The following is a 56,203-nucleotide window of genomic DNA, read 5'->3' as shown; positions in this document are numbered from 1 at the left end:
ATGCCTGCAGGAACGCCGGCAGCCCGTAACGAACAAGTGCTACCTCCCGCGCAACCTGTCCGCGGGCGCGCGCTTCGGCAGGGTCCTCCAGAAGCAGCCGGACCGCCGCACACAGCTCGTCGACGTCCGTGGAGATCGCGCCTGCCTCCGGCGGAACGGCGCGGGCCGCCTCGGTGGTGGCCAGTGCAATGACAGGCATGCCGAGGTGCATTGCTTCAAGCAAGGCCAGGCCGAGCGAGGTCCACCGTAGCGGATGCAGGTAGAGGCGGCGCCGTGCGAGCTCTGCGTGCAGCGACGCCGTCGGCAGGTCCCCACAGACCGTGAGTTCACCGGCTCCGAGGCCGAGTGCGTTCGGCAGTTCGGCAGTTCCCATACCGAAGACGTCGAGGGGAGCTGCGCGGCTGAACTGCGGAAGGAGGTCGGTGCCGGTCACCCGGCCGCGCCGCACCGGCTCGTTCACGACGACGGCGGCGCGCGCCAGTTCTCCGGTGTAGAGCGGTCCCGGGTCCACGATGCCGTGTTCCACCACCATTGTCGGTGCCATGCCGTTGTCCCAGAAGAGCCGGTTGAAATGGGTGACGTGGACAATCGGAATCTCGCTCTGCCCGGCCAGCGGGTGCAGCGTCGTCGGGATGTCACCCTTCGGCGTGTTGTGTTCGAGGAAAACCGCTGGAATGTCCGCGCCCGGCCGGCATCCGAGCAGGCGTTCGACTGCGTCGAGCTCCTCGAGCCGCTGCAAAATCACGATGTCCGGCTCTGCTTCCCGCAGGTTCTCCGGTGCCACTTCGCGGACTGAGCCGGGCCAGTCCCGGCCGGCGCGCCCGAGTCCCCACGCACCTCCCTGGGGTGTGGTGGGCAGCAGGTACTCGTGGGAGCCCCGCACAAAGGCATCGGTCCAGCCGCCGTGAACGTGCCAGAGCAGTATTTTCATGCGTTCCTCGTTTCTCTTCTGCCGGCCAGCGACGGCACGCCGGCGAGCAGCCGCATCAGCGCGGCGAAGGCATCCTCAGGACTGACATTGGCGAGGCAGGGGTGGCCGGCGACCGGGCAGTCACGGGCGCGGGTCAGCTTGCAGGGTGCGTTCTGAGTCCCCAGCAGCTCTACCGGCACCCGGTACGGAGCCCACCGGACGGCCGGCACAACCGGCGAGAACAGGCTCACCACAGGGGTGCCAACGGCTGCAGCCAGATGAGCCGGACCGGTATTTCCGACGACGACAGCCCCGGCTCCCGCCAGCACGCCCGCCATGGTCAACAGGTCAGTCTGCCCGCCAAGGTCAATGCCGTCCGGGCCAGCCACCGTGGCCGTCAATTCGCGCTCGCTGTTTCCCCCGGTGACCACCACGCGGTAGCCGGCGCCGGTCAGCAGCTCCGCGAGCGCCGCATGGTGCAGCGGCGGCCAGGTGCGGGCGGGCACGGCTGCGCCGGGGTGCAGCACAATATAAGGTTCGTTTCCCACCAGGTGGGTCACATCGGGGACGTCGCGCACGGAAAGCCGGCCGTCGTCGTCGTCGGGCAGGTGGTGGCCTGCGGCAGCGGCAATCTGCAGCGCTCGCTCAGCCTCCGGCTGGTCCTCGGGGAAGTCCTCACCGGGCTTCAGCCGGACGTCCAGGAGGCTGCCCGCGTAGTCGACGGATGCACCGGTAATCCGCTGCACACCGGCCAGGCGCAGCAGCATCGCCAGCGGCAGTGGCGACTGATGGAACGAGGTCAGGATGACGGCCTCCGTGATGCCCGCCGCCGTCACAGCCTCCTGCAGGACATTCAGGTGCTCGTGCGTGACCTCAGGCGCCGGCGCCGTGATCCAGGGACAGTCCCAGACAAGAACGTCGGAAACTCCCGGGAGCAGCCGTGCGCCCGCTGCACCCTGTGGACCGCACACCATGACGACGCCGGCAGGCTGGCTCGCGGCGACCGCCCGGACCGCCGGCCCTGCCAGGAGAACATCGCCCACGCTGTCCAGCCGGGCCACGAGGGTGCGGCCGCTCATGCGCTGCCCCGCAGGAGAGTGACCGCTTCGGCGAGGGTGCCCGCAACGAGCGGTGCGGCGTCGATTTCTTCCTGCCGGGTGACCGGCGTGGGAACCAGCACGCCGGTGGCTCCCGCGGCGGCGGCTGCCTCGACGTCCGACCCGATGTCTCCGATGAAGGCAACTTCCGAAGGGTGCAGTCCCAGCCTTTCGCAGGCGCGCAGGATCATGCCGGGTGCCGGCTTGCGGCAGGTGCAGCCGTCACCGGGTCCGTGAGGGCACAGTTCCCAGAGATCGAACGGGCCAAGAACGGTTTCGACGCGCTCGTTGACTGCGTCCACCTGAGCCGCTGTCAGCAGGCCGCGGGCAATGCCGGACTGGTTGGTGAGCACACCCAGCGGCACTCCGGCGGCGCGAAGGCCGTCCAGCGCTTCCTGCGCTCCGGGCATCGCGACAACCTGCTCGGGATCACCGTTGTACGGCACATCAACCACGATGGTGCCGTCCCTGTCGAGGAGAACGGCTTTGGGCTCGCTTCTCATACAGGCACAGTTCCCTCCGAAGCACGAACCTAAACACTTCTCACCGGAGAAGTTCTTCCCGCGGGTCGGGACTCCTTCACAGCGATGGGCCGACCACGCTTCTGGCAGGATGAAGATCATGCTGCCTGACACCGCCGTGGAAGCACTTGAGCCGGATGGACGCCCCGAGGTGCTGGCGCTTCGTGCACTGAAACTGGGAGACCTGCTGGTCGCGGTGCCCGCTCTGCGCGGGCTACGGCGAGCCTTCCCGGATCACCGCATCCTGTACGCCGCGCAGTCCTGGCTCGAACCGATCGTCGGGCTCACCGGTGCAGTGGACGCGCTGCTGCCCACCCACGGGCTCGATGAGCCGCTGGCGTTGCGCCCGGGCAGGGTGGAGGTCGCGGTGAACCTCCACGGGAACGGTCCCGAAAGCCGCGGGAGGCTCGAGGCGCTGGACGCAACACGCCGGATCGGGCATCAAGCACCCGGCTGGTCCGGCCCCGAATGGGAGGACGGTGTCCACGAGAGGTATCGGTGGGCGCACCTGGTGAGTGCGCACGGCATCGAGGCTGACCCGCTGGACTATTTCCTCCGGCCGCCAGCTGTCGAAAGCCCGGCACCGGGCGCGGTTGTCATCCACGTCGGCGCGGCCTATGGGAGCCGGCTCTGGCCGGTCAAGCGGTTTGCCGACGTCGCCCGTTCCCTGTCGGATGCAGGGCACCTGGTGCTGTTGACCGGCAGCGCGGGTGAGCGTCCCCGGGCGGAGGCAGTGGCGCAGACGGCCGGGCTTCCGGACGAGCAGGTAGTGGCCGGCCGGTTGGGGTTGCTCGAGTTCGCCGCGCTGATTGCTTCGGCTGAGCTGGTCATCTCGGCGGATACGGGCGCAGCGCACCTCGCCTCGGCGTACGCGCGGCCGTCGGTGGTGCTGTTCGGTCCTGCCCCGGCAGCGGAATGGGGCCCACCGCCGGGTCCGCACCTTGTGCTCACGGACGAGTCGGTGCGCCGCGGCGAAACGTTCGCCGCGGACCCGGATCCTGCGATTCTGGCGGTCACCCCGGAAGACGTTCTGCGTGCCGCAGCGGAGCTGGGTATCCGGAGCTAGACCGGCTCAGGCAATGCTGGCAGCCCGGTCCGGTGCCGTCATCTTCAGAACACGAGAGGGGTCCGCGCGGTGAAGACCGGCGTCGTCGAGAAGGCGTTTCTGCAGCTTCACGAGAGTCCGGGCAAGAAGACGTGAGACCTGCATCTGGGTCATCCCCAGCCGGTGGCCTATTCGGTCCTGAGTTTCCTCATGGAAATACCGCCGGTACAGCAGCTCCTTCTCCCGCGCAGAGAGTTCGTGAACCGCAGCACGCAGGGCGAGCACGTCGTCGGCATGGGCGAAAGGGTCATCCTCGGCAGGCAGAATCTCCGCCCAACCCGGTCCCTCCGCGGACGTGTCAAGGGACTCGGGCCGCTGGCTTCCACCACAGCTCAGGGCTTCGGCCACTGTTGCCGGATCCTTCTCGAGGTGTTTGGACAGTTCGGTGAGGGAGGGCTCCCTGCCCAGGCGCTGGGCAAGCTCCGAGTCAGCCTTGGCGGCTGTCGACTTCAGGTCCTGGAGTTCCCGCGGCGGGCGGACCATCCAGCAGCAATCCCGCAGGTAGCGCTTGACCTCTCCCCGGATGGTCGGCGCCGCATAGGCCGCGAAGTCGATGCCCAGCTCCGGGTCGAAGCGCTTGGCCGCCTTCATCAGGCCCAGATAGGCAACCTGGCGGACGTCAGCGGCGTCGTTGGCAAAAGGAGAAAATCCGCGCGCGATTGCTTCAGCAAGATGGAGGTGCTCAAGTGCAATCTCCTCCTGCATTGCACTCTGCAGCCTGCTGTTCCCTCGGCGGTTCGCCGGAACGTTGCGGGAGCTGACACTCCGGGTGCGGGCGGCTGTGCGCATGCTTTCACCTCTTGTTGAAGAGCTGGGGCAGTTCTTCTACAGAAGAACATAAGCATGCTGACTAACGCAACGAATTTATCAGATCGTTATCTTAAAAATCTTCTCATCGTTTCTCCGCTGCGGTATTGACTACTTCTCCTTGATCCCCTATGTGCGGGGAGCTGCCGTGATGTATCGCTCGAGGTTCTCAAGCGTGCGTTCGATGGATTCCGGGTGGGCCCTCGTGAATCCCAGCAACCTGAGCACGGGCTTGCCGGGAACAGCGCGGGCGTCCCATTCCTCAGCAACCAACGTGCCGCCGTCGTGCTCCTGAAGGGTGTAGCGCCAGATATGGCGGGCAAAGTGCCGCCAGGCAATCCGCTTGCCCTCCTCGAATTCGACAACCCTGTTGAGAATTTTGTAAGGCGCACCGATCTTCATGTCCATTCCGAAGCGGGCGCCGGCGGAGAGCCGTTCCGGCCCATTGGGCTGAACACCTGTGACGGTGCCGGAGCCGTCAATCACGCTGTGCAACGCGGGCGTGGCGAGCACGTCGAAGATAGCGGAAGCAGGAGCAGGGATGAAGCGCTCGCGGCGGATCAGGTAAGGGGTAGCCATGTGTTCATTCTGCCCGACGCCGCCCACGTGAAATGCCCGGACGCGGCGGGCTAACGCGAGAGCTGCTCTACCGGCTCAGGCGGGAGGCCGGCGTCACGCTCGACCTTCGTGTCCCGCTCGATGACCGTTGACAGCGCCTTCTCGTGGACAAACGCTAGGAGTACTGCGGCGATCACACCGAGCGGTGCCATGTAGAGGAACAGCGGGGTCAGTGCGTCGTTGTAAGACTGGATGATCGGGGACTGCAGCGCGGCGGGCAGGGCGCTGACCAGCTCTGGAGTGAGTGAGTTCGCCCCTCCTTCCAGCGCAGCGCCACCCGCAGGGAGCCGTTCAAGCAGCAACTCCCCCACCCGTGCAGTGAAGAGACTGCCCACCACCGCCGAACCCAGGGTCGCACCGATCTGGCGAAAGTAGTTGTTTGAGGCCGTCGCCGTGCCCACCACGCGGTTCGGGAACGTGTTCTGGACGATCAGCACCAGAATCTGCATGCTCAGGCCCAGCCCGGCACCCATGATGGCGATGTATACGCAGATCATCCAGACCGGCGTTGTCGGGCTGATGGTTGAGAGCAGCAGCAGCGCCACAGCAACACCGAGCGATCCGACAATCGGCATCCACTTGTAGCGGCCGGTCTTGCTGACGAGAATTCCAGAGCCTGTGGAGGTCAGGATGAGCGCACCCATCATCGGGATCATGAGCAGGCCTGCGTTGGTGGCACTGGCGCCGGTCACCATCTGCAGATAGGTGGGCAGGTAGCCGATGGCGCCGAACATCGTGACACCGATCAAGAGGCCGCCTGAGGTGGTGAGGACAAAGTTCCGCTCCCGGAACAGGCTCATTGGCAGGATCGGTTCCTTTGCCCGCCGCTCCACAGCGACGAACATCAGTCCCGTCACGACAGCGAGGGCAAACAGTCCGAGGATCGGCGCGGACAACCACGGATACTCGGTGCCGCCCCAGGTGCCCACGAGCACCAGCGACGTCGTTGCAATAGCGAGCAGCACCATCCCCGCGATATCCACGTGGGGATGCACCCGTTCGCGCGCGGGCAGGTGCAGGAAGAACAGCACCACAACGATGGCCAAAACACCCAGCGGCATGTTGATCCAGAACATCCACCGCCAGCCCGGACCTTCGGTGAACCAGCCGCCCAGCAGCGGGCCGGCCACTGATGCGAAGGCAAACACGCCTCCCATGGCACCCATGTACTTGCCGCGCTCCCGGGCAGGAACGACGTCGGCAATGATGGCCTGGGAGAGGATCATCAGTCCACCACCGCCGAGACCCTGAACCGCGCGTCCGGCGATGAGCCATTCCATGTTCGGCGCAAGCCCGCCAACGATCGATCCCGCCATGAAGATTGCAATGGCAAAGAGCAGCAGGCTTTTACGGCCGATGAGGTCACCGAGCTTGCCGTAGATGGGCATCACGATGGTCGCAGCCAGGATGTATGCGGTGATGACCCAGAGCATCTGGTCCACTCCGTTGAGCTCACCGACAATCGTGGGCAGCGCAGTGCTGAGGATCATCTGGTTCAGGGCGGCGAGCAGCATGGAGAGCATCAGGCCGACAAAGAGCAGGAGCAGTCCTGATTCCTTGCGTGGGACGGTAGTGGTCATCGAATTTCCTCAAGAACTTCCCGAAGCAGCGCGGTGGCGCCGTCAAGAGCGGAGAACTGGCTGTCAATCGTGGGTGAATCGGCGGTTTGCTGGAACGCGTAGCGCATGGGGGCTCCAGCCACGAGGACAATCATGCGCGCCACGTCTTCAGCGGGATTTCGGCTCAGCGCCGCCTGCCAGCGGCCGGAATCAGTCAGGGAGGAGGCAACGACGTCACGTACCAACTGCTCCACGCGCACGAAGTAGGCGTACCGGCGCTGGCGCAGGAACGGGTAGGCGGTGAGCACGTCGATGCGGCGGCTGGCCTCACGTTCGCCGCCCTCGGTGGAGTGCACCACGGCCATCAGCAGCCGAGAAACCTGCTCCAGCAGATCCCGCCCCGGAGCCAAGTCTGCAATCAGCTCTTCGTCGACGCTCGGTTCCTGCAGCCCCAGGATCGCGTCTTCCTTGGTGCTGAAGTAGTTGAAGAATGTCCGTGGCGAAACCTTGGCGCTGGCGGCAATCTGCTCGACGGTGACCGCCTCCGGCCCACGTTCGAGCGTGAGGCGCGCTGCGGCGTCGTGCAGTGCGCTCCAGGTCTCGGTGCGCTTGCGTTCACGCAGCGAAATTAGTTGACTCACCGAACTATTGTGGCACAGGAAGGAATTCTGCACAACTGCAAAAAATTTATCTGACCCTAGGAGGTATTCCTCCCATCACCGACCAGGAGTTAAATGACAACGGCGGCCGTTCCCTTCCGTGGAGAAGGGACCGACCGCCGTCGTGTTGGTGTTAGAGACTAGAGCGCCGCGTAGACCTCGCGCAGCAGGCGGGCGGTCTCGGACGGGGTCTTCCCCACCTTGACGCCGGCGGCCTCGAGGGCCTCCTTCTTCGCCTGGGCAGTGCCGGCCGAGCCGGACACGATTGCACCTGCGTGGCCCATGGTTTTACCCTCGGGGGCAGTGAAGCCCGCCACGTAGCCCACAACCGGCTTGGTCACGTTGGCTTTGATGAACTCGGCTGCGCGCTCTTCGGCGTCACCGCCGATCTCGCCGATCATGACGATCGCCTTGGTCTCGGGATCCGCTTCGAACGCCTCGAGTGCATCGATGTGCGTGGTGCCGATGACCGGGTCTCCGCCGATGCCGATCGCGGTGGAGAAACCGAGATCGCGCAGCTCGAACATCATCTGGTAGGTCAGGGTGCCGGACTTCGAGACCAGGCCTACACCGCCCTTGCCGGTGATGTTCGCGGGAGTGATACCAACCAGTGCTTCCCCGGGGGTGATGATGCCGGGGCAGTTGGGGCCTATGATCCGGGTGATCTGCTTGCCGTTCTCGTCCACGCGGGACTGCGCCAGTGCCCAGAACTCCGCGGAATCCTGTACGGGAACACCCTCGGTGATGATGACGACCAGGCCGATACCGGCATCGATCGCTTCAACGACTGCGTCCTTGGTGAATGCCGGCGGCACGAAAATGATGGAGACGTCAGCGCCGGTCTCGGCGATGGCTTCCTTCACGGTGCCGAAAACGGGCAGGGTGGTCTCGCCGTGAGTGACGGTGGTTCCAGCCTTGCGGGCGTTGACGCCACCGACAACCTGCGTGCCGGCTTTCAGCATCAGCGCGGTGTGCTTGGTGCCTTCGCCGCCGGTGATGCCCTGGACGATCACCTTGGAGTCTTTGTTCAGAAAGATAGACATGTGAAGTTCCTTAGTCCTGGAGTCGCGACCGGTCAGCGAGCGGCGTGAGCCAGCTCGGCGGCCTTGTCTGCGCCTTCGTCCATGGTGTCGGCGAGAGTGACCATCGGGTGGTTTGCCTCGGCGAGGATGCGGCGGCCTTCTTCGACGTTGTTGCCGTCGAGGCGCACCACGAGTGGCTTGTTCTCCTTGTCACCAAGGATTTCCAGCGCCTTGACGATGCCGTTGGCCACGGCGTCACACGCGGTGATGCCGCCGAAGACGTTCACGAACACGCTTTTGACCTGCTCGTCATTCAGGATGACGTCCAAACCTGCAGCCATGACCTCGGCAGAGGCTCCGCCGCCGATGTCCAGGAAGTTGGCGGGCTTGACGTTGCCGTGGGCCTCGCCTGCGTAGGCAACGACGTCCAGCGTGGACATCACCAGCCCGGCTCCGTTGCCGATGATGCCGACCTCGCCGTCGAGCTTGACGTAGTTGAGGTCATTCTCCTTGGCCTTCGCCTCCAGCGGATCGGTGGAGTCCTTGTCCTCGAGCTCAGCGTGACCCTTCTGGCGGAAGTCAGCGTTCTCATCGAGGGTGACCTTGCCGTCCAGGGCAAGGATCTCACCCGATCCGGTCTTCACCAGCGGGTTCACCTCAACCAGGGTGGCATCTTCCTTGGTGAAGACATCCCACAGTTTCAGAATGGTGTTCGCCACGCCTTCGCGGAGCTCGGGTGCAAACCCTGCGGCATCGATGATCTCATCGGCCTTCGCGCGGTCAATACCGGTGCCCGGATCAATGGCGATCCGCGCCAGCGCTTCGGGCCGCTCAACGGCGAGCTGCTCGATTTCCACTCCGCCTTCAACGGAGCACATGGCCAGGTAGTTACGGTTTGCCCGGTCCAGCAGCACAGAGAAGTAATACTCTTCAGCGATGTCTGCGCCCTGCGCGATCATCACCTTATGGACTGTGTGGCCCTTGATATCCATGCCGAGGATCGCGGATGCGTGCTCGTAAGCCTCGTCCGGCGTCTTGGCGACCTTGACGCCGCCCGCCTTGCCACGGCCGCCAACCTTGACCTGCGCCTTGACGACTACGACGCCGCCAATTTTCTCAGCTGCTGCTTTTGCTTCTTCGGGGGTCTGCGCCACGATGCCGGCCAGCACGGGAACGCCGTGAGCCTCAAATAGATCGCGCGCCTGATATTCAAACAGGTCCACTTATCTAGTGTCCTTCTGCGTCGAAGTAGGTTTACACAGGGAACTCTAGTCCCTTGGCTCGGAGCGCCTTTAACAGACTAGCGGTTTCGTGAGTAAGCACACAGTTCTATGAGTTGTAGAAAAGTAACCCTTTCGGTTACCGTTCAGCGCCCTCGTCGGGTGCAATGATTTCGAACGCATCCGCCGACGCGGTGAAGCCGTGGCCGGTTTCTGGTTCGACACACACCATGCCCCGGTCCGCGCTGCCGCAGCGGAAACCGTTCAGCTCAACGGCCAAGCCGTCCTCAAGAACCGGCAGGCGTGCGAGCGGGCTCTCTCCACCGTCTGAACCCGGACCCAGCTCCGCCTCCATCAGGGTCATGCCAACCCGGCATCCGCCGTACGCAACTCCCGATGAGGTGAGCAGCACTGTCCCGCCCTTGAACCCGACGTTGGTGCCGTGACAGTCGTCGGTGACCTCAGCAGGTTCCGGATAGCGTGCCAGTTCGCAGTACACGGCGGGCACCTCCAGCACGGCGTCATCCCGCTGGCCCCCGGAGAGCCGGGGATCCACGGGTGAATCGATGATGCCGCCCTGCTCTGTGGCGATGACGCAGTAGGTATTCCGGTTCTCGGTAAGGAAAGCTGCAGTGTCCCCGCCGAAGGTCTGAAGTTCAGACGCCGGCAGTTCCGGCATGGCGGCAAGTTCCTGCTGCGGGGCCAGCTCGGGCACGGAATCCGGTACCGGATCACTGACCGGCACTTCCACGCACCCGCTCAGAAGCGCGCTGCCAAGGAACACCAAACCGACGACGGCGGCACGCGCCCGGGCGCGCCGCTGCACTCCCCCTCCGGCCGGCTTCAACGCCTGCGCTACCCGACCTTGGTCAGCGGAGCGTACCGGAGCAGCAGTCGCTTCTCCCCGATGTCGAACCGCACCTTGGCCACCATTTTGTCTCCGCCGCCTTCCACCGCAAGGACGGTGCCGTTGCCGAAGGTCGTGTGATTAACCTTGTCTCCCGCAGAAACGGCGACAACCTCCTTCTGGGGTTGCACCCTCCCGGCCGCCTTTCCGGGCAGCCCGCGACCGGACTCGCCACCAGAGGCTGCGCCCGCACCCCAGTAGGAGCCGCTGAACCGTGGGCCGTTGATGCTCTGGCCACCGGTCCATGCCGGCTTCGCAGCGCCCTCCCGCTTCCAGTGGATCAGTTCCTCCGGAACCTCGCCGACAAACTGGCTCGCCGGATTGTACTGACTCTGCCCCCACAGGCTCCGGACTTCCGAGCGCGTGATGTACAGCCGCTTCCTCGCCCGGGTGAGACCTACGTAGGCGAGCCGGCGCTCCTCCGCAAGTTCCTTCGGGTCTGTCGCGGAACGCTGGTGCGGGAAAATTCCCTGTTCCATTCCGGTCAGGAAAACCACCGGGAATTCGAGTCCCTTGGCGGTGTGCAACGTCATCAGGGTCACGACGCCCTGCCGCCGGGCTTCCTCCACCGCCTTCTCCACGTCCTCCCCAGCACCGGCCGGTGCATCGGGAATCTGGTCCGCATCCGCCACCAGCGACACCTGCTCAAGGAAATCGCCCAGGGTCCCCTCCGGGTTGCCGATCTCGTATTCACGGACCACCGCAACAAGCTCGGCAAGGTTCTCCACCCGGGACTCGTCCTGTGGATCCGTGCTCGTTCGCAATTGCGCGAGGTACCCCGTCTGCTCAAGGACCGCTTCCAGAGCCGCCGAAGCACCCGATCCCGAGGCGACCTCTGCCAGGTCATCGATGAGCTTCACGAATGACGCAACCGCATTAACAGAGCGCGTTGCCATGCCCGGAGCCTCATCCGCCCGCCGAAGGGCTTCCATGAAACTTGTGCGGTCGCGTTCGGCGAGCGCGGCAATGGCGTATTCCGCCCGGTCTCCGATGCCGCGCTTCGGTTCGTTGAGGATGCGGCGGAGGTTAACGACGTCGTCCTGGTTGGCCAGCACACGCAGGTAGGCCAGCGCGTCCTTGATTTCTTTGCGCTCGTAGAAGCGGGTGCCGCCAACCACTTTGTAGGGCAGGCCTACCCGCATCAGGATTTCCTCGATGGAGCGGGACTGCGCGTTGGTCCGGTAGAACACAGCGACGTCTCCGGGACGCAGGTTTTCCTCGTCCTGGAGCCGGTCGATCTCATCCGCTATGAAGCGTGCTTCCTCGTGTTCATTTTCACCGACATAGCCGATGATCTTCTCGCCGCTGCCCTCGGCCGTCCAGAGCCGTTTCGCCGGCCGGTTCGGGTTGCGGGAGATGACTGCGTTGGCCGCGTTGAGAATGTTCTGCGTGGAACGGTAGTTCTGCTCCAGCAGGATGGTACGCGCGTTCGGGTAGTCCTTCTCGAACTCCACGATGTTCCGCACATCCGCGCCACGGAAGGCATAAATGGACTGGTCGGAATCGCCCACCACCGTCAGCTCGGCAGGCTCCTCGACGTTCTCCCCCGCAACTCCCACAATCTCGCGGACCAACGCATACTGGGCGTGGTTGGTGTCCTGGTATTCATCCACAAGCACGTGGCGGAACCGCCTGCGATAGTAATCAGCCACCCCGGGGAAGGCCCTGAACATGTAGACCGTCTGAGCGATCAGGTCATCGAAGTCCATGGCGTTGGCCTGGCGAAGCCGCTGGGCATACCCCTTGTAGACCTCAGCAACAGCCTGCTCAAACGGATCGGAAGAATTCGCGGTGGAGGCGTACTCTTCCTCGTCGATCAACTCGTTCTTGAGCGCAGAGATCTTGTGCTGGATTGCTTTCGGTGCAAACCGCTTGGGATCGAGGTCCAGTCCCTTGGCCACCAGGGTGATGAGGCGGAGGGTGTCCGCCGAATCATAGATGGAGAAGTTCGAGTTCAAGCCGATGGACGCTGCCTCGCGGCGCAGGATCCGCACGCATGAGGAGTGGAACGTTGAGATCCACATGCGCTTGGCAACCTCACCCACCAGCCCTTCGATGCGCTCACGCATCTCCGCAGCAGCCTTGTTGGTGAACGTGATGGCGAGGATCTGGCCGGCATGGGACCTGCCCGTGGCCATCAGGAACGCGATCCGGTGACTGAGCACGCGGGTCTTTCCGGAGCCGGCTCCAGCAACGATCAGCAGGGGTGAACCGCTGTGCTTCACCGCCTCCTCCTGTTGCGGGTTCATACCCTCGAGCAGTTCGCGGGCGCGCGCTTCATCGACGTGCCCGCCCCGTCGCGGATGCTCCGCCAGATCAGGGGAGGACGACGACGGCGCGCCGCGCCTTCCTGCGGCAGGTGTGCTGAGGTGCGGGTCAAAAAGCAAGTCCATGGTGCCTTTAAGTCTAGGCGCTGGCACGGACAGAACCTGTCCGCTGCTGGTCCAGGCATGGCTGTGCCCGCCGGGTCCAGACCCGGCGGGCACGTTGTGGACGGATAGGTGGGGTTACTTGGCGGCGGCTTCGCGGTCCTCGGGTTCGACGCCGAGGTCGAGGAGCTTGCCGCTCTTGCGGTCCGCGAGGTATTCCTTCATTTCGCGCTTGATCACCGGCAGGAGCATGTACACGCCGAGCAGGTTCACGAAAGCACAGACGAACAACGCCGAGTCAGCGAAGCTGAGAACCTGACCGAAGGTCAGAACCGTACCGGTCACCGTGAAGAACAGGAAGATGGACTTGTACAGGACTTCGGACTTCTTGCCGCGTCCGAAGAGGTATTCCCAGGCCTTCAGACCGTAGTAGGACCAGGTGATCAGGGTGGAGAAGGCAAACAGCGCGACAGCGATGGCCAGGACGATCGGGAACCAGTCGATGACCGTGGCGAAGGCATCCGAGGTGAGAATGACGCCGTCGGGCGTTCCTTCCCCGGCCTGGACCTGGTCAATTCCTGCCTGCAGGCTGGGTGCACCGGCGATGATGATCGTCAGGGCGGTCATCGTACAGATCAGGACCGTGTCTACGAGCGGCTCGAACAACGCAACGAAGCCCTCACTCACAGGACGGCGGGTCTTGACTGCCGAGTGGGCGATAGGGGCGGAACCCAGCCCGGCCTCATTGGAGAAGGCAGCACGCTGGAAGCCGACGATCATGACGCCGACAATTCCGCCGGCCAGGCCCTGCGGGTTGAAGGCGCCTTCGATGATGGATGCGAAGGCCTCCGGCACCTGTCTGATGTTCACGATGATGACGAACAGGCAGGCAGTGACGTAGATGATGCCCATGGCCGGCACCAGCCTGCTGGTGGTGGCGCCGATGGACTTGATGCCGCCGAGGATGACCGCGCCAACAAGACCGGCGAGGATGAGACCGAAGATCAGTGCTGCACCCGGGCTGCCGAGGAAGCCGTCTGCACCGCCGGTCACCTCCTGCACCTGTGCGAAGGTCTGGTTGGCCTGGAACATGTTGCCGCCTGCAACACCGAAGATCAGGATCGCAACCGCGAAGATGCCGGTCAGGATCTTGGCCGGCCATTTGCCGAACTTCTTGAAGGCGATCGGCAGGTACTTGAACGGCCCGCCGGAGACGGTGCCGTCCGGGTGGACCTCGCGGTACTTCACACCGAGCGTGCACTCAGCGAACTTGGTGCACATGCCGAGGAGGCCGGCCAAAATCATCCAGAAGGTGGCACCGGGCCCGCCCAGCGCCATTGCGGCGCCGACACCGGCAATGTTTCCAAGCCCGACCGTCCCGGACAATGCCGAGGTCAGTGCCTGGAAGTGTGGGACCTCGCCTGGGTCATCCTTGGACGAGTAGCGTCCGCGGATCACCTCGTAGGAAACCTTCAGTCCACGGAACTGGATGAAACCGAAGTAGACGGTGAAGATGACGGCCGCAGCGATGAGCCACGCGACCACTACCGGAAAACTGACCTCGCCAATGGTGATCGGGACGAAGACAATTGCGGCGAACCACGTTGCGACAGGTTCGAAGACGGCATCAATGGCGTCCTCGATGGCTGCGAGCCATCCCACCTGATCCGCAACGCTAGACATGGGTAACGCTTGGTTTATAGCCATCTATTAAACAAACCCCAACAACCGCTGTGATTGCAATCACAGGCAGCTAACACCGGCTATCTTTATCAAAATGAGATCAAATACAGGGTGGATTTTCAGGAACTGTTGCTGCATGGTAACGGTCTAGCATTGAGGCATGGGCAAAACCAGGGCACAGATTGCACGCAAGCACGGGCCGGCGGCGGCCGGACTACCCGCGACTCCGGGCGAACAGCCTCCTCCGCCCCGCCACAACGGCAACCTGATCCTCATTCCGGCAGTGGCTGCCGCTCTCTTCCTGTTTTGGTACTTCCACCTTCTGACCCTCTCCCAAATGACCCAACTGTCCGGCGGGCTGAGCATGCCGGACATGCTTCTCGGCGGATATGACGCCGACTACATCGACCAGCTGCGTGCCGCCATGGACACCGCGGCGCTCGGCCAGCTGAGCTACGTGCACAAGACGGCCGGCACGCTTTTTCCGCTGCTCTTTGGACTGGCCTGGCTCCTGCTGGTTCAGCTCAACGTTTCACGACGATGGCTTCGCTGGCTGCTGTGGAGCCCGGTGCTGCTCTTCGTTGTGGTGGACCTCTGGGAGAACGTCGCGATCGACTCCATTCTTTCCGGACCCGACGCCGGTTCGGTCGCCCTGGCGTCCGCACTCACCATCACCCGGTGGGTGCTGTTCGCGTTGAGCTGCGCGGCCGGTTTGACCGCGGTGCTGCTGCCACGGAGGATGCGGTCACGGAGTTAGGAAGACTGTAAGCTGGTACCGCCTGCGCACCGACCGGTGCGGTGGCGCACCCGCCTCTGTAGCTCAGTAGGATAGAGCGTCCCTCTCCTAAAGGGAAGGTCGTCGGTTCGATTCCGGCCAGGGGCACAACCGTTGTCCACATGGGTACACCTGCCCATGGCAGAGAATCCCCGCCTGCACTAGCTTGACGGGATGGGGAATCTTTCAACTGTGCCACCACCGTCTCACGTCGTCCGTCTATCACCGGCCGCCTGGTCGCTCGCACTGAGCTCAGCTTCGACAGCACAATCAGGCCATACCGATCCTTCGAGCGCGCCTGCGCCGGATGCCGGGTGGGCGGAACTGAACTCCCTCGGATTGGCAACCGGCACGGAATTGTCGCCACGGTGGCATACGGCTCTGCAGGAATTCCTCTCGCCCGCGATCCTTCTTCGCCTGTCTGCTGCCTACAACGGCGTGGGAGCCAACAGTGACCTCACGCTCACCGCAGACCGCGGTGTGTGCGTTCACCGCCGCAGCACCGTGGAAACAGACAATGACGGCAGCATCCGTGCACGGGGCCACGAACCGTCCCTTGAGGTAGCTCTCTTCGACGCGGAAAACATCTGGGGCGCAATCAGCCGCGTCCTTCCGCCGCTCGCCGAACTTCGAGCTGATGCGGTGCATGCCCGGACCGATTCCGGTGACGCCGTCGTCCACATGCCGCTCACGCCTTCGGAAGCGGCCGCCATCGTTCCGGAAGAAGCGGTCCTGAGCGCAGCGATGACCACGCGGGCCGGGCAGAGCCGGCAGGTCTGGGCGGGCCGATGGTCAGTCAGCGAGAGCACGCTCTATTCGGTGCGCACCACAGACGGCGCTCTGCTCCTGACTCCGCAGCGAGCCGGTCATGTGGCCCGCGAAATCACCTTCGCCCTCGCAGGCGCCTATGAGTTCGTCGCGGGAGCAGCGGCGAGCGCATGAGCCAGCTCCTCGGGATGGACCCGGGCCAGGTTCGTCAGCTTGCCCGTTCCCTCGAGAATGCTGCGGCGCATTTCGAGCTGGTCGGACTGCAGGTCTCCGGGAAGCTCTCGGTCATCGGCTGGCTGGGCGGAGATGCGGACTACTTTCGCGCCGACTGGGCCGGCAGGCACCGCCCCACACTGTTGGGTATCGCTGAGCAGTTGAGGCAGGCCGCCCTCGAGGTTGTGGGTCATGCGGATGCCCAGGAAGGAACGAGTGCCACCGGCGCGGTAGGTCCACCTGCCCCTTCCGCCGCTCAGCCGCTCGCCTCCAGCACCCGGGAGGCGAGCGGGGACGACAACGGCAACTGGATCACCGACGGACTGGAGTGGGTCGCAGGCGGCGCGGACTGGGTTGTCGACACCACCGCAGACGGAGCCGAGTGGTTCGGGAACCGGGCGGAACTGGGATACGGCAACATCGCGGAATCGTTTCGCGACCTTGTCGATGGCGGCATCCATGCAGGCGGCCTGTTCGATGAGATGCTGGCCGGAAGTCCGCCATCGATCATGGAATTGTCAGCGTCGGTCGCGTTGGCGGGGAGCAGCTTCGTCGATTTCACTGTCACTGCCGGGACGTTCGGCCAGTGGGCTCCACTGCTGCTCGACGACGGAACGCCCTGGGCCGGAGAGCCGATTCCTGTCAGCGTGTCCCGGGACGGCATGAACCGTGGGCCCTCACAACATCTGGACAGCGTGGTGCCAACAGATCTTGCTGCGCTGGCGTTCCTCACGGCCCAGGCATACGGTGACGCGAGCAATCCATCCACCGCTGACGGTGCTGTCCGAATCACGCGGGTAGAAAACGCCGAGGGTCCCGCCTACATCCTGAGCATTCCGGGAACCCAGTCATGGAATCCTGTTACTTCTGCGATCTCGGCTGACTTGACCGGCAATCTGGTGAGCGCTTCGGGCCAGATGTCGACTGCGGCCGCGACCGTTGCGTTGGCCATGGAAGGGGCGGGGATCGAACCCGGCGCGCCGGTGATGCTGTCAGGACATTCGCAGGGCGGAATGATCGCGGCCTCGCTAGCCTCGGACCCTGTGTTCCTGGAGCGGTACAACGTCACCAACGTGATGACGTTCGGCTCACCGGTTGACGGGACGGCTATGCCCTCGAACGTTGATGTCATTTCATTCCAGCATCAGAACGACGTCGTCCCACGCCTCGATCTTGGAGGTACGAGCGTCAATGGTGCGGTGCCGGAGCAATCCGATGAACAGGTCACCCTTCCGGACCCGCCCGGCAGCGGCTGGAGCGACGTGGCCGCCAACCACGACTACAACAACTACGCACACTCCATCAGCGAGGCTGAAGACGATCCCGCCAATCGCGCATCCCAGTACGCTCAGTCACCCTCTACTCAGCGATTCCTCACCGGCGACACCTCAGCGGTAGAGTCCTTCGTGATTCCCGTCGGAAGGCGACAACAATGAGACGCATAAGCTCGTTATTTGCTGTGCTGGCTTTGCTGCTCCTCCCAGCCTGTGGCGCATCGTCACCGGCGGACACGTATAGAGAGGCGATCTCCGCAATCGATGGCGTTGAGCGCGTCAGCGTGGAGTGGGCAAGGATCGGTGCCGGCGACTCCACCTCCATCGAGATTGATACCGCGACACGTGATACCGCCGAGCTGCATCGGATACTCGATGACACGGTGCGCGCCTTCGTCGAGAGTGCCGATCGGCACGAAGAAACAACGCTCAACTACATGGTCTACTCCCAGGATCGCTCCACCTACCTCACTCCGAGCGATCTCGGCTCGGTGATGCGTTCGCTCAGCGATATCCGCGAGCACTACGGCATCGACTAGCAATCCCCGGTACACTCAGGCTCGCCCGGCTCATCTGAGCTGTGACCGTAACCGATACTGGAACCATGTCCCTTCTCCTTCTGCGTCGGATCGTGCAGCTGCTCGTTGGCCTCTTCCTTTACGGGTTCTCGATCGGCATGATGATCCGCGCCGGCATCGGAGTGTCCCCCTGGGATGTGCTGGGTCAGGGCGTTTCGGTCCAGAGCGGCATACCCTTCGGGCTGACCACGAACCTCATCGGTCTAGCCGTACTGCTGCTCTGGATCCCGATCCGCCAAAGGCCCGGCGTGGGGACAGTACTCAACGTCCTCCTGGTAGGACCGAGCGCTGAAGTGGGCCTCGCCGTCATCCCGCAGCAGACGGTCCTGTGGGTGCAGATTCTCCTGTTTACCGGCGGCCTGGTTCTGCTCGCGGTTGCCACTGGTCTCTACCTTGGGGCGCGCATGGGGCCTGGACCACGTGACGGGCTGATGACCGGCATGCACAAGCGCTGGGGCTGGCCCATCTGGGCAGTGCGGACGGGCATCGAGGTGTCGGTCCTCGCGATCGGCTGGGCTCTGGGCGGAACGGTCGGCGTGGGCACCGTGGCCTTTGCCCTCTTTGTGGGCCCGCTGGTCAACCTCACACTGCCTCGGTTCCACATTCCGGAGAAGCCCGGGGAGCCACGGCTGGACGGTCAGGCTGCACCATCCGGCGCCGCTCCCTAAGAATCCCGCGTCCTAGCGAAACATTGCTTCAGGCTCCGGAGCCGGTCAGCGCTTCCGCCGGCTCGTCCGGCGCGACCGACTTCTGAACCGCGAACTGTGTGCGGTGCAGCTCGTCATACCGCCCGCCGGCGGCGAGCAGTTCCTCATGCGTGCCGCGCTCGGCGATGCGGCCGCCCTCGATGACCAGGATCTGGTCCGCACTCCGGATGGTGGACAAACGATGGGCGATCACCAGAGCCGTACGGCCGGCGAGCGCCTCAGTGAGTGCGGCCTGAACGGCGGCTTCCGACGTCGAGTCCAGGGCTGCTGTGGCTTCATCCAGGATGACAACGCGCGGCTGGGCGAGCAGCAGCCGCGCAATGGTCATGCGTTGCCTCTCCCCACCGGAAAGCCGGTAACCGCGTTCGCCCACCATGGTGTCCAGTTGATCCGGAAGCGACTGGATCAGGGTCTCCAGCCGTGCCCGGCGAACCGCATCCCAGAGATCCTCATCCCGTGCTTCAGGGCGGGCCAACCTCAGGTTGGAGGCGATTGTCTCGTGGAACAAGTGGCCGTCCTGGGTCACCATGCCAAGGGTATGCCGCAGCGACTCGAACGTGGTTTCCCGGACGTCCTTACCGCCAATCCGGACAGAGCCGGAATCGACGTCATACAGCCTGGCCAGCAACTGGGCAATAGTGGATTTACCGGCACCGGAGGTACCCACCAGTGCAACGGTCTGGCCGGGCTCGATGCGGAAGCTGACACCGTGCAGCACCTCCTCACCGCCTCGGGTGTCCAGCGTTGAGACCTCCTCCAGCGAAGCGAGGGAGACTTTGTCTGCTGACGGGTAGGCGAAGCGGACGTCGTCGAACTCGACTGCAACCGGACCAGCCGGAATCATCTGCGCGTCCGGCTTCTCCTTGATGAGTGGGTCGAGGTCGAGCACCTCGAAGACCCGCTCGAAGCTCACCAGAGCGCTCATGATCTCCACCCGCGCGTTGGCGAGGGATGTCAGCGGCGCGTAAAGGCGGGTGAGCAGCAGCGCCAGCGTCACGACTTCACCGGTATCCAGCGCGCCGCCGAGCGCCAGGCTGCCGCCCAATCCGTACACCAGGGCAAGGGCGAGGGCAGAAACAAGCATCAGCGCGGAGAAGAACACGAATTGCAGCATCGCCGTCCGGACACCGATGTCCCGGACCCGCGCAGCGCGGACACGAAACTCTTCGGACTCCTCATCAGGGCGCCCGAAGAGCTTGACCAGCGTGGCGCCGGGGGCGGAGAACCGCTCAGTCATCTGAGTGCTCATGGTGGAGTTGTAGTCTGCAGCCTCGCGCCGGAGGGACGCCAGCCTGCTGCCCATCCGGCGGGCCGGCAGCAGGAAGATGGGCAGCATGATGATTGCGAGCACGGTGACCAGCACGGACGTGCTCAGCATGACGATCAGGGTAAGAATCAGCGCCACGAGATTACTCACCACGCCGGACAGCGTGCCGCTGAACGCCTGCTGTGCGCCGATCACGTCATTGTTGAGCCTGCTCACCAGCGCGCCAGTGCGGGTACGCGTGAAGAACGCGATGGGCATCTTCTGAACATGGTCAAAGACCGCTGTCCGTAGATCGAGGATCACTCCCTCGCCGATCCGTGACGAGTACCAGCGCGTCAGCAGTCCCACGCCGGTGTCAGCTACGGCCACAATCGCAATCACGACGGCGAGCCACACGATGGTCTCTACCGCGGCTTCGGCGATGATCGCGTTGACAACCTGCCCGGCAAGGACCGGCGTGGCAACCGCCAGGAACGCGGATACCACTGACAGCGCGATGAAGAGCACCAGCTTGACCCGGTACGGCACGGCAAAGGACAAGATCCGCTTCAGCGTTTCCCTGGAAAATTTGTTGCTGCCGTTCTTGGCGGAGGAGATCCGGTACAGGGAACTCCAGGCCGCGCCTTCCATGCTCATGGGTGCCTCCAGCTAGTGAACTTCAAGCTTAGGACCCGCCGCGGACACTTTCGGTCCGGGAAACGGCGTCCTCGAGTTGGTGGACGCCGAGGGCGTCATTGACGAGGGGCAGCACCTGTGTACCCAACAGTTCGATGGACTCAAGAACCTGTGCCTGGGGCACCGATGAGAAGTCGAGCTGGAGGATGTGCCGGTCATGGCCCATGGCGGCGTGCGTGAGAACAATCTTCTCCGCCACTTCTTCAGGGGTACCGACATAGAGCGCCCCCGTACGCGCCGCCTGCATGTTGTAAGTGACTCCGCTGGGTTTGGGAAAGCCGCGTTCCGCGGAAATACGGGTCATGCTGTCGAGCCAGTGCGGACGGAAGGCCTCCTTGGCTCCGTCACGGAGGATCAACCCGACGCCGCTGACGCCGACCCGCGGCACGGCTGTCCCCCTCGCGTCGAACTGTTCCCGGTAGAGCGCGGCGTGCTGCGCGAAATTGTCGACGGCACCACCCAGCAGCGCGTAAATGACCGATGTGCCCAGCCGTGCAGCACGCACCGACGACGACGGCGTCCCACCGGTTGCGATCCAAATGTCCAACTGCTCCCGGACCGGTCTCGGCAGGATCAGCGCATCCTGAAGCGGCGGCCGAAAACGGCCGGACCAGGTCAACCGTTCCTCGGCGTTGAGGCGCAGCAGAAGGTCGATCTTTTCCTCATAGAGTGCGTCGTAGTCTTCGAGGGCAGCACCGAACAGCGGGTAGGACTCGATGAAGGAGCCGCGGCCGGCGGTCAGTTCCGCCCGTCCGCCGGAGAGCAGGTCGAGGGTGGCGAACTGTTGGAAGACGCGCACCGGATCCTCGGTGCTGAGTACGGTGACCGCTGATCCCACGTGGATCTGCCGGGTCTGTGCGGCGGCGGCGGCCAGAACCGGCACCACCGAGGACACCGCGTAATCCGGCCGGTGATGTTCTCCGATACCGAAGTAGTGCAGGCCCACCTCATCGGCAAGCCGTGCCCGCTCCAGCAGATCGGCCATCCGTTGTTCGGGTGATACCCGTTCGCCGGTTACCGGGTTCGGGTGGATGTCGCCGAAGCTGAAGATGCCAAGTTCCATACTGGTGTGCAACTCCGGGCCCGGTGCCCCTATTCCGGGTTTGAGCCTGCGACAATACGCTGCGGGTGTGTGTAGCAGTTCAGTGTCTGCCCCCGGCTGAAACCGACAAGCGTGATCCCGGATTCCTCCGCCAGGTCCGCAGCCAACGACGACGGGGCGCTCACGGCCGCGAGGATCGGTATACCGGCAAGGTGTGCCTTCTGGACCAGCTCGAACGAGGCGCGTCCAGAGACCTGCAGAATTGTTCCCCGCAGCGGCAGCAGATCCGAGCGGAGTGCCCAACCCACCACCTTGTCCACGGCGTTGTGCCTGCCCACGTCCTCACGGAGGCACAGGAGCTCGCCGTCCCGGGAGAACAGTCCCGCCGCGTGGACGCCGCCCGTACGGTCGAAAAGCTTCTGGCTGGTCCGCAGCCGGTCCGGCAGGGAGGCAAGGACCGGCAGATCCACGGTGCCGTCGTCGTCGTGCACGTCGAAGCGGCCCGACTTCCGGACCGCGTCAATGGAGGCTGTTCCACAGATGCCGCAGGAACTGGAGGTATAGACATGGCGTTCCATCGATGTATCCGGCAGCGCGACGTCCGGGCGGAGCTGGGCCTCGACCACGTTGAAGGTCTGCCGGCCCTCCTCGTCCACCCCGGCGCAATAGCGAAGCGCGAGGATTTCACCGGGCTCGGCAACGACGCCTTCGGAGACGAGAAAACCTGCGACCAGATCGAAATCATCGCCCGGGGTGCGCATGGTGACGCTGAAGGCGCGTCCGCCCAGCCTGATCTCCAGGGGTTCCTCGCCGGCCAGGCGGTCCTCCCGCCGGCTGACCGTGCCGTCCAGCCGGTAGCGCGTAATCCGGCGCCTGTCCATCACCCGGGTCATCAATCTGCCTTCCGCTTGGGTCTGGATCGAGCCTAATGGACGCTTCGACCTCCAGCGACCGGTGCTGCCCGTATCCCACATTCGCTGCTCCTGAGCGACAATGGGTCAGGTAGGACCACTCAGCGCTGAGAAGCGGCCTAGAAAGGATGCGCGATGACTCGCTCAAACCCTCCCGTCGAAGAAGCAGACGAGAATGATCTCGATGTCGGTACACCCAAGGAATGGGCGGCCGGATTGCCCGGCGTGTACCACTCCATGCAGCCTGCTTTGAAGCATATGGGTGTCGAACGAAGCGCCCGCACGCTGCTCCGGATGAACCAAAAGCAGGGCTTCGACTGCATGAGCTGCGCCTGGCCGGACCCGTCGGATCACCGCAGCACCTTTGAATACTGCGAGAACGGCGCCAAGGCGGTCACCTGGGAGGCCACACCGGTCACCGTGTCCTCCGATTTCTGGGCAGAACATTCCATCACCGAACTGCGCGGACGGTCAGAGTACTGGCTCGGCATGCAGGGCAGGCTGACTGAACCCGTCTACAAGGCGGCCGGTGAGGATCACTACCGGCCCGTCAGCTGGGACAGGGCGATCACGATCATCTCGGACAAGCTGAAGAGCCTCGCCTCTCCCGACGAAGCGGCGTTCTACACGAGCGGGCGCGCGTCCAATGAGGCAGCATTCATCTACCAGCTGTTCATCCGTGCACTGGGCACCAACAACATGCCCGACTGCTCGAACATGTGCCACGAGTCATCCGGCGTTGCCATGGGCCAGACCATCGGGATCGGCAAAGCGACCGTCGCATACAACGACTACCTGACATGCGACCTGATGATCGTCATCGGCCAGAATCCCGGGACCAACCATCCGCGGATGTTGAGCGCCATGGAGAAGCAGAAGGAAAACGGCGGCCAGATAGTGGCAGTCAACCCGCTGCCCGAGGCCGGCCTGCGCCGGTTCAAGAATCCCCAGAAACCCAAGGGCGTAGTGGGTCGCGGCACCGATCTTGCCGACCAGTTCCTGCAGATCCGAAGCGGCGGCGACATGGCGCTGCTTCAGGCGGTGTCCAAGCGGGTCCTCGAGGCCGAGGACAGGAACCCCGGCACGGTGCTGGATCATGAATTCATCGCTGAATACTGTGAGGGGCTGGACGAACTAAGAGAACACCTGTCGGGTCTTGATGAGGAGACCGTGCTGGAGGCGACGGGGCTGCGTTCTGAAGAGATCGACGAACTGGCCGACCGCTACATCAGGTCCAAGAGGACCATCATTACCTGGGCCATGGGCGTCACGCAGCAGAAGAACGGCGTCGGCACCATCAAGGAAATGATCAACCTGCTGCTGCTGCGCGGGAACATGGGCCGGCCTGGCGCGGGCGCCTCTCCCATCCGCGGACACTCCAATGTGCAGGGCGACCGCACCATGGGCATTTGGGAGCAGATGCCGGACTCGTTCCTGGACGCGCTCGGTAAGGAGTTCCGGTTTGAACCACCCCGCGAGCACGGCGTGGACTCCGTCGCGGCGGTCAGGGGAATGCGCGACGGCCACATCAAGTTCTTCCTCGCGCTCGGCGGCAACTTCGTCGCAGCGATGTCGGACACCGCAGCCACCGAAGCGGCCATGCAGAACCTTGAGATGAACGCGCAGATCTCCACCAAGCTCAATCGCTCCCACACGGTTATCAGTGAGGACGCAGAAGCGCTCATCCTTCCCACGCTTGGCCGCACCGAAATCGACATCCAGGCAACCGGCCCGCAGTTCGTCTCGGTTGAGGACACCGTCAGCGCCGTGCACTCCTCTGAAGGCAGGGTAGACCCGGTGGCACCAGGGCTGCTGTCCGAGGTTGCCATCGTGAGCCGGTTGGCACGGGCCACCGTCGGTGACCGCATTGACGCTGACTGGCAGGGATTCGAGGACGACTACGACCGCATCCGGGACCACATTGCACACGTGGTTCCAGGGTGTGAGAACTACAACCGGCGGATCCGCGAGAAGGACGGCTTCCTGCTGGCCAACGGGCCGCGTGATTCGCGGAAGTTCAATACCCCCAGCGGCAAGGCGATGATCACCGTCAACGAGCTGGACCCGATGGAGTGCCCGCCAGGCCGCCTGATCCTCCAGACCATGCGCTCGCATGACCAGTTCAACACGACCATCTACGGCTACAACGACCGCTACCGCGGCATCAAGAAGGGCCGCCATGTGGTGTTTGTGAATCCCGAGGATCTAGCGGAACTCGGCTTCAAGGACGGCGATCTTGTCGACGTGCACGGCGAGTACCTGGACGGTAAGGACCGCGCGCTGCGCAAGTTCCGGGCGGTTGCGTACCCCACCGCACGCGGCTGTGCGGCTGCATACTATCCGGAGGCAAACGTCCTGGTTCCGCTGGACGACACCGTGAAGGGCAGCAACACGCCGGTCTCCAAGGGCGTCATCATCCGGCTGGAGCCGGCAGCTGACGGGCCGGCCGGCGGCACCGGCGAGGAAAACGCGAAGGAGAACATGCCGGCTACCGTCTGACAGGTACTGGCCCTGCCGGGTTTCAGCTGCACAAGCGTGCTGCTAGCTGAACCACGGCAGGGTCAGAGCCGGTACCTTTTCGTCCGGCTCGCAACCGTGTTCAGGCACAACGAGGACGCCGTCGGCATCCGCCAGCCCGCGCAGCATGCCCGAACGGTGATGGACAGTGGGCATGGCGCGCCCGTTCTCCAGGCGGTACGGCACCAGCCGAGTGCGCCCTTCCAGCGGCTTGAAGGCCTCACCTGCCAGGACTGAGCGGGACTCCGGGAATGCGGCTCCCCGCAGACCGGCCAACAGCGGTGCTCCCACCGTGAACAGCGCCATCATCGCGGCGAGCGGGTTGCCGGGCAGGCCCACAAAGAATCGGCCGTCCGGCAGCCGTGCCAGGAGCGTAGGGTGTCCGGGGCGCATGGCGATGCCGTCGATGAGAAGCTCAGCCTCGAGCACAGCCAGCGCGCGGCGGATGTGGTCCGCATCCGAGGAACCGGTGCCGCCGGTGCTGATCAGGACGTCTCCGGAAGCCCTCGCGAGAGAGACTTCATCTGTGGCCTCGGCGCTGATGGCAGCAACGACGTCGTCCAGATCATCACGCGCGCGGGCCACCGTATCCACGTGGCCGCCCAGCATGGTGAGCAGGCCGGGCAGCTGCGGGCCGAAGGTATCGCGAACCTGGCCCGCCTCGGGCAACCCTGCCTCGATCACTTCATCACCGGTCAACAGCAGGGACACCCGTGGCGCACGGAGTACGGGAAGCGTGTCATACCCGCAGACTGCGGCCAGCGCGATCTGCGCGGGATTGAGCACCGCACCGGCAGCTATGGCCTGCGCTCCCTCTGCCGCTTCCTCACCTGCCGGGCGGATATGTTCGTTCTCGAGCGGCTCGTCGGGGCGGGCACGGTCATTGCGGGTGAGCATGCCATCGCGGATGGCTCCGTGCTCAGAACGAAGAATTCCGGTAGCCCCTCGGGGCACCACGCCGCCTGTAAGGATGAACGTGGCCTGACCGGGTTCCAGCGTGGCATAGCCGGACTTCTTGTGCTCGTGTGCCCGATGCCAGGGGCTCTCATCCTCCTGAACGGGTGTGATCAGCGTCCACGGCGGCTCACCGCTGAGCGCCCAACCGTCCATCGCCGAGGACGCGTAGTGCGGGATGGGCTGCAGCGCCACGACAGGTTCAGCAAGGGTCTGGCCCAGAGCGTCCGCGAGGTTCACGGTCTGTACAGGCTTGGGAGATGCCGATTCATACGCCAGCCGCCGGGCCTCCTGCCAGCTCAACTCGTGCCCTGCACTGCTCATCGGCGGTCTTCCGACCCGGCGACGGGCGGGCACGCCGCATGGGCGGCCAGCAGCGCTGACCGCATGGCCGTTCCGCTGTCTGCCTGCCCGGTCCCGACGGCCATTCCGGCTGCATAACCGGCGATGAAGGTGGTGAGCGGCGCTGCGGGTCGAACAACCGAGTGCGCCGCCTGACCGGCCAGCGCCAACACGGCATCGACATCGACCTCGATGTCCTCGAGTTCAAACGTTTCCAGAAGCTTCTCGCTCCACTGCCTGAGCAGGCGTTCCCGATCCTCCATGGTGAACCTTCCGCTATCTGCCCGCGCCTGGCTCCTCCACCCCGAACTGCCGGGCATCGGACCACGTGTCAATGTCAGTGGTTGAGCCCGCGGGAACTTCGACTGGACTCCATGTCACCCTAGCAAGGAGCGCGCGCATAGACAGATTCCTTACTTCCTGCTTTTCCGTTGTGGCCAGGTCAGCCCAGCGGTACAGTGCGGCAAGCGGTTGGTCCCTGCCGCCGTCGTGAGCCAGAACCGAGGCGCTCGTTTCAGCGGCGCCTCGCATAAGTGCAGGCAGTGCGTCGCTGATCCGCGGCATGTCGCAGGCAAGCACAAACACCCAGGGCGCGGGATCGGTCATCAGATGTACGACGGCGGCGCTCACCGCCGCTGCCGGCCCCCCGAAGGGCGGGTCTTCCCGTACCAGTTCCGCCCGGGGCGGCAGATCGGGCGCCGGTCCGCCAACAACGACAAGCCGGCGGGCTTCATTCAGAGCGCTGCAGGTTCGTTCCAGAAGGGAGAATCCATCGACGATCAGGGTTGACTTGGGGACCCCTCCGAGCCTTGAGGACCTGCCTCCGGTGAGCACAACGGCGTCGTACATCAACTCGCTGGCGCCACCGACACCGGCGGCAATGCTACCGGCGCCCCGGCCGTCGCGTGTATTGCTCACGCGGCGTTGTCAGCGGGCAGGAATTCGCTCCACTGCGGCAGCGGTTTTTCCAGTTCCCGGATCTGCCAGAACGTCCCCCGGGGCGGCGTAGGCACAATTCGCAGGGACCAACCCAGCGAGGCCAGTGTCTTGTCACCCTTGGCGTTGTTGCAGCGTAGGCAGCAGGCCACCAGATTCTCCCAACTGTCCTCGCCCCCACGCGATCGCGGAACAACGTGATCAATGGTCGAGGCAGGCTTGCCGCAGTAGGCGCACACGTGGTTGTCACGCCGGAGCACTCCGCGGCGGGTCGCGACTGTGCCGCTTCGGTAGGGGATCTTCACATACCTGTTGAGGAGGATGACTGATGGCCGCGACAGCACTTCGTTGGGGCCCACTACCGGGTCCTCCCCTTCTGCGACGACACTGGCCTTGCCCGTAAGAACAAGCACGAGCGCCCGGCGGAAGGTCACGACCGCCAGTGGTTCGTATCCAGCATTCAGAACGAGAGTGCGCATGCACATTCCTCTTTGCCATTCATAGCCGCAGGGATTGAATCCCTGAGGTCCTTGAAGCTACGGCGAAGGTACTTCGGATTGACAGTGCAAGAGTAAGCCGTTGCCCGGAGGATCCGTCAATCGCCACGCACGACAAAGCCCTCCGCCTGATAGGCAGAGGGCTTTGTCGAGGGAGGGTAAGGGAGATCAGCCGCCAACGCGGATGTAAACACCGCCGGAGCCGAGTTCTGCAGGTGCCACAACGGTCTGGTTGCCATTGAAACCACCATGAACGGCCTGCCCTCCACCGATGTATACGGCGATGTGGGCTGCGCCCATGCCACCGTCAGCGTAGTAGATGAGGTCGCCGGGAATAGCTTCCGCGGCGCTGACCGTGCGGCCGAGGGAGAGGTAGCCGGCCGGCCATCCATGGAAGTTGATGCCAGCAGCGGCAAGGGCGTTGCTGGCGAGGCGGGTGCAATCCTGGATTACTCCGAGCTGACCCTGCGCAGCGGCAGCAATGGTGGCCGCTACACCCGAGGAGACCTGGGGAGCTGCGGGCGCTGGCTTCTCGGCGATCACAGCCGGTGCAGCAACAGGAGCCGCTGCCTGTATGGCGACAGCCGCCTCCGCCACAACGGCGGGTGCTGCTTCTGCGACCGGAGCTGTTTCTGCGACCGGAGCGGCTTCAATGGTCTGGGCCTGCGGCTGCACAACAGGTGAAGCCTCGACAACAGGGGCAGCCACAGTGGGCGCCGCTACTGCCTTGACGGCAGCCTTGTTGAAGGAGATCTTGGCATCCGCTGGGGCCTGGACCGGGGCCTGGGCGTCCTGGACCTCAAGCGTGGTGGTGACGGTGTTGCGCTCCGCGGGCAGCTCCACTGCGTTGGCCGCGACTCCGCTGGACAGAACGAGGCCCGAAGCCGCCGCGATGACGGCTGCCTGGCGACCTACGCCGCCGGCGTTGTCACTGACGGCGCGGGCAATGGAGGAGAGATGGGGTGAACGCTGCACTTCGGCGCGGTGGCGCGCTATGGCACGGGTGTTAGAGGTCATGTGTGTGTGCTCCAGGTATCTGGTCTTAGCTAACGCGGACGAAGCTAGAGCCAGCGAGATCGGACAGGCTGTGCAGCCCGGTATTCATACCGTTCAGGCCACCGCTGATGACCTGGCCGTTACCTACGTAGATGGCAACGTGACCTGCGGAGACAACGAGGTCACCGGGTGCAGGAGTGGAAACGACTGAGCCGAAAGCGAAGAAATCGCTCGGCGCGATGTCCCCGACCGACTTGCCGATTGAGCGCAGTGCCTTCTCAACCATGGCGGTGCAATCCTGGGCAACGCCGATCTGCGAGTAGGCCGAGCCTACGAGCGCTGCGCCGATTCCGCTGGAGGTGGGCGCCTCGACGGGAGCCGGGCCCTCAGCTGCGGGAGCCTTTACCTCAACCTCTGCCTGGGGAGCTGCCGCAACCTCGACGGCGGGCTCAACGACCGGGGCCGGAGCGGCCACAGCTGCTTCATTCTGAACTACTGCTTCAGCCTGCACTGTGACGGCTGGGGCGGGCTCAACAGCCTCGACGACCGGAGCTGCTACAGCTTCAACGGCTGCTCGCTCGAAGGTGACGGTTGCGTCAGCGGCGGCGCTGACGCTGACCGGCTGAGCTGCCACGGCACTGAGGGTCTTGACTGCCTGGGCCGAGCGCTGGGCGTCAGAAGCGCCATGAGCCGGAAGGCCTGCGGTGAGGACGAGTCCGGAAGCAGCGACGATGACTGCTGCCTGGCGTCCTACGGAACCTGCGTTCGAAGACACAGCCCTGGAAATGGCTGCGAGCGAGTTTGTATGAGCCGGAACCGCACGATGGCGCCCCAGCGCAGAGCTATTTGACACGTTGAATTGCCTCTCCCTACGCCTGCGAGGTGAGCTGTCGGATTCGGATGGGAGTCACCCGGCCGCGGATCGTCTCAGATCCAGCGACTTAACCCCAAGGACTTCAAGAAGAAGCCCACAATTGGTTCCCCCGCCTCTGCCATGCGATTGTTGCGAACGGAACTCGTACAGTGGCAGAGCTAGGCGATCTGCACGAGTGCGCCGAACCCCCTGCGATTCGGCACGAGTTAGACGGTACATCAGTTCTTTGGCTATGTCACATTCCGGTCACGGAACGGTGTGTTCATGATTACGAAGCCGCCAAACCGGCGCGGAAAACGGCTCAGAGCCAGCCGAGCGGATCGACGTTCTTGCCGTCGACAAGGACCTCAAAATGCAGGTGGCATCCGGTTGAGGCGCCTGTGGAACCCACGCGTGCTATGGCGTCGCCACGCTCCACAACCTGGCCCACCGCCACGTCCATGGCCGACAGGTGGTTGTAGGTGGTTTCCAGTCCGTTGGCATGCTTGATCACCACGCGGTTGCCGCCCCCGTATGCGTGCCAGCCTGCAAAGGTGACGGTGCCGGCCGCAGCCGCCAAGACGGAGGTCCCGCAGGCTTCGCTCATGTCCTGTCCGGTGTGGAGTTCCCCTGCCCCGGTGATCGGGCTGATCCTGGTTCCGAAAGCGGAGCTCATCACCATGCGGTCCAAGGGTGCCGAGAGAGAGCCCTTGGCCTCGGCAGTCACGATGTCTCCACCGGATGCGGAAACAATTTCGGCAAGCTTTGCATCGGGGTCGAAGGTGCTGTGCAGTGCCGCGCGGTCAAATGAGACGTCCGCACCGGCGGCAGCCTGCACTGGCTGCAGTTCTTCCTGCTCAGCTGCAGCAGCCACGGTTTGGGTTTCAGCGGGCACCACTGCGGCGGTGGTGGGCAGCGCAACCGTGAGCACCATGCCCGAGGCAGCGGCCGCAATGGCAACCTTCTGGCTGAGTCCGGCGAAGGAAACGTCGCGGCGAGTGCTGGCTGCGCGGCGTCGTCGTTCGGTGCGTTGGGCATCACGGGGGCGTAAGGAAACTACCGGGGCTACCGTTCCGGTGCGGGCTTCACGGCGGGGCAGCGGATTATCCGGACAGGTGGAAACCGGTGCCGGGAAAGCGTTGATTCCAGTGCACACCGGGCTGGACGGCGCTGCTGCGTTGGCCGCAGCCTGACGTGCCAAGCGCTCAGCTCGTTCCCGCCTATGCGCATCGCGTGGCCGCGCTTCAGCGACCGGGGTGCTCGCACGGCGGCGCCCCGAAGCAGTGTTCGACAAGGAGACCCTTTCTCATTTTTTGCCTGCGAAGTTAGCTGTCGGATTCGAGTATGAGAAAACTCGGTTCAGATCCATGCGGTGTGGCAGCATCCGAACTTCACCCCAAGGTCATGGCATGCCATGACCGGTTGTGGGTCCTCCGCCCCTGTCCATCTGTGTAACACTGCGTTCGCTGACAGGGTTAGGCAGGCGAACCAGGTAACGCTGGAGTATCAGCGCCAGGAACCAACTATAGCCGGGGGCGCCGGAAAGTAATCATTTCGTAACCATGCTGTGGATATCCTTCGGGAATCCAGAGCCTTCCGGTCCGGCGCCTCAGAACTGCGGCTGAACCGCCACGAAAACATGCGAAGCAACTTCCGGAGGCAGTTCCAGCGCACCCTCCACGCCGGGCACCCGAACGGACACGTAGTCTCCCACTGCCTGCAGGGTCATCTGCGCTCCGGGACGCAGACCGCCTTCGTCCAGTTGGGTCAGCAGTTCGGGATCCACCTGAATGGGTTCGGCCAGCCGGACAAGGGTCACGATCGAACCCGCAGTGTAGTTTGCCATCGTGTCCGTAAGCGTGGCCACGCCCAAGGTGAACGCTTCCGACGGTGTACCGCCCAGGGCCTCAAGGCCAGGGATGGGATTGCCGTAGGGGGATTCGGTCGGCTGGCCGAGCAACTCATACAGGCGCCGCTCAACCCGCTCGCTCATCACGTGTTCCCACCTGCACGCCTCATCATGGACATAGGCCCAGTCCAGACCGATGACGTCGGAGAGCAGCCGCTCGGCCAGCCGATGCTTGCGCATCACCTCGGTGGCCCGCCGGCGTCCGAGCTCGGTCAGTTCAAGGTGACGGTCGCCGGTCACCACTACAAGTCCGTCACGTTCCATCCGGCCCACAGTCTGCGAGACCGTGGGACCTGAGTGACGAAGGCGCTCGGCGATCCGTGCACGCAGCGCAACGATGTTTTCTTCCTCAAGTTCAAGGATTGTCCGCAGGTACATCTCGGTGGTGTCGATGAGGTCCGTCATTTGCGGGGTTCAGCTCCTTGGCACTGGTGCGGATTGAGCGTTGATGCAGCGGCTGCCTGCAGTGCCCAACAGATGGGCCGCCGTCGTCATCCCTACGCCCCACAAGGTTAACCCATCTACACAGCGTCACCCGCCCCGCTGATCCGGGCGCATCCGAAGCCGGTCACAATGCACCTGTGCTGAGCGCGCTGGGGCAGAATGGTCTGCGACCCCATCGCAAGCAACCTCCCTGGAGTAACCATGAGCGATCCCGCCGACATCCGCATCCCCGCCGAGCTGCTGCCGCAGGATGGCCGGTTCGGTGCGGGTCCGTCCAGAACGCGCCCCGAGCAGTTGGAAGCACTGGTCCGGGCAGGAACGGCCCTGCTTGGAACCTCCCACCGGCAGGCACCGGTCAAGAATCTGGTTGGTTCGGTCCGGTCCGGTCTGATGGACTTCTTCGGCGCCCCGGAAGGCTACGAAGTGATTCTCGGTGTTGGTGGGTCCACAGCTTTTTGGGATGTCGCCTCCTTCGGTCTTGTTGAAGCGCGTGCGCAGCATCTCTCCTTTGGTGAGTTCGGATCCAAGTTCGCAACGGCGACGTCCAAGGCACCATTCCTGGGCGAGTCAACGGTCATCACCTCTGACCCCGGATCCCGGCCGGTGCCCGTCGCGGAGCCGGGCATCGACTTCTATGCCTGGCCGCAGAATGAAACCTCGACCGGTGTGGCGGCGCCGGTCGAGCGGGTGGCGGGCGCGGATCACGGCGCGCTCATCTGCATCGATGCAACCTCCGCTGCCGGCGGGTTGTCGGTGGACGTCTCAGAGACTGACGTGTACTACTTCGCTCCGCAGAAGAACTTCGCGTCCGACGGCGGACTCTGGCTTGGCCTGTTCTCCCCCGCTGCACTCGAAAGGGCAGCGGCGATCAAGGCTTCGAAGCGCTGGATCCCGGACTTCCTCGACCTTCAGATGGCGATCGACAACTCGCGCCTGAATCAGACGTACAACACACCGGCACTGTCCACGCTGGTGACACTCAATGCTCAGATCGAGTGGCTCAACAGCAACGGCGGGCTGGATTTCGCAGCCGCGCGAACCGCTGATTCCGCCGGCCGCATCTACAGTTGGGCTGAGTCCTCAGCCGTTGCCGCGCCCTTTGTTCAGAACCCGGACCACCGCTCCAACGTCATCGCGACGATCGACTTCGCGGAGACTGTTGACGCTGCCGCCGTAGCCAGGACCCTCCGCGCAAACGGAATTGTCGACGTCGAACCGTACCGGAAGCTGGGCCGCAACCAGTTGCGCATCGCCACCTTCGTGGCAATCGAGCCCGCCGACGTATCGGCGCTGCTGGAATGCATTGACTACGTGGTGGAGCGTTCCTAGCCGCTCCGTTCCGCAGTGTTCCGCGCTGTCGCGGCAAGGGTCAGTTTGAGCCGCCGCGGCGAGGGATGGATGAGACGGACCCGCACGTGGTGTGACCGCGCTACCCAGGCCAGCCCAGCCACCGCGGCCACGAAGCCCGACGCCGCAGCGACCACCAGTCCCCACCGCGGCCCGTAGGCGTTGGTCACCCACCCGACGATGGGCGCTCCGATAGGCGTCCCGCCCAGGAAGATCGCAAAGTACAGGGCCATGACCCGGCCGCGCATCTCCTGCACCGTTGTGGTCTGAACGTAGGCGTTGGCACTGGTCATCAGCGTCAGCGCGAAGAGTCCCACTGGAACAAGGGCCAGCCCGAAAAGCCAGACGGACGGTGCCAGCGCAGCCAGCAGGCACGCGAGGCCAAAGGCACCGGCTGCTCCGAAGACAAACCTGAGCCGCGGCCGGTCCCGCCTCGCCGAAAGCAGCGCCCCTGCCACGGAACCCACCGCCATGATCGAGGACAGCGTGCCGAAGACTCCCGCGCCTGTTCCGAACTCAGTGCGTGCCATCGCCGCAATATAGACGGCGAAGTTCAAGCCGAAGGTTCCGACCACGAAAATTGCGAACATCACCATCATGAGGTCCGGCCGCTGCTGCACATAGCGGAAACCTGCGCGGATCCTCCCGCGACCGGGCGCCGAACGGTTGAGTACACGCAGTTCTTTTTGACGGATAGTGACGAGGACGAAGATCATCGCCCCGAACGTCACTGCGTTGATCAGGAAGACCCAGCCGGGCCCTACGGCAACCGTGAGTAAACCCGCAACTGCGGGACCGAACATCCGAGCACCGTTGAAAGAGGCGCTGTTCAGGGCCACCGCGTTGGGAAGGTAATCATCGCGCACCAGTTCGGAGACGAAGGCCTGGCGCGCGGGAGCGTCAATGGCGGAGACGACGCCCAGAGCAAGTGCAAACGCGTAAACATGCCACAGCTCCGCCAGGCCGAGCACCACGAGGAGGCCCAGCCCTACGCCGAGCGCCGCCATCGCGGCCTGGGTTCCCATCAATAGCTTGCGGCGATCAACGGAGTCAGCGATCAGCCCGGCCCATGGAGCTATGAAGAGCTGCGGCCCCAACTGCAAGGCCATGACAATACCCATCGCCGCGGCGTCCTGATCGGTGAGGATGTCATAGACAAGCCAGTCCTGGGCTGTGCGCTGCATCCAGGTGCCCACGTTGGAAATCAGGGCGCCGATGAACCAGAGCCGGTAGTTGTGGATATGCAGGGATCGGAACATGCCCATCAGGCAGCCTTCCTTTCCGCGCTCCCCCACACCTCAGGCAACTGGAGATTCGCCTCCAGGGGCTGCCTCGGCGTCAGTCTCAGCAATGTCAGCCTCCGGAACCCGTGCGGCGTCCTCCGGAGTTGCATCTTCCGGCGCCACATCCTTGGGTGCTACGGCGTCTTCCTCCGCTGTGTCCTCCGGGCGAACGCGTTCAGACCAGGGCACCCAGTCAGGCGCCAAAAGTGCGTTTTCGGAGGGCAGCAGCCCTACTTCACAGACCGTGGCGTCCTTGCCGCGCGGAACCCGCGCCAGGGTTGCGAACCAGTGCCAGCCCTCGTACCCGGGGACGTGTGCGGCGAAGCGATGCGTCACGAGCCGCTCGGCATCGGGGAAAGCACCGACATGCTCCCCCACCTCATGTTCCCCGGCAACCTCCAGCAGGCCATTCCGCGCGGCGTCCACCGCCGCAGCCAGCACAGCGTCAGGCCTGGACGGCTTACGGACCGGCCTGCGCTTTGCTGCAGGAGTTGCCGTCGCGACAGGCTCCGCCTCAGCTGTTTCCGTCGATACCGAGGTTTCACTCATGTGCGCTAAACGTCCAGATCATCCGCGACAGCGCGCAGCACTGCGGCGACCTTAGCGGAGTGCGACTTGTCCGGGTACCGACCGCGCCGCAAACCGTTGGACACGTCATCCAGCAGGCGGATCAGATCCTCAGTAATCACGGCCATATCATCAGCGTTCTTGCGCGTTGCCTTGGCAACAGAGGGCTGCACGTCAAGAATGCGTGCGGACAGCGCCTGGAGCCCCTTGCGTCCGTCCGCGACTCCGAACTCGAGCCGGGTGCCGACCTTGACTTCAGTCACCCCGGCCGGAAGCGCCGAGGCATGCAGGAACACTTCCTTGCCGTCATCCGTCGCCAGGAAACCGAAACCCTTCTCGGAGTCGAACCATTTGACCTTGCCGATAGGCACGTAATTACCTCGTTCTCGAACTACTTGCGCGCAATCCGCTGGCGCTTCACCGACGGTTACCGATGGCAACCGGATAGGTGTCAGTCAGCCGGGGCTGCGCAGGGAAAAAGTCTGCCTTAACAGGATACCCGGCACTGGCGGGCGAAATGGGCGATCCGCGTCCTTGTACGCTAGGAGCATCATGTCGCAGAACCCTTCCTCTGTCCCTGCCGCCAACGATGACGGCGGCCGCACCACCCGGCGTGCGCGGCTGGCCCTGCTCATTGCCGCGGTCGGCTTCGCGGTCCTCGGCCTGCTGTCCCTGGTGGCGGTGCTCCTGTCCGCCTGGGCCGGCGCGGAGGCTTGGCCGGGTTTTGTTACCGCTGCCTACTTCTTTCTGCCGCTCGGCTTCCTGTTGATGGCTGCCAGCGTGGTTATCAGCGTCCTCAGGCGCGGGCGTAGCTGAGTTTTCACTATAGTCACCGCTGGGTTCCCCTTTCCTACGGGCGCTCACGCTCCGATATAGGTAGTCATCTCACCGCCACCCGGTGCGAGTAACGTTAATCCGGTGTCCGCCATCCGTGCTCTTGCCGAGGACCTTGCTTCCCGCAGCGACGCCGAACTCCGAAGGCTGATGTCCGCGCGCCCGGATGTTGTCCTGCCGCCGGTGCCGGATTTTGCAGCCCTCGCGGCCCGGGCCTCGACCCGGGTAAGCGTCCAGCGTGCCCTTGAGGGCTTGAATACTCCGCAGCTCATGGTGCTCGAGGCAGTAGTGCTCACCACCAACCTCGACGCCGCTGTCGGCGCCACAGCCACAGGCCTCAAGGCGTCCATATCCTCGATGACGGCGAAGACGCTCGAGCCCTTTCTCACTCAGCTTCACGAGGTGGCGCTCCTGCGAACCGGCCCCGCGGCCAGGGGCCGCCGCTCCTACTTCCCCCTGGAATCCCTTCACGATGCGCTTGGTCCCTACCCTGCAGGCCTTGGACGTCCGCTGGCCTTGCTGGCCCAGCAGTACCCGGAGTACGCCGCGCGGATGGCGGCCGGAGTGGAACTACTGTCCGCTTCCGGGATTCCTGGTGCAGCAGGTCCGTCCGCATCCGATCCCGCAACTACCCTCGCGGCTATCCTCGACGCATCCTGGGACGCTGTGCTGGAGGCGGCTCCCAGCGCAACGGGTGACCTGCTGGAAAAACTCGCGGCCTCTCCGGTGGGCTCGGCAAAGGCAAGCGCATCAAGCACGGCGACGCCCCTTGAATGGCTTCTTGAGCGCGGACTCCTCATCCGTCTCGACGCCAACCATGTCGAGCTTCCGCGGGAAGTGGGAATTGCGGCACGTGGTGGCATGATCATTCCCTCGCTGCGCGCCTCGCCACCGGTTCCGCAGCTCGCTGCGGTCCGCGCCGGCCTTCGGGACAACGCCGCCTTCGGGGCCATCGCCGAAACGCTCAGGCTTGTCACCGAACTCCTTACCAGCGTGCAGACGGAGCCAATCGCGACCCTCCGCACCGGAGGAGTGGGCGTCCGGGAGATTCGACGGCTCGCCGATGCCCTGCGGGTGGACCGCGGTCAGGTGGCCTGGCTGCTTGAGCTGGCAGCGCTGGGCCGCCTGATAGTGCTGGATCCGGACAGCTCACGTTGGATGGCCGCCCCTGGTGGATCCTGGCACCTCGTCGAGCGCCACGAGCAGTGGCTCCGGCTGGTGCAAGCGTGGCTCGACGCTGAGCGCGCTCCTTCCCTGGTGGGTGGGCAGCTGCCCACCGGCAATACGGTCAATGTGCTGTCTTCGGAGGCAACGCGCACTGACGCGCCGGCGGTCCGCCGTCGTCTGTTGTCAGCCGCGGACGCGCTCTCGGCCGAGACAGAGCACGATGACGACCGCTCCCCGGTCCTTGACGCACCCTCCCTCGTCGAACGCCTCACGTGGCACCAGCCCCGCCTGCGCCGGCGGTTTTCGCGGCTGGTGCCGGGCATGGTCGAGGAGCTGGGCCACCTCGGCCTGCTGGGATCCGGTGCGCTGACCGGACTGGGCGCGGCGATCGCGCAGGACCGGTTCGACGACGCCGCGGCTGCCCTTCGGAACGCGCTCCCCGAGCCGCTCACGCACTTCGTGCTGCAGGCGGACCTGACCGCGGTAGCGCCGGGCTACCTTGAGCCGGGTGTGGCGCGCGAGCTGGCGCTGCTGGCATCCGCGGAGGGGCAGGGCCCGGCAACCGTATACAGGTTCTCCGCACCGTCAGTGCGCCGGGCGCTCGACGACGGGCAGGACGCCGTGGCAATCCTGACCTTCCTTGAGAAGCACTCCGCGACAAACATTCCGCAACCGCTGCGCTATCTGGTTGAAGACACCGCGGCCCGTTACGGTTCCCTGCGCGTGGGTCCCGCATCCAGCTACGTGCAGAGTGACGACGACGCCGCTCTAACGGCCCTGCTCTCTGATCCTGCTACTGCCTCGCTCGGGCTCGTCCGGCTCGCTCCGACGGTCGTGACGGCCAAGGCCACGCCGTCGGAATTGGCCGCAGCCCTGCGCGAGCTCGGCTATTCGCCCGCGTTGGAAGGCGGCGCGGCACCGCGGGTTACCTTACGGGCGGCAGCCGGCTCCGCGCCGTCGTCGTCCGCGGTACGGACCAACCCCTGGGTACTTACGGAGGCAGACCTTGAAGCGCAGATGACGGTGCTGCGGGGCAACGGCCGGCCTGGCGCGGGCGGAGGAGCCGAAAGCGAGGCGATGATCGGCCTTGAAACGCTGCGGACTGCGATCCGAACAAAGCAGGCCGTCCGGATGGGCTTTGCGGACAGCGCAGGGAATTCCACCCGTCAGGTGTTTGTTCCACTGTCGGTTCATGCCGGCCGTGTACGGGTCTTCGACCCGGAGAAGGAAACCGAGCGCGTAATTTCCGTGCATCGGATCATGGATGTGGAAACTGTGGAAGGGGCTTCAACGGATGCCTAACGGCCCGCTTATCGTCCAGAGCGACAAGACCATCCTGCTGGAGGTCGATCACGAGCAGGCCACCGAAGCCCGGCATGCCATCGCCGCTTTCGCCGAACTGGAGCGCGCGCCGGAGCATGTGCACAGCTACCGCCTCACTCCCCTCGGGTTGTGGAACGCCCGCGCGGCAGGGCTCGACGCCGAACAGGTGCTGGATACGCTGCTGAAGTACTCCCGTTTCCCGGTGCCGCACGCGCTCCTTGTCGACGTCGAGGAAACAATGTCCCGCTACGGCCGGCTGCGGTTGGAAAAGGATGACCAGCACGGCCTCGTGCTGCGCACCAACGACTACCCCGTGCTCGAGGAAGTCCTGCACGCGAAGAAGATCGAGCCGCTTCTGGGCCCGCGCATTGACGGCGAGACGGTGGTGGTGCACTCGTCCCAGCGCGGGCAACTGAAGCAGCTCCTGCTCAAACTCGGGTGGCCGGCTGAGGATCTCGCCGGCTATGTTGACGGCACCCCGCACCCCATCATGCTCAACGAAGACGGCTGGGCGCTGCGTCCCTACCAAAAGGTGGCCACGGAGAACTTCTGGGCGGGAGGGTCCGGCGTCGTTGTGCTCCCCTGCGGGGCAGGTAAAACCCTGGTGGGCGCCGCGGCCATGGCGACGAGCTCCACAACCACTCTCATCCTCGTGACGAACACCGTCTCCGCCCGGCAGTGGAAGGACGAACTGCTCAAGCGGACCTCGCTGACCGAAGAAGAGATCGGCGAGTACTCCGGATCCGTCAAGGAGGTCCGACCGGTCACCATCGCGACCTACCAGGTGCTGACTCTGCGCCGCGGCGGGCTCTACCCGCACCTCGAACTGCTCGACGCCAATGATTGGGGCCTCATTGTGTATGACGAGGTTCATCTGCTGCCCGCACCGATCTTCCGCATGACCGCTGACCTGCAGGCCCGTCGGCGGCTTGGCCTGACCGCCACCTTGGTGCGTGAGGACGGCCGCGAAGGCGAGGTGTTCTCCCTCATTGGACCGAAGCGCTATGACGCGCCCTGGAAGGACATCGAAGCGCAGGGCTACATTGCGCCCGCGGACTGCGTTGAGGTGCGGGTCGACCTCCCGCGCGATGAGAGGGTCGCCTACGCAATGGCGGACGACGGCGACAAGTACCGTCTGTGCGCAACCTCCGAGACGAAGACAACGGTCGTGGAGAAGCTGGTCGCCTCGCACAAGGGCGAACAGCTCCTCGTGATCGGGCAGTACATCGATCAACTGGATGAGCTGGGTGAGCGGCTCGATGCTCCCGTCATCAAAGGTGAGACGTCCGTCAAGGAACGCCAGCGCCTGTTCAATGCCTTTCGCTCCGGGGAGCTGCACACCCTCGTGGTTTCCAAGGTCGCTAATTTCTCGATCGACCTTCCGGAAGCGTCAGTGGCAATACAGGTGTCAGGGTCCTTCGGCTCCCGGCAGGAGGAGGCGCAGCGGCTGGGCCGGCTGCTGCGGCCGAAGGGTGACGGCAGGGCAGCGCGGTTCTATACCGTCGTCGCGCGTGACACCATCGACCAGGATTTTGCAGCCAAGCGTCAGCGGTTCCTCGCCGAACAGGGCTACGCCTACACCATCATGGATGCCGCAGACATCCCGCAGACGTGACACCCGACGAGCATACAGAGAGCATCCAGACAACTCCCAGCTGCTGGGAGCATACTGGGAATCGTGAATAAATCAGTACCTGAAGCCAAACTGCTTGTAGTCGATGACGAGCCGAATATCCGGGAACTGCTCTCCACTTCCCTGCGGTTCGCGGGATTCGATGTTGTCGCCGCCGCCAACGGACGCGACGCACTTGCCGCAGCGGAAACACACAATCCAGACCTCGCCGTCCTCGACGTGATGCTGCCCGATATGGACGGCTTCACCGTCACCCGCCGGCTCCGCGCCGCTGGCCGCCACTTCCCCGTGGTCTTCCTGACGGCACGCGATGACACTGATGACAAGGTCACCGGCCTCACCGTGGGCGGTGACGATTACGTGACCAAGCCCTTCAGCCTCGACGAGGTGGTTGCCCGTATCCGCGCCGTCCTGCGCCGCACGCAGCCACACGACGACGACGGCGCCGTCATCCGAGTCGACGACCTCGAACTGGACGACGACGCCCACGAGGTGCGCCGCGGCGGGGAGGTCATCGACCTGTCCCCGACCGAATTCAAGCTCCTCCGCTACCTGATGATGAACCCGAACCGCGTCCTGTCCAAAGCGCAGATCCTCGATCACGTCTGGGAGTACGACTTCAATGGAGACGCCTCCATTGTGGAGTCATACATCTCCTACCTGCGGCGCAAAATCGACAAGAACCCGGATGCCGCGGCGCTGATTCAGACCAAACGCGGAGTCGGTTACCTGCTGCGCACCGCTGACAAGCGGTAACAGAGCATCTCTGTACCCGCCGTGATACGTCGCTGGAAGTCTGCCTCCCTCCGCACGCAACTCATCGCCATCATGACCCTGCTCATGGTGTTCACGGTTGCCATCACGGGGATCGTGACCATCTCCCTGCTCCGCAACAGTCTCATAGTCCAGATGGACCAGGACATCGATGCCAACGCGCAGCTGGTGACCAACACCATCGGCACCATCGGCAGTGACACCAGCCAGGACCTTTCCCGCTTCTATGGCGTCTGGCTCGACTCCAACGGAAACGCTATCCGCGCAACCCACTCGTCTGCGATCTACGAGGTTCCAAAACTTCCTCTACTCGATCACGAAGAAGTTGAGGAACGAGACGTGGAGGGCTTCACGGTTCCCGGGAGCAGGGGGGAGAGCGAGTGGCGCGTCATGGTGTTCCCTCTGCAGGCGGACAACACGTCGGTGGCTGTTGCCAGCCCCATGTCTACCCTGAACCAGACAGTGTCAGAAGCCGGACGCATCATTTTCACCGTCGGCCTCTTTTCAATTGCCGCGGCCTCGATCGTCGCCTACCTTGCGGTTACCCGACAGTTCCGTCCGTTGAGCCGCGTCGAGCGGACAGCGGCGGCGATTGCCGCCGGCGACCTCTCACGCCGCGTCGAGGTTGAGCGTCCCGCCACCGAGGTGGGCAGGCTCTCCCGCTCCCTGAACGCCATGCTTGCGCACATCGAGTCTGCGTTTGCAGCCCGGATGGATTCAGAACGGAAAATGCGCCGCTTCGTCGCGGACGCTTCGCATGAACTTCGTACACCCCTGGTCACCATTCGCGGATTTTCCGAGCTGTACCGTCACGGTGCCCTCCAGAACGACGACGACGTCAAGGCCGCCATGGGCCGCATCGAGAGCGAAGCCAAGCGGATGGGCCAATTGGTCGAAGATCTGCTCACCCTGGCGCGCATCGACGAGCAGCGGCCCCTCGAGTCCCAACCGCTAGACCTGCTGGTGCTGGGAAACGACGCCGCCATGGACGCCCGAGCCATCGCGCCGGAACGCACTATCCGCGTGACCGGCCTCGACGGTGGACCGGCGCGTCATGCCCCGACAGTCGGCGACGAGGCCCGCCTCCGTCAGGTCGTCGCAAACCTGATGACCAACGCCCTGCGGTATACGCCCGAAGGGTCGCCGATCGAGGTTGCCGTGGGCGTCGCTCCCGTGATCCATGGCCGAAGCGATTCGGTGATCGAGGTACGCGACCACGGTCCCGGCATCTCCGAGGAAGACGCCGCGAGGGTCTTCGAGCGCTTTTACCGGGCAGACTCCTCACGCTACCGGGAAACCGGCGGTACCGGCCTTGGCCTTGCCATCGTCGCGGCGCTGGTTGCGCAGCATGATGGAAGCGTACGGCTCGAGGACACCCCCGGCGGCGGCGCCACCTTATCCATTCGGCTTCCGCATGACACGGAAAGCACGCCGCCGGCAGACGACTGACCCGCGGTTCTTGCACGGGACTCCTCCTCCCCGGCCCCTTGGGTACAGGCAGGTTACCCACATTCCGCTGCCAAGGGCGTGCGCCGCTTCCCGCGCCCTCTAACGTCGAAGGCGCAGCGCACACACAGCAGAAGCCCAGGAGGAACCATGACCTACTTCAACGTCAATACGGACTCGCTCGCCGCCAAGAGCGCAGACGTGCAAAATACCATCGCCCGGCTCCAGGCAGAGGTCAATGCCATGCAGTCAGGGCTGAGATCCCTGGAGTCCGAGTGGCAGGGTCAGGCCTCGCAGAACTTCCAGCAGCTGGTGACGGACTGGCGTGCAACCCAGCTCAAGGTCGAGGAATCGCTGACCAGCATCAACCAGGCTCTCGGCGTTGCAACCGAGCAGTACAGTCAGGCAGAGCTGAGCAACGCCCGCATGTTCATGCACTAGCCGAACCGGCCCACCCCCGAAGTTTTGTGCAGCTGCGGCGGCTTCCAGGCCGGAGAACCCGCCATAGATGCACGAATCTTCCGGCTCGCACAGCCCAAAGGCCGACCCCTGTAAGGGATCGGCCTTTGGTGTAACTGTCTTCGCAGGTATTCCTGCTGGTGAGGCTGGGAAGCTTAGAAGCCGCCCATCCCGCCCATGCCGCCCATTTCGTCGCCGCCGCCTGCGGGAGCAGCCTTCTCAGGCTTGTCCGCGACAACAGCTTCGGTGGTAAGGAACAGGCCCGCAATGGAGGCAGCGTTCTGCAGTGCAGAGCGGGTAACCTTCACGGGGTCGTTCACGCCGGCAGCCAGAAGGTCCTCGTAATCGCCGGTTGCGGCGTTGAGGCCATGGCCTGCGGGCAGTCCGCGAACCTTCTCGATCACAACGCCGGGCTCGAGGCCAGCATTGAAAGCGATCTGCTTGAGAGGAGCGTCGATGGCGATGCGAACAATGTTTGCACCGGTTGCCTCGTCGCCCTCAAGGTTGAGGTTGGCGAATGCCTTGGCGCCGGCCTGAATCAGGGCCACGCCGCCACCGGCAACAATGCCTTCTTCAACAGCAGCCTTTGCGTTGCGGACGGCGTCCTCAATGCGGTGCTTGCGCTCCTTCAGCTCAACCTCGGTTGCGGCTCCGGCCTTGATGACTGCAACGCCGCCTGCCAGCTTGGCCAGACGTTCCTGCAGCTTCTCGCGGTCATAGTCCGAGTCGGAGTTCTCGATCTCGGCGCGGATCTGCGCAACCCGGCCGGCGATCTCCTCGGCATTGCCGGCACCCTCAACAATGGTGGTCTCGTCCTTGGTGACAACAACCTTGCGTGCCTGGCCCAGAAGATCCAGGGTTGCGTTCTCCAGCTTGAGGCCAACTTCCTCGGCGATGACCTGCCCCCCGGTCAGGATGGCGATGTCAGCCAGCTGAGCCTTGCGGCGGTCGCCGAAGCCCGGTGCCTTGACGGCAACGGACTTGAAGGTGCCGCGGATCTTGTTGACCACGAGGGTAGCCAGGGCTTCGCCCTCGATGTCTTCGGCGATGATCAGCAGCGGCTTGCCGGACTGCATGACCTTCTCAAGAACAGCGACAAGATCCTTGACGTTAGAGATCTTCGAGTTGACGATCAGGATGTAGGGGTCTTCAAGGACCGTCTCCTGGCGCTCTGCGTCGGTGACGAAGTAGCCGGAAATGTAACCCTTGTCGAAGCGCATACCCTCGGTGAGCTCAAGCTCGAGTCCAAAGGTGTTGGACTCCTCGACGGTGATAACGCCTTCCTTGCCCACTTTGTCGAGGGCTTCAGCGATGAGGTCACCGATCTGCTGGTCACCGGCGGAGATCGAAGCCGTAGCTGCGATCTCTTCCTTGGTCTCGATCTCCTTGGCGGAGGTGAGAAGCTCGGCGGTGACGGCGTCAACTGCCTTCTCGATTCCGCGCTTGAGGCTCAGCGGATCAGCACCGGCGGCTACGTTGCGCAGGCCTTCCTTGACGAGTGCCTGGGCGAGGACGGTGGCGGTGGTGGTTCCGTCACCGGCGACGTCGTCGGTCTTCTTTGCAACTTCCTTGACCAGCTCGGCGCCGATCTTCTCGAACGGATCGTCGAGTTCGATCTCCTTGGCGATGGAAACGCCGTCGTTGGTGATCGTGGGAGCGCCCCACTTCTTCTCAAGGACAACGTTGCGACCGCGGGGGCCCAGCGTAACCTTGACTGCGTCAGCGAGGATGTTCAATCCGCGCTCGAGGCCGCGGCGTGCCTCTTCATCAAAAGAAATGATCTTGGCCATAACGGCGTAGGTCCTTTCGGGACGGTCATGCGTATGCTGCTACCGGCCTGTGATGCCCGCGACGGACGGACTGATCCGGGAGGATCTCTGTACCTCCCCAACCAGCCCTCACCACAGAGGTTGCCTGGTTCACTCCCAGTGTGGCGTCTTAGCAGTCGTCACACCAGAGTGCTAAGACAATAATTAGCACTCACACACTGCGAGTGCAAGCTGTTTCGCCTTGGGGAAAAACAACGACGACGGCGCACCAGCCCTGACAGGGGAAGCGCGCCGTCGTTGTTCAGTGTTGCTTGGGTTGCTCAGGATGCGAGCCGCACGGCCTCCGCCTGCGGGCCCTTCTGGCCTTCTCCGATTTCGAATTGGACCCGCTGGCCCTCATCGAGTGCACGGTAGCCCTCCATGTCTATTGCGGACCAGTGCACAAAGACATCCGCCCCGCCCTCATCGACAGTGATGAAGCCGTACCCCTTTTCAGCGTTGAACCATTTCACGGTTCCCTGCGCCATGTTGTTCTCCCACTATGTAGATCCCCCGCTTAACTATTGACGGCGGGGCTGAGATACATCTAATCCCAGAACTCGAAAGCAGTGATGCGGAACACAGTGAATGTTATTGATCCTTAACCGGGCGGCTCACTGGAAGCCGGGGCCGACCACCACCGTGATATCGCCGAAACCCGCATTGCCCTGGACAGCGCCGATACCAAGGGCACCGGCGAGCGCCTCAGCCGTGGGGCGCTGCTCCTCTGCGTTGTAGAGCACGATGGACCCCTGCAGCTGCTGGCCGGACCAGTTGCCGATCTGGGTCACGTTCCAGCCATCCGCCTGCAGCCTGCCCGCCGCTGTGCTTGCCAGCCCACTGACCGCGGTGGCGTTCAGCACGGCAACCGGCTGGGTGATGTCGACGACTGCTGCCGCTTCTGACGGCGAATCGGTTGCCTCGGCTGTCGGTTCCTCTTCGGTTGTCGGTTCCGAGCCGGCAGTCGGCTCTTCCCCGGGAGTGGGTGCGGCACTGGGCGACACAGATTCCGTGGGCTCCGCAGATTCACTGGCGTCTTCGCTGGGTTCTCCCTCCGCCCCCTCGGCCGTGATGGACGGCATCGGCGCAGAACTGGTGCTCCCCGGAGTGACATCGCTGGCCTGCCCAAGCCCAAGGCGCGGAAAGAGGAAGTATGCGGCCAGGCCAACCGCGAGGACCAGGACTCCCGCAACAACCTTCAATGCCAGACCGCTAGATCGCGTAGGCACAATGCGCTCGCGGTGGACTCCCTGCCGGGCGGCGGATTCGGGAACCTGGTCGAATTCGTCGCGGGGGTATTGGGTCATGGTGCGGGGAATCCTCGGATTGGGTGGACGTGGGTGCTAAACATCGACGCCAAGACGGCGCGCTGATCGGGCGCGTTGGCGGGTTGTACGTAGTCTACGCAGTCTCTTCACGAGCATCGGGTCATGAGCAAGCGCGGCTTCTGTATCGATAAGCGCATTGAGGATCTGGTAGTAGTGCGTGGCAGAGAGATCAAACAGCTCACGAATAGCCTGCTCTTTGGCCCCCGAGTATTTCCACCACTGTCTCTCGAGCTCAAGTATCCGCTCTTCCCGCTCACCCAGGCCTGACTCCCGCACGCCCGCGGCGTGGCCGTTCTGGTCTGTCTGCGCCGGTCCCTGCATGCTCACGACACACCGTCCAATCCACCGTTTCCGCCCAATTTACTTTCCCCATGGTAGTGGCGAATCACACCGTTGTCATTTACCCGCGGTGGAGCTTGAGTGCCCATCCGGGCAAAGATAGAACCATGAACGACGACGACGACGGCGGCACCACCCTGTCCATTCCTTCCGGCACGGGCGCAGCGCTGCCGTTCGCCGCTCCGGCGACGCTCGAGGAAATCATGGCTTCCGACTGGGCGGCAGCGCTTCAGCCCGTTCAGCCACAGATTCACCAGCTGGCCCGGGATCTGGCTCTCGAGCAAGCGGCCGGCGCCCACGTGCTGCCGCGCCCGGACCACATACTGCGGACCTTCACCTATCCACTCAACCACGTCAAGGTCATCATCGTCGGCCAGGACCCCTACCCCACTCCCGGACACTCCGTCGGTCTGGCGTTCTCCGTTACCCGGCAAACCAAACTGCCGCGCAGCCTGGTCAACATCTACAGGGAGCTGTCTACGGATCTTGGGGCACCGGCACCCAGCCACGGTGACCTTTCGTGCTGGGCTGACGAGGGGGTCTTGCTGCTCAACCGTGTCCTCACAGTCCGAGCGGGTGAAACGGGTTCCCACCGGAAGCTTGGCTGGAACGCAGTCACTGATGCCGCCGTCCGGGCTCTGGTTGCCCGTGACCAGCCGCTGGTTGCCATTCTGTGGGGCCGCGAGGCACAGCAGCTCAAGCCGCTGCTGGGCTCTACGCCGCTCGTCGAGTCCGCTCACCCTAGTCCCTTGTCAGCCTCCCGCGGCTTCTTCGGCTCCCGGCCCTTCAGCCGGGCCAATGCGCTCCTCGCCGAACAGGGTGCCGAGCCGGTGAACTGGCTTCGCGGCTAGAGTCGCCGGATCATCTGCGTCGATTACGGCGTCGTTCGTTGCTGCTGAGCTTCTTGGTGAACGGTCGTGCCAGATTGTCACCCAGGACCACGCCGCCGGCGATGGCCAAAATGATGGTGAGAGCGTTGAACAGGCCGATGGCGCCAGCGCCGGTCACGTCCGTCTCGATTGTGAGGTCATACATCGACCGGAAAATCGTGAGCCCGGGGTAGAGGAACATCACCGCAGGCACGGCGACCACCAGCTGCGGTGCGCCCATCCGGAGGGCAACCACCCGCGCGAGCATGCCGATCAGGACAGCCGCAATGGCGGGCGCAAGCCGATAGCCGACGCCGAGGTTCACAACGAGCGAATAGAGCAGGAACCCGGCAGTTCCGATGAGTGACGTAGGTACAACCAGGGCCATGTCCGTCTGCTCGGCAATGCAGATCATTGCAACCGCGATGAAGATGAGCACCGCAACCACCGGCAGCGGGTACAGGGAGCCGACCGACGACGTCACGTCAAGCTCAGGAACCCCGAGGAGGTTGCCGAGCACCAGCGCAACGGCGATGCCGGACACAATTCCGGCGAAGACGAGGAAGGCAGACAGGAACCTCCCTGCTGCAGTCACCGGGAATCCGTTGATCGCGTCCTGGGTTGCTGATACGAGCCTGCCGGTGGGCAGGAGCAGCAGGATCCCGCCGACCACGACCAGGGCGGGCGCGATCGGTACGTTCAGCGACCACAACAGCACTGCGGCCAACGTGACGAGGGCGGCCGAGGTGGCCGTCGCAAAAAATTCAGGCACCCGCCAACGCCCCAGCTGACGCGAGAGCAGGTCAACACCGATACAGCTTGCAAACGAGATCAGTGAGCCAAGCGGTCCGCCGCCGATGAACGCCACGATGGCCGCAGCGAAGACACCGAAGGCGGCCGTGACCATCCAACGCGGGAAAGGCTTGGGCCGGTGAGTTATCTCGTCAAGGCGCCGGATGGCTTCGGAACGGTCCACCCCGCCGTCGACGACGTCGGTCACCAGCTGGTGGACCCGTGTCAGTCCCGCATAATTGTTGGTCCAGGACCGTACCACGCGCAGAACGGTCGTGGGGGTCTGGTCCTTCGCTGAGTAGTTGAGCACCACCGACTGGTTGGTGATGTCCACCTCGATGTTGTCGAGCCCGAACGCCGCGGTCACGGCAATGATGCTCGTCTCGACTTCCAGCGCTCCGGCACCGTATCGGAACATCGTCTCAGCGAGACTGAGCGCGAAATCGAGCGTGCGGCGGGCGCCGACGTCGGGGCCTCCCACCTGGATAGTGGGGTTGGCATAGGGACTGCCGGCGAGCCGCTCCACCAGGTTCATCGCCTGGGTGGGCGGAGATTCTCCCTGGACAAGGCGCCGAAGCATCTTGCGGGCTGCCAGCTGTGAACGGTCCGGGCGGGCGGACTGCGGGGTGATCGGCAGGGCATCGGTCGGGTTGGACTGCGGCCGGGCGGCTGCTTTCCGCGCGATTTTCGACTTGGCCTTGCCCGGCGATGCCGGCGACTTCACGACGGGAAGCTGTTCAGCCACCGGAGAGGGGTTGGTATCCGGGCTCCGGCGCTTGCCCGCACCGGTCTTGTCTGCCACTCTTATGCCCCTTTCCTGGCTCATGATCGTTCGTCGTGGCCGGGCCTGCTGTTTAGTAGAACGGTTGATTTGTGCGCCGCCAGTACACCTGGCGCATGATGCGTTCGCCCAGCTTCTGCCACGCACGGTACTTCATGGGACTGAGCACCTGGTCATAACAACCCACGAAGTCCGTGACCGTCTTGGTGAAGCTCGTCTTGAACAGGCCGAGACCGTGGTGCTGATGGCTCTTGTCCTTCAGCTGATCGCTTGGAGGGGTCCCGCAGAAGTCGTACTCAACAATGTTGTGCTCGGCCTTGAGATCATTGATCGCCCTCCACTGAAGGAGATGCGAATCACCGTATTGCGAGCGGCCCGGCTTGGATCCACCGTCTTTGTAGGTGCCCTTGCGGCCGTAGTTGATGACGAAGGCACCAACGGAAGGCTCGCCGTCCTCGTGCACAAAGTAGAGCCTGCCCTGACCGGCGGAAACGAAGTTCGTCCAGAATCGCCGGTAGTACTCGAACGAGCGGAGACGTGCCGCTGAGCGGTCCTCAATGTGCGCCATGAGGCGGTACATCGTGCGGAAATTCTCATCCGTGGGTTCCATCTGCTCCACGGTGACGCCCTCCCGCTCTGCCCGCCGGACGGCGTTGCGCCCGCGCGAGTGCAGGTTTCGCAGCAGCTGGTTCGGCTCCGGGGTGGTGTCGAGGATGGCCGTGTGATCATTCGGCTGGAGATTGAAGGCCTTCACCAGACCGGCGCGCCGGAAGAGGGTGCGGACGCCGTCATCGTCCTCAATGTCCGGCTCGATCTTGACTGCAAAGACTGCGAGCTTTGACTCCCGGATGAAGGACTTGCACGCGTGCAGGACCGCAGGAACATCCTCGGGGGCTGCCACATCCGGGCCCTTGATCAGGTACCAGAGGCTCCCGAGAAGCGGGACCTTTTTCTCGAGGACCAGGTTGTAGGTGGTGTATCCGGCGGATTCGAACACGAGAAACAGGGGCTTCCAGCCATGGTGGGACTTGACCTCTGCAAACGCCGCCGACTGCAGAAGGTTGCCGCCGTTTGGATTGGCGGTGACCAGGGAATCCCAGTTCCCGCGTTCTTCCGCAGTGGCAAATCGCGCAGTAAACGTACCCATGGTCCTCAATCACAACTGGTCGGAAGGCGTCGATTCAGTGTAGCCGTTGGCACTGGCCGGATCCGGCGTCGCCCGCGGGTGCCCTGTACCGCTGGACCCAGGGATGGATAGCATCGAAACCATGGAATTCAGATACCTCGGAAACAGCGGACTCAAAATCTCGGAGATCACTTACGGAAACTGGCTCACGCACGGCTCCCAGGTGGAGAATGACGTGGCCACGCAGTGTGTGCGTGCAGCCCTGGATGCAGGCATCAGCACCTTCGACACTGCGGACGTGTACGCCAACACCGCAGCCGAGACGGTCCTCGGGGAAGCCCTCAAGGGTGAGCGCCGGCAGTCCCTTGAAATCTTCACCAAGGTTTGGGGTCCCACCGGCCCCAAGGGCCATAACGACGCCGGTCTCTCCCGGAAGCACATCATGGAGTCGATCGACGGCTCGCTGACGCGGCTTCAAACAGACTATGTGGACCTTTACCAGGCCCACCGGTATGACCACGAGACTCCCCTCGAAGAGACCATGCAGGCGTTCGCCGACGTCGTCAGGCAGGGCAAGGCCCTCTACATCGGGGTCAGTGAGTGGACTGCGGAGCAGCTGCGCGCCGGTCACGGGCTTGCGAAGGAGCTGGGTTTCCAGCTCATCTCCAACCAACCGCAGTACTCCATGCTCTGGCGGGTCATCGAGGAGAAGGTAGTGCCGGCGTCGGAGGAACTCGGCATCTCCCAGATCGTGTGGTCCCCTGTCGCGCAGGGCGTCCTCACCGGCAAGTACAAGCCGGGTCAGGCACCGGAACAGGGTTCGCGAGCTGCCGATGACAAGGGCGGCGCGGACATGATCAAGCGCTGGATGTCTGATGAGGTCCTCACCGGAGTGCAGAAGCTTGAACCGCTCGCAGACGAGGCCGGGCTGAGCATGGCGCAGCTCTCTATCGCGTGGGTGCTCCAGAACCCCAACGTTGCCTCAGCAATCATCGGCGCGTCCCGCCCTGAGCAGGTCGAGTCCAACGTTTCGGCCGCCGGCGTAACGCTGGAGCCCGCCCTCATGAAGAAAATCGATGAAGCGATCGGGCACCTGGCCGAAACTGACGCGGCCAAGACAACTTCCCCTGACAAGCGGCCGGCGTGAGGCTCGCGGTCACGGGATCCAGCGGCAAACTGGGACGCAGTGTTGTTGCGGGTTTGACGGAGGCCGGACACGAGGTCCATGGATTCGACCTGTACGGCGATCGCGGGCCTGGCTTCCTCTCAATCGACCTGACCAACTATGGTCACGTCGTCGATGCGTTGCTGGGAGTGGATGACCGGCACTCAGGTTTCGACGCCGTCGTCCATCTCGCTGCGATCCCCGCACCGGGGCTGCAGCCTGATTCCGCCACTTTCCACAACAATATGCTGGCGACCTACAACGTGTTCCAGGCCTGCCGGCGGGCGGGGATCCAGCAGATTGTCTACGCCTCCAGCGAGACAGTCCTCGGGCTTCCGTTCGACGAGGACCCGCCGTACATTCCGGTCGATGAGGAATATGACGCGCGGCCGGAGAGTACCTATTCCCTGGTGAAGCACCTCGAAGAACAGATGGCCATCCAGCTGACTCGCTGGGATCCCTCGCTGAGCATCACGGCGCTGCGGTTCTCCAATGTGATGGATCCGTCGGACTACGCCGAGTTTCCGTCATTCGATTCGGATCCGCTGCTGAGGAAGTGGAATCTCTGGGGATACATTGACGGTCGGGACGGAGCCCAGGCTGTGCTGCAGGCTCTGGAGAACGCGCGGAACGGCTTTGACCGGTTCATCATCGCGGCCGCCGATACCGTGATGAGCCGATCGAGCGCCTCGCTGGCCGCAGAGGTATTCCCCGGCGTAGAGCTGGTCAGGGACGTCGGCGAACATGAAACGCTGCTCTCGATCGAGAAGGCACGGCGCCTACTGGGATTCGACCCGCAGCACAGCTGGCGGGATCACGCAGGCTGACGGCTCGGATGGGAGGCCTCCGGTATTGGGAGCTTCCCATCCGGCTGGCCTCAACCTTGAATGATCAGTAGGCTTACATTCACGGGAGCACCTCCCGGAATGCAATCGTCGAAAGGACCGGTCATGACTGAGAATCTTCCCGATGAGGAATTGCACGTTGTCGGCGAAGAGCCGGACGCCGTGAACGAGTCGATCGCGCCCGAGGCGCTCGATCCCGTGCAGGACGGCCAACCGGACGGCTACCCCACAGCTGCCGAGAATGATCCGGATAACTGGCAGCAGGATCCACTGCTGCAGGATGAGCCCGGAGCCGGCACGATTGCCGAGGAAAGCGATCAGAGCCTTCGCGATGATACCGAGGAAGCGCGCTTCCGTGACGGTGAAGAGCAGGTGCCGCCGGAAGAACCTACTATCGCCGAAGCCGCATCCGACGTCGATTTCGGTGATCCCATGAGCAGCGAGGAAGTCGACGCAAGTGATGACGAGGCGAACTTCGGAGGGTCCCCCTTGAGCCAGTTCGAGCCTGAGGACCTGGACCGCTAGTTACGCAGGGTCTGCAGGGCCAGTGCCCGTAGACTGGAACCGTGAAAAAAATCGCTGTGCTGTCCCTGCTCATCCCTCTCGGCGCCCTGCTGGCTGGCTGCAATCAAATTGAGGAAACTGCCGGTGAGATAGCCAGTGATGCGGCATCGCAGGTGGCCGGCGCCGCCGCGGAAGAAGTCCAGCAACAGGTGTGTTCACTCGTCAGCGACGGGAACGTAAGCGCTGGAGATCGCGAACTGCTCGGCGGATTGGTTGACGCCGCAGAGACCGCGGGTGTTCCTGCCGAGATCACCGGCCCGCTTCGCGACATCGCGGCAGCCGGCGACCAGGTTCCGGCAGAGTCGGTGGAAGCGCTGAATGAGGCGTGTGCGCCGTCGTCGTAAGCCGGTGATGTCGCGTTTAGGTGTCAATTGTCCATCAACTGTTCTATTGACTGCCCGCTAGCAGTAACTTTGCCCTATGAGAGGCGGCTCAGCCAGGGTCGTACGTGAGGCGACTGCTTACCAGGACGCGGTATCGCGTTCCGTGAGGGCGGCCTGCGCCAAGTGGGTTGCCATCGAGTTGGAGTTCGGACTGCTGAGCGGCGCCGACGTTGACGCGCTGCTGGGGCCACACTGGCCACCCGCCGGGTGCCTCGCAGCCGAACGCCGGATCCTCGGCGTCGCGACGAAGGCCGGTCGTGTCCTTTACCCCGGATTCCAGTTCGACTCAACGGCGCACACAGTGCGCCCGATCCTTGCCGAAGTAGCCCAGATCGGGCTCGACGCCGGCTGGAAGGATCGCCACATCCTGCAGTGGTTCGTTGCACCGAACGGCTCGCTTCACGGGGATCGGCCCGTGGATCTGCTCGATGACAGGGAGCGCCTCCTCGCAGCGGTCCACGCGGATCTGGAGACCGTCTGGTGAGGGGTCTGGCGGTCATTCTGGCAGCCTGCCTGCTCTTGCTCACCGGCTGCGGCGCTGTGGCAACGCCCGGCGAGAGCCCCGGCGAAGTGCCGCTTCCGCCCGCTTCCCAGGAACTGATTGGGCAGGGCATGGTGATTTCGGACGAAGACGGTCCCGTGATGCTGTGCCTCGGACCCGTGATGGAGTCCTATCCCCCGCAGTGTTCCGGCCCCGAAGTCATCGGATGGGACTGGGAAGCGGTGAAGCTGTGGGAGAGAGCAGGGGGTGTGACCTGGGGGACCTACGCCGTGCACGGAACCTGGAACGGCGAGACCTTCACCCTCACACGTCCGCCGACCCCGCTGGCGCTTTATGACCCTCCGGCAAATATCGATCCACGTACCCAACCTGCAAATTCGGGCGCAGGAGGCCACGCGGAGCTGGAAGCAGTGCAACAGGACCTCCTCGAGACGGCGGGCGAGAGGATGCTCACCTCGTGGATCGAGAACGGTTACGTGTTTGTCACGGTCGTGTATGACGACGGCACGCTGCAGGATTCCTATGACGCCAGCTACGGGGAGAACATGGTGGCGGTTCAATCGGCCCTGCAGCCGGTGAACCCTGATTGATCCGTAACTCGCCGAGCTGGTCCCGCGAAATTGTCAGAGGCACGACGTACTTTGATCGCATGAACATTTCAACGTCTTCTTCGAGTACTTTCACAGGCAAACTTCGCCACCCCGAGAGGGGGCGGAGATACACCATTGACGAACTCCGCGAGCTTGCCGATCAGGGTGATGCGTGGGCACTTTGCCAGGTCGATCAGTGGGAGCGCGAGTTCGCCAACGAATACGCGGGAACCCTGACGGAGCAGTGCACGGACCACAGCTGTGAAGGCTTCGGTGAACCCGTGGACGTGTGCTTCGGCCAGGACGGCGAGCCGATCGACATAGACCACGGCGGTTGGGGACACGCAGTCAGCTGGGTCCGCGCCGCCTGATTCTCCCGTTCGCGGACTGCATACATCTTCCGGACACCCACTCTCGGTGGAGCCGGTCGACCGGATGGATCTGGAGAGCCCGACGCATACGAAGTGGCTGAGCGCGGATACAGTGGAGATATGTACCTCGATCATCCGCAAGCCCTGGCCGACGATGCGGTTCTCGAGAACCGCCGATCCATGCTGGCAACTGCCCCGCACATTCAAAGCCTGGAGCAGTGGCGAGCCAGCTACACGGCCACCAAGTCAACCCCTGTCCCGCACTTTGACCCGGCAGACGCGGGAGATCAAGCCCGCGTGCTTTTCGTGCTGGACCGCCCGCAGGAGGAAGTGCTCTCCGAAAGCGGCACCGGTTTTGTATCCGTCGACAACCCGGACAGCGCCGCAGAGCGCTGCTGGATAGAACGCGATTCAGCCGGCCTGCATGAAGGCGTCCTGATGTGGAACATGGTCCCGTTCCTCGTGTCGAATCCCAATGCCGACAACCGCACGGCCGGCGCCAAGGCGTTGGGTTCGGTGCTGCGCCTCCTTCCGCGACTCGAGGTGGTGCTGCTCTGCAGCGATGCCGTGCAGCAGACCTGGGACAAGCACCTGCAGGATCGCGTCCCCCGGGTCACCGTCATCAAAGCTCCCGGCGTAGGCCCCCAGTCCCTGTCCCGCAAGACCAAACAGGATGAGCTGCGTAAGGCCGTAGAGCGCGCCAAGCGCCTCGTGGGCTGACTGTCGCTCTGATTCCAACGGAATACGGCACGCGATCAACCGTACGTAGCCTGCTGGGAAGCGCTAGGAAGGCTTGACCTCTTCGTGCTGGTCCTTCCACACGGTAGTTGTCCGGTGGCCCGGATTCAGATAAACGTGATTCTGCGCGATCACGGTTTCAGCCTTGGTTGTTGTTACGGTCCACGTTCCTGGACACGTCTTGCACTTGATGGTTCCCATATCCGCCCCCGATGAGTCCTGCTGCACTGCGTGATTTCAGCATCTGCCGCTGACACTTCAAGCGTCAAGAGTTTTCATCAAGTCATGAGAGTAACTTGCACGGGTCTTGAGATTACCTTTCAGTAACCACAGGGCACACCTACCCTTAGAAGTCCGAGTGACACACTGATCCCATGGCAGCGGTACTTTTGGGGTGGAACCCGGACACGAGTCACTGGAGTGGACCTTATGCATCAGCTGTCGCCGAGGTGCGGAACTCCGGCGGGCATCTGGAACAGTGGTTGCTCAATGACGGAATGACGCTTCCCACCGGAACTGAGGTCTGGTTGCTCGTACAGGGAACGGGGCCTAACAGGCGGGGTCTGATCGGGCATGGCGTCACTGTGGGTGAACCGATTGCGGTCACGTACCTCGATCCGGAGGCCTCGGGCAGTCGGCTGTCTGTCACGGTTCAATTCGACCTCCTGCTGCCGGACGGGGACCAGTTGCACATCGATGAGCTCGCGGTTCGTGCCCCGGGAATTGACTGGAACGCCGCCGCTTATTCGTTCAGGCACATCCCGCCGGACACCGAGTCGGCAGTGAGAGACGCCTGGTCCGGCCATGCGGTGGACAGCGTATGTCAACACGCAGACACCGTGGATCCAGTCCCCGGCTCCTACCCGGAGCACGCGCTGCAGCGGATACCCGTCAACCGGCATGAACGCGATGCCGAGGCAAAAGCGGTAGCGATTGTGGTTGGGTCCCCGGGTAGGAGTCCGGTGACTGTGTGAGTTTCGCATCCGATAATGGGTGCAGGAGGAAATTCACAGATTATGGCACGTAGGCATACC

56 protein-coding genes, 1 tRNA gene and 2 riboswitches (1 of these 59 cut by a window edge) are annotated in these 56,203 nt (G+C 63.9%); of the genes, 25 read left to right on the top strand and 32 right to left on the bottom strand.

Annotated features, from left to right (window positions below; translation table 11 throughout):
• The 3 genes in view from ASH00_RS15360 to ASH00_RS15350 are tightly spaced (each overlapping or abutting the next) and all read right to left on the bottom strand, a layout consistent with a single transcriptional unit that may run on beyond the window.
• A protein-coding gene (locus ASH00_RS15360; protein ID WP_056550101.1) for a glycosyltransferase crosses the window boundary here: on the bottom strand, window positions 1-931 show its 5' portion. It extends 71 nt beyond the left edge of the window; the window shows 931 of its 1,002 coding nt (coding positions 1-931); the start codon lies at window positions 929-931; its stop codon lies beyond the left edge, outside the window.
• Window positions 928-1,989 (bottom strand): glycosyltransferase family 9 protein, encoded by a 1,062-nt coding sequence (locus ASH00_RS15355; protein WP_056550095.1) that lies wholly within the window; start codon window positions 1,987-1,989, stop codon window positions 928-930. Before ASH00_RS15355 ends, ASH00_RS15360 begins: the two co-directional genes overlap by 4 nt.
• Window positions 1,986-2,510 carry a D-glycero-alpha-D-manno-heptose-1,7-bisphosphate 7-phosphatase gene (locus tag ASH00_RS15350; RefSeq protein ID WP_056550092.1) on the bottom strand — a complete coding sequence of 175 codons (525 nt, stop codon included), beginning with the start codon at window positions 2,508-2,510 and terminating at the stop codon, window positions 1,986-1,988. Before ASH00_RS15350 ends, ASH00_RS15355 begins: the two co-directional genes overlap by 4 nt.
• 118 nt (window positions 2,511-2,628) lie before the next feature.
• Here ASH00_RS15350 and ASH00_RS15345 point away from each other — a divergent pair, with 118 nt between their 5' ends.
• Window positions 2,629-3,594 carry a glycosyltransferase family 9 protein gene (locus ASH00_RS15345; protein WP_056550089.1) on the top strand — a complete coding sequence of 322 codons (966 nt, stop codon included), beginning with the start codon at window positions 2,629-2,631 and terminating at the stop codon, window positions 3,592-3,594.
• 6 nt (window positions 3,595-3,600) lie between these two features.
• Here ASH00_RS15345 and ASH00_RS15340 read toward each other — a convergent pair whose 3' ends face one another.
• From ASH00_RS15340 to ASH00_RS15300, 9 genes are all read right to left on the bottom strand, one after another.
• Window positions 3,601-4,422, bottom strand: coding sequence for a sigma-70 family RNA polymerase sigma factor (locus ASH00_RS15340; protein ID WP_056550086.1), 822 nt, complete (start codon window positions 4,420-4,422; stop codon window positions 3,601-3,603).
• Between the two features lie 147 nt (window positions 4,423-4,569).
• Window positions 4,570-5,019: an SRPBCC family protein gene (locus ASH00_RS15335; RefSeq protein WP_056550083.1), complete on the bottom strand. Its 450-nt coding sequence runs from the start codon at window positions 5,017-5,019 to the stop codon at window positions 4,570-4,572.
• A gap of 50 nt (window positions 5,020-5,069) precedes the next feature.
• Window positions 5,070-6,638 carry an MDR family MFS transporter gene (locus tag ASH00_RS15330; protein WP_056550080.1) on the bottom strand — a complete coding sequence of 523 codons (1,569 nt, stop codon included), beginning with the start codon at window positions 6,636-6,638 and terminating at the stop codon, window positions 5,070-5,072.
• Complete coding sequence (locus ASH00_RS15325) at window positions 6,635-7,258, bottom strand: TetR/AcrR family transcriptional regulator (RefSeq protein ID WP_235563342.1); 624 nt, start codon at window positions 7,256-7,258, stop codon at window positions 6,635-6,637. The genes ASH00_RS15330 and ASH00_RS15325 overlap by 4 nt, the downstream gene beginning before the upstream one ends.
• Before the next feature lie 158 nt (window positions 7,259-7,416).
• Complete coding sequence (gene sucD, locus ASH00_RS15320; protein WP_056550075.1) at window positions 7,417-8,319, bottom strand: succinate--CoA ligase subunit alpha; 903 nt, start codon at window positions 8,317-8,319, stop codon at window positions 7,417-7,419.
• A gap of 32 nt (window positions 8,320-8,351) precedes the next feature.
• Window positions 8,352-9,521 (bottom strand): ADP-forming succinate--CoA ligase subunit beta, encoded by a 1,170-nt coding sequence (gene sucC, locus ASH00_RS15315; RefSeq protein ID WP_056550072.1) that lies wholly within the window; start codon window positions 9,519-9,521, stop codon window positions 8,352-8,354.
• Window positions 9,522-9,657: 136 nt separating this feature from the next.
• Window positions 9,658-10,344: a hypothetical protein gene (locus tag ASH00_RS15310; RefSeq protein ID WP_056550069.1), complete on the bottom strand. Its 687-nt coding sequence runs from the start codon at window positions 10,342-10,344 to the stop codon at window positions 9,658-9,660.
• 29 nt (window positions 10,345-10,373) lie between these two features.
• Window positions 10,374-12,818, bottom strand: coding sequence for a DNA helicase PcrA (pcrA, locus tag ASH00_RS15305; RefSeq protein ID WP_056550066.1), 2,445 nt, complete (start codon window positions 12,816-12,818; stop codon window positions 10,374-10,376).
• A gap of 114 nt (window positions 12,819-12,932) precedes the next feature.
• Complete coding sequence (locus tag ASH00_RS15300; RefSeq protein WP_056550063.1) at window positions 12,933-14,477, bottom strand: alanine/glycine:cation symporter family protein; 1,545 nt, start codon at window positions 14,475-14,477, stop codon at window positions 12,933-12,935.
• A gap of 160 nt (window positions 14,478-14,637) precedes the next feature.
• Here ASH00_RS15300 and ASH00_RS15295 point away from each other — a divergent pair, with 160 nt between their 5' ends.
• The 6 genes from ASH00_RS15295 to yczE all read left to right on the top strand — a co-directional run bounded on the left by ASH00_RS15295 (window position 14,638) and on the right by yczE (window position 18,753).
• Window positions 14,638-15,234: a hypothetical protein gene (locus tag ASH00_RS15295; protein ID WP_056550059.1), complete on the top strand. Its 597-nt coding sequence runs from the start codon at window positions 14,638-14,640 to the stop codon at window positions 15,232-15,234.
• A gap of 52 nt (window positions 15,235-15,286) precedes the next feature.
• Window positions 15,287-15,360 (top strand) — tRNA-Arg (locus ASH00_RS15290).
• A gap of 84 nt (window positions 15,361-15,444) precedes the next feature.
• Complete coding sequence (locus tag ASH00_RS15285; protein ID WP_157359178.1) at window positions 15,445-16,194, top strand: ESX secretion-associated protein EspG; 750 nt, start codon at window positions 15,445-15,447, stop codon at window positions 16,192-16,194.
• The gene (locus ASH00_RS15280) at window positions 16,191-17,669 is read left to right on the top strand and encodes a PGAP1-like alpha/beta domain-containing protein (protein WP_056550054.1); all 1,479 of its coding nucleotides are present in this window, start codon (window positions 16,191-16,193) and stop codon (window positions 17,667-17,669) included. The genes ASH00_RS15285 and ASH00_RS15280 overlap by 4 nt, the downstream gene beginning before the upstream one ends.
• Window positions 17,666-18,046: a hypothetical protein gene (locus ASH00_RS15275; protein ID WP_157359177.1), complete on the top strand. Its 381-nt coding sequence runs from the start codon at window positions 17,666-17,668 to the stop codon at window positions 18,044-18,046. Before ASH00_RS15280 ends, ASH00_RS15275 begins: the two co-directional genes overlap by 4 nt.
• 65 nt (window positions 18,047-18,111) lie before the next feature.
• Window positions 18,112-18,753, top strand: coding sequence for a membrane protein YczE (yczE, locus tag ASH00_RS15270; RefSeq protein WP_056550049.1), 642 nt, complete (start codon window positions 18,112-18,114; stop codon window positions 18,751-18,753).
• 28 nt (window positions 18,754-18,781) lie between these two features.
• Here the strand turns inward: yczE and ASH00_RS15265 are convergent, their stop codons facing one another.
• The 3 genes from ASH00_RS15265 to fdhD are packed head-to-tail and all read right to left on the bottom strand — an operon-like array spanning window position 18,782 to window position 22,669.
• Entirely contained in the window at window positions 18,782-20,695 is a 1,914-nt protein-coding gene (locus tag ASH00_RS15265) for an ABC transporter ATP-binding protein (RefSeq protein WP_056550046.1), read from the bottom strand.
• A 28-nt stretch (window positions 20,696-20,723) separates the two neighbouring features.
• Complete coding sequence (locus ASH00_RS15260; protein WP_056550043.1) at window positions 20,724-21,797, bottom strand: LLM class flavin-dependent oxidoreductase; 1,074 nt, start codon at window positions 21,795-21,797, stop codon at window positions 20,724-20,726.
• Window positions 21,798-21,826: 29 nt separating this feature from the next.
• A complete protein-coding gene (fdhD, locus tag ASH00_RS15255; protein ID WP_056550040.1) occupies window positions 21,827-22,669 on the bottom strand; it encodes a formate dehydrogenase accessory sulfurtransferase FdhD in 843 nt (280 codons plus the stop codon).
• 153 nt (window positions 22,670-22,822) lie between these two features.
• Here fdhD and ASH00_RS15250 point away from each other — a divergent pair, with 153 nt between their 5' ends.
• The gene (locus ASH00_RS15250; protein ID WP_056550037.1) at window positions 22,823-25,186 is read left to right on the top strand and encodes an FdhF/YdeP family oxidoreductase; all 2,364 of its coding nucleotides are present in this window, start codon (window positions 22,823-22,825) and stop codon (window positions 25,184-25,186) included.
• A 42-nt stretch (window positions 25,187-25,228) separates the two neighbouring features.
• On the opposite strand, the gene ASH00_RS15245 is transcribed toward ASH00_RS15250, so the two are convergent.
• The 8 genes from ASH00_RS15245 to ASH00_RS15210 form a co-directional block, all read right to left on the bottom strand.
• Window positions 25,229-26,482, bottom strand: coding sequence for a molybdopterin molybdotransferase MoeA (locus ASH00_RS15245; protein WP_056550034.1), 1,254 nt, complete (start codon window positions 26,480-26,482; stop codon window positions 25,229-25,231).
• On the bottom strand, window positions 26,479-26,763 hold the full coding sequence (locus ASH00_RS15240) for a DUF6457 domain-containing protein (RefSeq protein ID WP_056550031.1): 285 nt from the start codon (window positions 26,761-26,763) through the stop codon (window positions 26,479-26,481). The genes ASH00_RS15245 and ASH00_RS15240 overlap by 4 nt, the downstream gene beginning before the upstream one ends.
• Window positions 26,764-26,776: 13 nt before the next feature.
• Window positions 26,777-27,418, bottom strand: a complete 642-nt coding sequence (mobA, locus tag ASH00_RS15235) for a molybdenum cofactor guanylyltransferase (RefSeq protein ID WP_056550028.1) — start codon at window positions 27,416-27,418, stop codon at window positions 26,777-26,779.
• On the bottom strand, window positions 27,415-27,915 hold the full coding sequence (locus ASH00_RS15230; protein ID WP_056550026.1) for an HNH endonuclease: 501 nt from the start codon (window positions 27,913-27,915) through the stop codon (window positions 27,415-27,417). Before ASH00_RS15230 ends, mobA begins: the two co-directional genes overlap by 4 nt.
• A 186-nt stretch (window positions 27,916-28,101) precedes the next feature.
• Window positions 28,102-28,950, bottom strand: coding sequence for an NlpC/P60 family protein (locus ASH00_RS15225; protein ID WP_056550023.1), 849 nt, complete (start codon window positions 28,948-28,950; stop codon window positions 28,102-28,104).
• 25 nt (window positions 28,951-28,975) lie between these two features.
• Complete coding sequence (locus tag ASH00_RS15220) at window positions 28,976-29,782, bottom strand: hypothetical protein (protein ID WP_056550020.1); 807 nt, start codon at window positions 29,780-29,782, stop codon at window positions 28,976-28,978.
• A 5-nt stretch (window positions 29,783-29,787) separates the two neighbouring features.
• A riboswitch (cyclic di-AMP (ydaO/yuaA leader) is annotated at window positions 29,788-29,947 on the bottom strand.
• Between the two features lie 157 nt (window positions 29,948-30,104).
• Window positions 30,105-30,983, bottom strand: coding sequence for a M23 family metallopeptidase (locus ASH00_RS15215; protein WP_235563341.1), 879 nt, complete (start codon window positions 30,981-30,983; stop codon window positions 30,105-30,107).
• A gap of 97 nt (window positions 30,984-31,080) precedes the next feature.
• Window positions 31,081-31,274, bottom strand: a riboswitch (cyclic di-AMP (ydaO/yuaA leader).
• A gap of 117 nt (window positions 31,275-31,391) precedes the next feature.
• A complete protein-coding gene (locus ASH00_RS15210) occupies window positions 31,392-32,096 on the bottom strand; it encodes a metal-dependent transcriptional regulator (RefSeq protein WP_056550018.1) in 705 nt (234 codons plus the stop codon).
• Window positions 32,097-32,336: 240 nt separating this feature from the next.
• Here ASH00_RS15210 and serC point away from each other — a divergent pair, with 240 nt between their 5' ends.
• Window positions 32,337-33,464, top strand: a complete 1,128-nt coding sequence (gene serC, locus ASH00_RS15205; protein WP_056550015.1) for a phosphoserine transaminase — start codon at window positions 32,337-32,339, stop codon at window positions 33,462-33,464.
• Here the strand turns inward: serC and ASH00_RS15200 are convergent.
• The 3 genes from ASH00_RS15200 to ASH00_RS15190 are packed head-to-tail and all read right to left on the bottom strand — an operon-like array spanning window position 33,461 to window position 35,703.
• On the bottom strand, window positions 33,461-34,747 hold the full coding sequence (locus tag ASH00_RS15200) for an MFS transporter (RefSeq protein WP_082566196.1): 1,287 nt from the start codon (window positions 34,745-34,747) through the stop codon (window positions 33,461-33,463). The two genes, serC and ASH00_RS15200, sit on opposite strands and share 4 nt — an antisense overlap.
• Before the next feature lie 33 nt (window positions 34,748-34,780).
• The gene (locus ASH00_RS15195; protein ID WP_082566195.1) at window positions 34,781-35,314 is read right to left on the bottom strand and encodes a DUF3027 domain-containing protein; all 534 of its coding nucleotides are present in this window, start codon (window positions 35,312-35,314) and stop codon (window positions 34,781-34,783) included.
• Window positions 35,315-35,319: 5 nt separating this feature from the next.
• Window positions 35,320-35,703: a cold-shock protein gene (locus tag ASH00_RS15190; RefSeq protein WP_056550012.1), complete on the bottom strand. Its 384-nt coding sequence runs from the start codon at window positions 35,701-35,703 to the stop codon at window positions 35,320-35,322.
• Between the two features lie 181 nt (window positions 35,704-35,884).
• Here ASH00_RS15190 and ASH00_RS15185 point away from each other — a divergent pair, with 181 nt between their 5' ends.
• The 6 genes from ASH00_RS15185 (at window position 35,885) to ASH00_RS15160 (ending at window position 42,950) form a co-directional block, all read left to right on the top strand.
• Window positions 35,885-36,148 carry a hypothetical protein gene (locus ASH00_RS15185; RefSeq protein WP_056550008.1) on the top strand — a complete coding sequence of 88 codons (264 nt, stop codon included), beginning with the start codon at window positions 35,885-35,887 and terminating at the stop codon, window positions 36,146-36,148.
• Between the two features lie 102 nt (window positions 36,149-36,250).
• On the top strand, window positions 36,251-38,635 hold the full coding sequence (locus ASH00_RS15180) for a helicase-associated domain-containing protein (protein ID WP_056550006.1): 2,385 nt from the start codon (window positions 36,251-36,253) through the stop codon (window positions 38,633-38,635).
• A complete protein-coding gene (locus ASH00_RS15175) occupies window positions 38,628-40,271 on the top strand; it encodes a DNA repair helicase XPB (RefSeq protein WP_056550003.1) in 1,644 nt (547 codons plus the stop codon). The genes ASH00_RS15180 and ASH00_RS15175 overlap by 8 nt, the downstream gene beginning before the upstream one ends.
• A 63-nt stretch (window positions 40,272-40,334) precedes the next feature.
• Window positions 40,335-41,045 (top strand): response regulator transcription factor, encoded by a 711-nt coding sequence (locus ASH00_RS15170; RefSeq protein WP_056550000.1) that lies wholly within the window; start codon window positions 40,335-40,337, stop codon window positions 41,043-41,045.
• Between the two features lie 72 nt (window positions 41,046-41,117).
• Window positions 41,118-42,512 (top strand): sensor histidine kinase, encoded by a 1,395-nt coding sequence (locus ASH00_RS15165; protein WP_056549998.1) that lies wholly within the window; start codon window positions 41,118-41,120, stop codon window positions 42,510-42,512.
• Between the two features lie 147 nt (window positions 42,513-42,659).
• The gene (locus ASH00_RS15160; RefSeq protein ID WP_056549995.1) at window positions 42,660-42,950 is read left to right on the top strand and encodes a WXG100 family type VII secretion target; all 291 of its coding nucleotides are present in this window, start codon (window positions 42,660-42,662) and stop codon (window positions 42,948-42,950) included.
• Between the two features lie 173 nt (window positions 42,951-43,123).
• On the opposite strand, the gene groL is transcribed toward ASH00_RS15160, so the two are convergent.
• The 4 genes from groL to ASH00_RS15140 all read right to left on the bottom strand — a co-directional run bounded on the left by groL (window position 43,124) and on the right by ASH00_RS15140 (window position 46,425).
• Entirely contained in the window at window positions 43,124-44,758 is a 1,635-nt protein-coding gene (gene groL, locus ASH00_RS15155; RefSeq protein WP_056549992.1) for a chaperonin GroEL, read from the bottom strand.
• A 299-nt stretch (window positions 44,759-45,057) separates the two neighbouring features.
• The gene (locus tag ASH00_RS15150; RefSeq protein ID WP_056549990.1) at window positions 45,058-45,264 is read right to left on the bottom strand and encodes a cold-shock protein; all 207 of its coding nucleotides are present in this window, start codon (window positions 45,262-45,264) and stop codon (window positions 45,058-45,060) included.
• 126 nt (window positions 45,265-45,390) lie between these two features.
• Complete coding sequence (locus ASH00_RS15145; RefSeq protein ID WP_056549987.1) at window positions 45,391-46,083, bottom strand: LytR C-terminal domain-containing protein; 693 nt, start codon at window positions 46,081-46,083, stop codon at window positions 45,391-45,393.
• A 36-nt stretch (window positions 46,084-46,119) separates the two neighbouring features.
• The gene (locus ASH00_RS15140) at window positions 46,120-46,425 is read right to left on the bottom strand and encodes a DUF3263 domain-containing protein (protein WP_056550316.1); all 306 of its coding nucleotides are present in this window, start codon (window positions 46,423-46,425) and stop codon (window positions 46,120-46,122) included.
• 50 nt (window positions 46,426-46,475) lie between these two features.
• Here ASH00_RS15140 and ASH00_RS15135 point away from each other — a divergent pair, with 50 nt between their 5' ends.
• Window positions 46,476-47,294, top strand: coding sequence for a uracil-DNA glycosylase (locus ASH00_RS15135; RefSeq protein WP_268760531.1), 819 nt, complete (start codon window positions 46,476-46,478; stop codon window positions 47,292-47,294).
• A 10-nt stretch (window positions 47,295-47,304) separates the two neighbouring features.
• On the opposite strand, the gene ASH00_RS15130 is transcribed toward ASH00_RS15135, so the two are convergent.
• Both ASH00_RS15130 and ASH00_RS15125 read right to left on the bottom strand, forming a co-directional pair.
• Window positions 47,305-48,906 (bottom strand): threonine/serine ThrE exporter family protein, encoded by a 1,602-nt coding sequence (locus ASH00_RS15130; RefSeq protein ID WP_235563340.1) that lies wholly within the window; start codon window positions 48,904-48,906, stop codon window positions 47,305-47,307.
• A 52-nt stretch (window positions 48,907-48,958) separates the two neighbouring features.
• Window positions 48,959-50,032, bottom strand: coding sequence for a lipid II:glycine glycyltransferase FemX (locus ASH00_RS15125; protein ID WP_056549985.1), 1,074 nt, complete (start codon window positions 50,030-50,032; stop codon window positions 48,959-48,961).
• A gap of 121 nt (window positions 50,033-50,153) precedes the next feature.
• Here ASH00_RS15125 and ASH00_RS15120 point away from each other — a divergent pair, with 121 nt between their 5' ends.
• The 9 genes from ASH00_RS15120 (at window position 50,154) to ASH00_RS15075 (ending at window position 56,143) form a co-directional block, all read left to right on the top strand.
• Window positions 50,154-51,158: an aldo/keto reductase family protein gene (locus tag ASH00_RS15120; RefSeq protein ID WP_056550307.1), complete on the top strand. Its 1,005-nt coding sequence runs from the start codon at window positions 50,154-50,156 to the stop codon at window positions 51,156-51,158.
• On the top strand, window positions 51,155-52,003 hold the full coding sequence (locus tag ASH00_RS15115) for an NAD-dependent epimerase/dehydratase family protein (protein ID WP_056549982.1): 849 nt from the start codon (window positions 51,155-51,157) through the stop codon (window positions 52,001-52,003). Before ASH00_RS15120 ends, ASH00_RS15115 begins: the two co-directional genes overlap by 4 nt.
• Before the next feature lie 123 nt (window positions 52,004-52,126).
• The gene (locus ASH00_RS15110) at window positions 52,127-52,546 is read left to right on the top strand and encodes a hypothetical protein (protein ID WP_056549978.1); all 420 of its coding nucleotides are present in this window, start codon (window positions 52,127-52,129) and stop codon (window positions 52,544-52,546) included.
• A gap of 41 nt (window positions 52,547-52,587) precedes the next feature.
• The gene (locus ASH00_RS15105) at window positions 52,588-52,929 is read left to right on the top strand and encodes a hypothetical protein (RefSeq protein ID WP_056549974.1); all 342 of its coding nucleotides are present in this window, start codon (window positions 52,588-52,590) and stop codon (window positions 52,927-52,929) included.
• A gap of 76 nt (window positions 52,930-53,005) precedes the next feature.
• Complete coding sequence (locus tag ASH00_RS15100; RefSeq protein ID WP_056549972.1) at window positions 53,006-53,452, top strand: hypothetical protein; 447 nt, start codon at window positions 53,006-53,008, stop codon at window positions 53,450-53,452.
• The gene (locus ASH00_RS15095) at window positions 53,449-54,060 is read left to right on the top strand and encodes a hypothetical protein (RefSeq protein ID WP_056549969.1); all 612 of its coding nucleotides are present in this window, start codon (window positions 53,449-53,451) and stop codon (window positions 54,058-54,060) included. The genes ASH00_RS15100 and ASH00_RS15095 overlap by 4 nt, the downstream gene beginning before the upstream one ends.
• Before the next feature lie 59 nt (window positions 54,061-54,119).
• Entirely contained in the window at window positions 54,120-54,431 is a 312-nt protein-coding gene (locus ASH00_RS15090) for a hypothetical protein (RefSeq protein ID WP_056549966.1), read from the top strand.
• Between the two features lie 120 nt (window positions 54,432-54,551).
• Entirely contained in the window at window positions 54,552-55,151 is a 600-nt protein-coding gene (locus tag ASH00_RS15085) for a hypothetical protein (RefSeq protein ID WP_056549965.1), read from the top strand.
• A gap of 392 nt (window positions 55,152-55,543) precedes the next feature.
• Window positions 55,544-56,143, top strand: coding sequence for a hypothetical protein (locus ASH00_RS15075; protein ID WP_157359176.1), 600 nt, complete (start codon window positions 55,544-55,546; stop codon window positions 56,141-56,143).
• Window positions 56,144-56,203: the final 60 nt, after the last annotated feature.

The sequence above is a fragment of the Arthrobacter sp. Soil782 genome, from assembly GCF_001428435.1.
Classification (GTDB): Bacteria; Actinomycetota; Actinomycetes; order Actinomycetales; family Micrococcaceae; genus Arthrobacter_D; species Arthrobacter_D parietis.
This window is presented reverse-complemented; position numbering and strand designations above follow the sequence as displayed.

Bases quoted from the DNA above. Each gene is read 5' to 3' on its own strand.
- ASH00_RS15200 (WP_082566196.1), bottom strand. From the start codon at position 34,747: ATGGGCATGTTCCGATCCCTGCATATCCACAACTACCGGCTCTGGTTC.
- ASH00_RS15110 (WP_056549978.1), top strand. From the start codon at position 52,127: ATGACTGAGAATCTTCCCGATGAGGAATTGCACGTTGTCGGCGAAGAG.
- ASH00_RS15210 (WP_056550018.1), bottom strand. From the start codon at position 32,096: ATGACGGACCTCATCGACACCACCGAGATGTACCTGCGGACAATCCTT.
- pcrA (WP_056550066.1), bottom strand. From the start codon at position 12,818: ATGGACTTGCTTTTTGACCCGCACCTCAGCACACCTGCCGCAGGAAGG.
- ASH00_RS15140 (WP_056550316.1), bottom strand. From the start codon at position 46,425: ATGCAGGGACCGGCGCAGACAGACCAGAACGGCCACGCCGCGGGCGTG.
- ASH00_RS15350 (WP_056550092.1), bottom strand. From the start codon at position 2,510: ATGAGAAGCGAGCCCAAAGCCGTTCTCCTCGACAGGGACGGCACCATC.
- ASH00_RS15330 (WP_056550080.1), bottom strand. From the start codon at position 6,638: ATGACCACTACCGTCCCACGCAAGGAATCAGGACTGCTCCTGCTCTTT.
- serC (WP_056550015.1), top strand. From the start codon at position 32,337: ATGAGCGATCCCGCCGACATCCGCATCCCCGCCGAGCTGCTGCCGCAG.
- ASH00_RS15340 (WP_056550086.1), bottom strand. From the start codon at position 4,422: ATGCGCACAGCCGCCCGCACCCGGAGTGTCAGCTCCCGCAACGTTCCG.
- ASH00_RS15300 (WP_056550063.1), bottom strand. From the start codon at position 14,477: ATGTCTAGCGTTGCGGATCAGGTGGGATGGCTCGCAGCCATCGAGGAC.
- ASH00_RS15075 (WP_157359176.1), top strand. From the start codon at position 55,544: ATGGCAGCGGTACTTTTGGGGTGGAACCCGGACACGAGTCACTGGAGT.
- ASH00_RS15160 (WP_056549995.1), top strand. From the start codon at position 42,660: ATGACCTACTTCAACGTCAATACGGACTCGCTCGCCGCCAAGAGCGCA.
- ASH00_RS15260 (WP_056550043.1), bottom strand. From the start codon at position 21,797: ATGGAACTTGGCATCTTCAGCTTCGGCGACATCCACCCGAACCCGGTA.
- ASH00_RS15250 (WP_056550037.1), top strand. From the start codon at position 22,823: ATGACTCGCTCAAACCCTCCCGTCGAAGAAGCAGACGAGAATGATCTC.
- ASH00_RS15175 (WP_056550003.1), top strand. From the start codon at position 38,628: ATGCCTAACGGCCCGCTTATCGTCCAGAGCGACAAGACCATCCTGCTG.
- ASH00_RS15280 (WP_056550054.1), top strand. From the start codon at position 16,191: ATGAGCCAGCTCCTCGGGATGGACCCGGGCCAGGTTCGTCAGCTTGCC.
- ASH00_RS15295 (WP_056550059.1), top strand. From the start codon at position 14,638: ATGGGCAAAACCAGGGCACAGATTGCACGCAAGCACGGGCCGGCGGCG.
- ASH00_RS15100 (WP_056549972.1), top strand. From the start codon at position 53,006: ATGAGAGGCGGCTCAGCCAGGGTCGTACGTGAGGCGACTGCTTACCAG.
- ASH00_RS15145 (WP_056549987.1), bottom strand. From the start codon at position 46,083: ATGACCCAATACCCCCGCGACGAATTCGACCAGGTTCCCGAATCCGCC.
- ASH00_RS15225 (WP_056550023.1), bottom strand. From the start codon at position 28,950: ATGACCTCTAACACCCGTGCCATAGCGCGCCACCGCGCCGAAGTGCAG.
- ASH00_RS15275 (WP_157359177.1), top strand. From the start codon at position 17,666: ATGAGACGCATAAGCTCGTTATTTGCTGTGCTGGCTTTGCTGCTCCTC.
- ASH00_RS15185 (WP_056550008.1), top strand. From the start codon at position 35,885: ATGTCGCAGAACCCTTCCTCTGTCCCTGCCGCCAACGATGACGGCGGC.
- ASH00_RS15230 (WP_056550026.1), bottom strand. From the start codon at position 27,915: ATGCGCACTCTCGTTCTGAATGCTGGATACGAACCACTGGCGGTCGTG.
- ASH00_RS15120 (WP_056550307.1), top strand. From the start codon at position 50,154: ATGGAATTCAGATACCTCGGAAACAGCGGACTCAAAATCTCGGAGATC.
- ASH00_RS15165 (WP_056549998.1), top strand. From the start codon at position 41,118: ATGACCCTGCTCATGGTGTTCACGGTTGCCATCACGGGGATCGTGACC.
- ASH00_RS15355 (WP_056550095.1), bottom strand. From the start codon at position 1,989: ATGAGCGGCCGCACCCTCGTGGCCCGGCTGGACAGCGTGGGCGATGTT.
- ASH00_RS15125 (WP_056549985.1), bottom strand. From the start codon at position 50,032: ATGGGTACGTTTACTGCGCGATTTGCCACTGCGGAAGAACGCGGGAAC.
- ASH00_RS15335 (WP_056550083.1), bottom strand. From the start codon at position 5,019: ATGGCTACCCCTTACCTGATCCGCCGCGAGCGCTTCATCCCTGCTCCT.
- ASH00_RS15240 (WP_056550031.1), bottom strand. From the start codon at position 26,763: ATGGAGGATCGGGAACGCCTGCTCAGGCAGTGGAGCGAGAAGCTTCTG.
- ASH00_RS15090 (WP_056549966.1), top strand. From the start codon at position 54,120: ATGAACATTTCAACGTCTTCTTCGAGTACTTTCACAGGCAAACTTCGC.
- ASH00_RS15195 (WP_082566195.1), bottom strand. From the start codon at position 35,314: ATGAGTGAAACCTCGGTATCGACGGAAACAGCTGAGGCGGAGCCTGTC.
- ASH00_RS15085 (WP_056549965.1), top strand. From the start codon at position 54,552: ATGTACCTCGATCATCCGCAAGCCCTGGCCGACGATGCGGTTCTCGAG.
- yczE (WP_056550049.1), top strand. From the start codon at position 18,112: ATGTCCCTTCTCCTTCTGCGTCGGATCGTGCAGCTGCTCGTTGGCCTC.
- sucD (WP_056550075.1), bottom strand. From the start codon at position 8,319: ATGTCTATCTTTCTGAACAAAGACTCCAAGGTGATCGTCCAGGGCATC.
- ASH00_RS15345 (WP_056550089.1), top strand. From the start codon at position 2,629: ATGCTGCCTGACACCGCCGTGGAAGCACTTGAGCCGGATGGACGCCCC.
- fdhD (WP_056550040.1), bottom strand. From the start codon at position 22,669: ATGACCCGGGTGATGGACAGGCGCCGGATTACGCGCTACCGGCTGGAC.
- ASH00_RS15245 (WP_056550034.1), bottom strand. From the start codon at position 26,482: ATGAGCAGTGCAGGGCACGAGTTGAGCTGGCAGGAGGCCCGGCGGCTG.
- groL (WP_056549992.1), bottom strand. From the start codon at position 44,758: ATGGCCAAGATCATTTCTTTTGATGAAGAGGCACGCCGCGGCCTCGAG.
- ASH00_RS15265 (WP_056550046.1), bottom strand. From the start codon at position 20,695: ATGAGCATGGAAGGCGCGGCCTGGAGTTCCCTGTACCGGATCTCCTCC.
- ASH00_RS15150 (WP_056549990.1), bottom strand. From the start codon at position 45,264: ATGGCGCAGGGAACCGTGAAATGGTTCAACGCTGAAAAGGGGTACGGC.
- ASH00_RS15135 (WP_268760531.1), top strand. From the start codon at position 46,476: ATGGTAGTGGCGAATCACACCGTTGTCATTTACCCGCGGTGGAGCTTG.